Below are 57160 nucleotides of genomic sequence, written 5' to 3' on the forward strand. Positions count from 1 at the left end.
GTGCAGGCCGGGCGCCACCGCGGATGTCGCCGCGGCCATCCAGAAGGTGCCGCAGGCCCAGTCGCTCATGACCACCACCGGCGACTCGGACATCTACTGCACCCTCTATCCCCTGCCCGGCACGGACCCGCGCCGCCTCCTCGCCCGGACGCTGCCCGGGATCCCCGGCATTGCCTCCATCCAGTCGCACCTGGTCCTGCGCTCCGCCCGCGAGGCGTTCACCTGGCGGCTCGACCGGCTCACCGCCCGGCAGACCGAGGAGCTGCGCGGGCAGGCCGATGTCCTTCCCGACGCGGCCACCAGCACCCTCGGCCCCCTCAACGAGATCGAGTTCCGCACGCTCCGGCTCCTCGTCGAGGACAGCCGGGTCTCCGCGGCACAGGTCGCCCGCGAACTCGACGTCAGCCGGTCCACCGCCTACCGGACGATCCAGTCGCTCCTGGAATCGGGCGCCGTCCGCCCCCGGGTGGAGATCGAACCGGCCGTCCTCGGTTTCCCGATCACCGCGCTGTTCACCCTCGACGTCCAGCCCCGGCACATCCCCGCCGTGCTCGCCGCACTCGGCGGGCACTCCTGCGCGCGGTTCACCGTCATGACCGCCGGACCGGCCACGATCCTGCACCACGGCGTCTTCGCCGACGAGGAACACCTGTCCCGGTTCGTCACCGACGACCTCGGCGCGCTCCCCGGCCTCAACGGCCTCAACACCCTGATCGCCCTGTCCGTCCTGCGCCGCCAGTGGATCGACCGGGACGACGACCTCGTCCTGGGCCCCCGCGCCCACGACATCCTCTCGCCCGACCACCACACCCGATAACCCGCGCCCGTCGCCCCCTGGCCAGGCCGACTCCCCCGCGGTACATCACAGACATGACCCCGCACGGCGGATCCCCCCGGCGTCTTGACGGCAAGGTCGCCTTTGTCACCGGTGCGGCCGGAGGGCTCGGCCGCAGTCATGTCCGACGGATGGCGGAGGAGGGCGCCGACCTGGTCGTCGTGGACATCTGCCGGTCGGTCGACACCGTGCCCTACCCGCAGTCGACACCGCAGGACCTGTACGACGCGGTCGAGGAGGTGGAGGCCCTGGGCCGCCGCGTCCTGGCGCGGCAGGCGGACGTACGCGATCGCGAGGCTCTCCAGGAGGCGTACGACGCCGGGCTCGCCCTGTTCGGGCAGATCGACGTCGTGGTCGCCAACGCCGGGATCGCGCCGCTGCTCGTGGAGGACCGGGTGCAGGCGTGGCACGACGCCGTCGACGTCAACCTCACCGGCACCTTCCACACCGTCGAGGTGGCCCTCCCGTCGATGATCGCCGCCGAGCAGGGCGGCTCGATCGTGATCGTCAGCTCCACCGCGGGCCTTGTCGGCATCGGCGGGGCCAGCAACGGAGGCCTCGGCTACGCCGCCTCCAAACACGGGGCGGTGGGACTGATGCGCACCTACGCCAACAACCTTGCCCGGCACAGCATCAGGGTGAACTCCGTGCACCCCACCGGCGTGGCCACCGCCATGGTCACCGACCCGGCCATCGTCGAGTTCGTCGCCCGGGACGCGATCCTGTCCGAGACGGCGCCGAACGCCCTTCCGGTGGACGTGATCGAAGCGGTCGACGTGTCCAACGCCGTGCTGTGGCTGGCCTCGGACGAAGCCCGCTACGTCACCGGCGTCACGCTGCCCGTCGACGCCGGATTCATCAACCGCCGCTGAGCCGCCGGGCGGACCCGATCTCGAGGTGGAGCGTCATGACCGATCAGTACGCGGACACGATCCTGGTGGGCGGGCACGTCAAGACGTCGACGGGCCGGGCCGACGGACTGGCCGTACGCGCCGGTGTCATCGAGACCGTCGGCGGCCGCGAGGAGGTGCTGCGACGGCGCGGACCAGCAACCAGGGTCATCGAACTGGCCGGCGACACCGTCCTGCCGGGCCTGCACGACCTGCACGTGCACCCGATCTACGCCGGAATCCGCGAGCGCCGCTGCAAGGTCCCGCAGGGCTCGAACCTGGCCGACACCCTGCGCATCGTCGCCGAGCACATATCCCGGACCGCCCCCGGCGCATGGGTTCTCGGCGGGCGCTGGGACGCGTCCGCGCTCGGCACCACCCCGAACCGGACCATGCTCGACGCCGTCGCCCCCCACCATCCGGTCCTCCTGGAGGACACCAGCGGGCACAGCTCCTGGGCGAACAGCGCGGCCCTCGCCGCCGCCGGAATCGGACCCGGCACACCCGACCCGGCGGGCGGCTTCTTCGAGAGGGACGGCGCGGGCAAACCGAGCGGCATCCAGCGCGAGACCGCCGCCGATCTGCTCGCCGCCTCGGCCCCCAAACCGTCCGACGAAGAGGTCGAGGCGGCCCTGGAGTGGGCGCTCGGCGAGATGCTGTCCTACGGGATCACGTCGTTCACCGAGGCCGCGGTCGGCTTCACCGCGGGGCCACGGGCCGAACTGCGCGCCTACACCCGCCTCGCCGCGCGCGGAGCCGTCAGGCAGCGCGTACGCCTCTGTCTGGTGTGGTCCCCCTACGACCCCGCGTGCGAAGAGGTGATCACGGGACGGAACCTCTACCGCAGCGAGCACATCGCGCCCGACTGCGTGAAGATCTTCCTCGACGGAGTGCCGACCGACAGCCACACAGCGGCGATGATCGAGCCCTACCGGGACACGGTGGCGGGACGGGACGACGAGGCGAGCCGCCACGGGATGCTCGCGATACCCCCGGCCGTCCTCGACCAGGCGGTGACCCGGTTCGATCGCATGGGCATCACCGTCAAGTTCCACGCGGCGGGCGACGCGGCGGTCAGGGCAGCCCTTGGCGCCGTCGAGGCCGCCCGCGCGGCCAACGGGCCCGGCCCGTACATGCACAACGTCGGACACTGCACCTTCGTGACGAAGAGCGACATCGAGCGCGCCGCACAGATCGGCGCGACGTTCGAGGTGTCCCCCTACCTGTGGCAGCCCTCCCCCATCTGCTCCGACATCGCCACCGCCGTCGGCCCGGAAGCGGTCGAACGCGCCTGGCCGGTACGCGAGATGCTCGAAGCCCGCGCCCTGGTCGTGCCCGGCTCCGACTGGTGCGTCGTGCCGTCGGTGAACCCGTGGTCCGCCATCGAAACGCTCGTCACCCGCCAGGAGCCGGGCGGCAGCGCCGACAGCTTCGGACCGGGCCAGGCCATCACGCTGGACCAGGCCTTCGACCTGTTCACGGTCAACTCCGCCCGCCAGGAGGGCATGGCGCACCGCGTCGGGCGCATCGAACCGGGCATGCTCGCCGACCTCGTCGTCGTCGACCGGAACCCCTTCGAAGCGAAGATCACCCAAGTGCACACCACCAGGGTCAAGATGACGTTCGTCGAAGGGGAGCCGGTCTACGAGGCGGACGCCTGAGCTAGGCCTCGCGCCGTACGTACAGACGGTTGCCCTTGGGTCCCGTCCACTCCAGGCGTACGACGCCGGCCACCGCCGCGTCGTCGATGCGGGACGGGTCGGCCCAGTAGCCGAAGGCGGGGTTGCGGAAGAAGGTCGCCCACAGGCCGCCGTCGCGGTCCTTGAAGAAGTTGTTGTGCCCGGCGCCCACGCCCGCGGTCCAGCGCTCGGAGTACGGGCCCTCGAAACGGTCGGCGACGGCGACGACCGCGTCGTACTGGTACTGGGTCCGCCCGGTGCCCGGGTTGTCGTAGCCGTAGCGGGGCGTTCCGTAGGCGTCGATCGACGTACGGTCCCACGCGGCGTGCAGCAGGTAGTACTTGCCGCCGTGTTTGAACACGTAGGCGCCCTCGAGGTACGGCTCGGGTGTGTACGGCTTCTGCTCGAACAGCGGCAGGTTCGTCGTCGGCTCGATGTCCTCCATGTCCTCGCGGAACTTGGCGTAGAGGTGGTTGTGCAGCACCAGCCAGGCGTCCTTGCCCTCGGTGTAGATGCTGCCGTCGATGTGGAAGTACGCGCCGTGCTTGATCCACGATGGTCCGCCGACGAACGATTCTCCGAAGGGCTTGTCGTAGTTGCCCTCGATCAGGCGGTACGGGCCCTCGACTCCGCCCTCGCTCACCAGGACGAACGAGCCGACCTTCTTCGAGTGGTCGCCCATGCACGCCACGAGATACCACTTGCCGCGGAAGTAGTGCAGCTCGGGCGCCCAGGCGTTGCCGCGCTTGCCGAACTGGCCGTCGTCGTGCCAGTACTCCTGCCAGGGGGCGACGACCGTACGGCCGGGCCGGTTCTCCCCCACGAACTCGGGTGACCAGACCTTGCCGCGCTCGGCGTCGGGCCGGATCTTCGTGGTATCGGCCAGCTTCCACGGGCCGTGTACGGAGCGGGCCGTCCACACGAAGATGCCGTCGTTCCAGGGGCCGGCCGCGGTGAGACCCGGCACCCGGGTGGTGCCGGTCGCGACATAGAGGGGGCGGCCGTCCACGGTGAAGCAGTTGACGTAGGTGTCCCGCATCCAGACCCGGCCGAGCTCCTTGTCGCGGGGACGGAGCTCCAGGGGCAGCACGAAGGAGTTGTCCTCGCGCGGCCACAGGTCCTCGCGGGCGTCCGCCGTGCCGTACGGCGCGGGGTCGGGCCAGTTGGCGGGGTACCGGTGCTTGGCCCCGGCCCCGGCGGCATCGGATGTCCCGGCGGCACCGGCTGTTTCGGAGGGCTGTGCGTGGGCCTCGCCCGCGGGAAGCGCCGCGGCGCCCACCGATCCGGCGAGGCCGGCAAGGACGGACCGGCGGGCGAAGTTCGCGTCGTTCGCGGGTCTGGTCATCAGTCAGATCTCCTTGGTGGTCTCGGTGGTCTCGAAAGCGGAGAGCGTGGTGTCGTAGTCCGTCTCGACGTCGTACATCGGCGTCATCCAGTGGTAGAAGTTGTCGCCGCGCTCGCGGAGCAGGTCGTAGAGGCGCCGGGTCAGCTCCGCGCGGATCTCCCGCATCTCGGGATGGTCATGGCGGTTGTGCAGCTCGTCGGGGTCGGCATCGAGGTCGTACAGCTCGTTGCGGGACTCGGGGTTGATCACCAGCTTGTGGCTTCTGGTGCGCAGCATCCGCTGCGGGCAGGGGAAGTGGTGGCCGTGGAACTCGGCCAGGTGGTGCTCGTCCCACCGGGGGTGCTCGCCGCGTACGAGGGGCAGCAGGCTGCGGCTGTCCACGGCCGGCTCGGTCTTGCTGCCCGCCAGGTCGAGGATGGTGGCGGTGCAGTCGGTGAGGGAGACGAACTCCTCGCGGACCTGGCCCCGCGGGGCGCCGGGGACCTTGAGCAGGCCGGGGATGCGGTAGATGTCCTCGTACATCGCGGGGCCCTTGTCGTGCAGCCGGTGGGATCCGGTGAACTCGCCATGGTCGGCGGTGAAGAAGACCGCCGTCCGCTCGTCGAGGCCCAGCTCGCGCACGGCGTCCAGGATGCGGCCGATCTGCTCGTCGACGAGCGTGACGTAGCCCCAGTAGACGGCGATCAGCTTCCGCGTCTCCTCCAGCGGCATGGTGTCGAAGGCCCACAGCTTGCTGTAGTTCTGCTGGACGGCCGGTTTCGCCGCGAACGTCTCGCTGACGGAGGCGGGCAGTTCGACCAGGGCGGGGTCGTACATGTCGTAGTAGGCGTCCGGGAGGATGTACGGCAGGTGCGGCCCGAAGAAGTGGGTGGCCAGGAAGAACGGGGCGCCCTCTCCCTGGTCCTCCTGGGCGGCGAAGCGGCGGAGCATCTCGATGGCGCGGGTGGCGAGGTAGTACTCGAAGGTGGCTTCGACGGGCTGGTGGAGGCGCGCGGCCAGGAGGTTTCCGGGGCTGCCGTTGGGCGTGGTGCCCCGCACCGGGTCCGTGATGCGGTACGGGGGCAGGCCGTTGTCCGCCAGGTAGGCGAGGTAGTCGGGGTGGTCCACGGGGTTGTGCCAGCCGGCCAGGTCGGGGCCCTCGAAGCCGTAGTCGGCGGCGGTGCGCCGTACGCCGCCGTGCCATTTGCCGAGCAGGCCCAGGTTGTAGCCCTCGGAGCGCAGTTGCTCGGAGAAGGTGAACTGGCCCTCCGAGAGGTCTTCGAGATAGCCGACGTTGCGCTCGTAGTTGGCGAGCAGCTTGTGCCGGAAGGGGGCGGCCCCGGTGAGCAGGCTGGCGCGCGCCGGGGTGCAGATCGCGGTGGGGGTGTAGAAGCTGTCGAACCGTGTGCCCTCGGCCGCGAGCCGGTCGAGGTTCGGGGTGTGCGTGTGCGGGTTGCCGTACGTGCCCAGGGTGTCCACCCGGTGCTGGTCGGTCATCAGGAAGAGCATGTTGTGGCGCACGGGGGCCTCTCGGGTCGGTCGGTCCGGCTTGAGGCACACATCGGCTTCGGCCAGGTGCCGTGCGACGCATGCTCCGACCCGGCAATGATTTAAGTCAAGAGTGCGTACATAAATCGCGTCGAGGTACGCCACCAGGCGAGTTCCGGGTGCGCTCGCGCCGTCGCCGCCAGCAGATCACGCCGTTGCCGGTACGGCGTTTCCTGTGACACGGCGTTCATGTGAACAATTTGTTTCGACTCATTGACGAAAATACTCGGCGCTCACATGCTGTCCTGCATGCACGAACACGACGGCCCGCTGACGCGGCTCCGACGCAGCCACGAGCAAGCGGTTCTCGAGCTGCTCCGCAAGCACGGCCCGCTGAGCCGCGCCGAGTTGGGCGACCGCAGCGGCCTGTCCCGCACCACGCTCCACGACATCGTCGCCGGGCTCGTGGGCAACGGCTCCGTGGTCACCGGCACCCCGCACGTCGAGGTGCGCAAGCGCGGCCGTCCGGTGGAGAAGCTCAGCCTCAACCCGGCCGCCGGGGAGGCCGTCGGCATCGACTTCGCACGCCGTGCCGTGCATGTCGCGGCGGTCAACTTCGCCCATGAGGTGATCGGTTCGGCGAGCGAGGCCCATGCGGCGGATCTGTCCTGGCCCGAACGGATCGACATCGCGGAACGACTGCTCGCCACGTCGGGCGCCGTCCACCTCGACGCGCTCAGCGCGCTCGGCGTCGGCGTGGTGGGACCGATCACCGACCCCGGCAGCGAGAACGCCCACGCGCAGGGCATCGACGGCCTGCCGGACCTGCTGCGCAAGCGCTTCGGCGTACCGGTGCTCCTGGACAACAACACCCGGCTCGCGGCGCTCGCCGAAGCGGTGTGGGGCGCTGCCGCGGACAGCAGCGACGTGCTCTACCTGCGGTTGTCGCACGGCGTCGGCGGGGGTCTGGTCGTGGGCGGCGCGCTGCACCGCGGCCGCAACGGCCTGTCCGGCGAGTTCGGGCACATCACCGTCGATCCGGCCGGCAGACCCTGCGAATGCGGCGGGACCGGCTGCCTGGAGACGCGTGCCTCACTCGACGCGGTCCTCTTCCGCTACCGCGAGGCCGGTGGCCGGGCCGACGGCCTCGCCGGGTTCCTCGATGCCGCCGCCGGCGGCGAACGCCCGGCCCTGGACGTCCTCGATCGCGTCGGCATCGACATCGGCGGAGTGCTCGCCGCGGTCTGCCAGGCCGTCGGCCCGGGGGTCATCGTCGTCGGCGGCGAGCTGGCCGAGGCGGGCCCCGCCCTGCTCGAACCGGTCGAACGCGCCCTGCGGCAACAGCTGATGCCGATGGTCCGGCCGCACGTGGACGTACGACGCGCGACGCTCGGCGAGACCGGCAGCGCGCTGGGCGGCATCGCCCTGGTCCTCCATGAATCCCCCCTGCTCTCCCACTACCCGCAGCCCGTCTCCGAGGAGAACGCGTGAAGCCACCAGCGAGGAACCCATGGCTGTGATCACCCCTGTCGACAAGACCGCCGCCGAGGGCCGGAAGGAGCAGCCGCGCCGCTCCCGGCACCGGCCCCTGGTCCTCAACGCCGTCGCCGTGGTGGCGGGGATCGCCGTATGGGCCGTCGTGGCCGCCCTGGGCCTGGTCGAGAACCTGCCCGCGCCGACGGCGGTGGCGCAGAAGGCCGGGGACATGATCTCCGACGGCACCCTGGCGTCCGACACGCTCGCCAGCCTGCGCCGGGTCTTCATCGGCTATGCCCTGGGGGTCGCCGTGGCCGTGCCGGTCGGCTTTCTCATGGGCTGGTATCCCACGGTGCGCGCCCTGGTCGAGCCGTACATCCAGTTCTTCCGCACCATCCCGCCGCTCGCGCTGATTCCGCTGGCGGTCGTGCTGCTCGGCATCGGCGAGGTGCCGAAGATCGCCGTGATCTTCCTGGCCTCGTTCATGGCCTGCGTCCTGTCCTCCTTCCAGGGCGTCATCGACGTCGACAAGACCCTGATCAACGCGGCCCGGGTGCTCGGCGCGTCGGACCGCACCATCTTCGCCAAGGTGGTCGTCCCCGCCTCCACGCCGTTCATCCTCGTCGGCATGCGCATCGGCCTCGGGGCGTCCTGGACCACCGTGGTGGCCGCCGAACTCATCGGCGCGCAGGAGGGGTTGGGCTACCGGATGCAGAAGGCGTCCACCTGGTTCGAAATGGACACGATCTTCGTGTCCCTGATCACGATCGGCGTGCTCGGGCTCATCATGGACCGGCTCCTGCTGCTGGCCGAGCGACGCCTCACCGGCTGGCAGGAGCGACGATGAACAGCAAGATCAGTTTCCGTGACGTGGTGAAGACCTTCCCGCTGAAGGACGCGGCCTTCACCGCCCTGGACGGGGTGAGCCTGGACATCGCGGACCAGGAGTTCGTCACCGTCGTGGGCCCCTCCGGCTGCGGCAAGTCCACCCTGATGAGCATGGCCGCGGGGCTGCAGGAGCCCGACTCGGGCAGCGTCCTGGTCGACGGGACGCCGGTCTCCGGGCCGGGACCCGAGCGCGGGGTGATCTTCCAGCAGTACGCCCTTTTCCCCTGGCTGACCGTGCGGCAGAACGTGGAATTCGGGCTCAAGCTCGCCTCCGTGCCCGCCGCGGAGCGACGCCTGCGCAGCGATCAGGCCATCAGCCTGGTGGGCCTGAGCGACTTCGCCGACGCGCTGCCCAAGACGCTGTCCGGCGGGATGAAGCAGCGCTGTGCGATCGCCCGCGCGTACGCGGTCGACCCGCAAGTACTGCTGATGGACGAGCCGTTCGGCGCGCTCGACGCCCTGACCCGGGTACAGCTCCAGGACCAGCTCCTGGAGACCTGGAGCCAGGAGAAGCGCACCGTCCTCTTCATCACCCACGACGTGGACGAGGCCGTCTATCTCGCGAGCCGGGTCGTCGTCATGGCCGCGAGGCCCGGCCGCATCCACCGCGTCATCGACGTGGACCTGCCCTACCCGCGCACCGAGGAGATCCGGCTCTCCCCCGAGTTCCGGCGCATCCGCAACGAGGTGTGGACCTCCGTGTACCACCAGGAAGCCCCGCCCCGGGCCGCCTGACGTCACCTCAACTTCCCCTCCCCCAAGGGCATTCGCAGAACCTTCCCGTGCACCACCCCGAGAGGACATCCCGCATGCCCAGAAGCACGATCAGGCGCGCCGCCGTCGCCCTGCCCGCCGCGCTCATGCTCTCGCTCTCCGTCAGCGCCTGCTCCGACAGTGCTTCCGCGGACAACAGCACGGTCCGTTTCGGCTACATCGGTGACTACAACGGTGCCAGCCTCCTGGCGATCGCCGAAAAGCAGAAGCTGTGGAAGAAGGCGGGCCTGACCGCGGAGGTGAAGCCGTTCAACAACGGTCCGGTACAGATCCAGGCGCTCAGCGCGGGCGACCTCGACTACGGCTACATCGGCCCCGGCGCGATGTGGCTGCCCGCCTCCGGCAAGGCCAAGGTCGTCGCCGTCAACACCCTCACCTACGCCGACCGGGTCATCGGCCGGCCCGGCATGAAGTCCATGAAGGACCTCAAGGGCAAGCGGGTCGGCGTGCCCGAGGGGACGTCCGGCGACATGGTCCTCAACATCGCCCTGGAGAAGGCCGGGATGACCACGAAGGACATCGACAAGGTCAACATGGACCCGTCCACCATCGTCTCCGCCTTCTCCTCCGGGAAGATCGACGGTGCGGGCTTCTTCTACCCCGCCATCGACACCATCAAGAAGAAGGTGCCGGGCCTCGAGGAGATAGCCAGTACCAAGGACACCGGGGACTCCTTCCCGACGGCGTTCGTCGCCGGCAACAAGGTGCCCGAGGGGAAGAACAGCAAGGTCATCAAGGTGCTCCAGCAGGCCAACGACTGGCGCAAGGAGCACCCCGAGGAGACCATCGCGCTCACGGCCAAGATGCTGGAGGTCACCGAGGCCCAGGCAACGGCCGACGCCTCGCACGTCGAGACCCTCTCCACCAAGGACCTGGCCGCGAAGACCAAGAGCGGCGAGGTGGACAAGTGGCTGAAGTCGCTGGGCGACTTCTTCGTCCGCAACAAGCAACTGGACGAGAACCCGGACCCCGGCGAGTACTACACGGGCGATCTCTACACGAAGGCATACAGCAAGTAGCCATGAGCGCCACCACCGACGCCGCGGGGCACGGCACGCAGCCGGGCGTGAAGAGCTGCTGTGCCCCCTCCGGCCCGAAGCCGCAGGCCCGCGATCGCCCCGCCACGCCCGAAGGGGCCGTACGTTCCGCCGCGGCCGCGCACCGCCCGCCGCACGCCGAGTACGCCGACCTCGTCACCCTGCCCGGCGGGACCTTCCGTATGGGCAGCGAGGACGCGGACGCCAACCCCGGTGACGGCGAGGGGCCGGTGCGCGACGTAACGGTTGCGCCCTTCGCCATGGACGCCTATGCGGTCACCAACGCCCGCTTCGCGGCCTTCGTCGAGCGGAGCGGCTACGTCACCGAGGCGGAGGAGTTCGGCTGGAGCTACGTGTTCGCGAAGTTCCTGCCGGGCCCCCTGCGCAAGGCGTCATCGCGCCCAAGGGCAACCCCCTGGTGGTGCGGTGTCCAGGGCGCCGCCTGGAACAGACCGGAAGGGCCCGGCAGCACGCTGGACGGCCGCTGGGACCATCCCGTGGTCCACGTGACATGGCGGGACGCGCGAGCGTACTGCCGGTGGGCCGGTGGGCGGTTGCCCACCGAGGCGGAATGGGAGTACGCCGCGCGTGGGGGTCTCGACCAGGCCCGATACCCCTGGGGTGACGAACTCACGCCCGGCGGGGAGCACCGCTGCAACATCTGGCAGGGCACTTTCCCCTTCCGCAACACCGAAGCCGACGGCTTCGCCGGAACCGCACCCGTGCACGCCTTCCCGCCCAATGGATTCGGCCTGCACAACGTCGCGGGAAACGTCTGGGAGTGGTCCGCCGACCCCTGGCAGGACGGTGACCCCGACCGCCGCGCGATGCGAGGCGGCTCCTACCTCTGCCACGACTCGTACTGCAACCGCTATCGCGTCGCCGCCCGCACCGCGAACACCGTCGACAGCTCCGCAGGCAACCTCGGCTTCCGCATGGCCAGGGACGTCGGCATCGGCTGAACCGGCCTGGCGGCACGGTTCGTTGGATCCGATGAGCGCCCCGCCCCACCTTGTCGACCGCGACGAAGCGGCGGCCCGGCCCGCTGCCCTAGCTTCCCGGCATCACCGGTTCGCGGACCGCGCCGGTGCGAGGAACGGGCAACCGAAAGGGGCAGCAGATGGCAACAGGGCGCGCAGTACGGATCGGCACAGGGGGTGTGGTGGCGGCCGCGGTCCTGACCGCGGCCTCGTTCGCCTCGCCCGCGACGGCCGGCACCGACCCCGGACATCCGCAGACCCGGGCGGCCATGAACGCCGCGGTGAAGGACGGGGTGCCGGGAGTCGCCGGACAGGTCAAGGACGGCTACTCGGTGTGGATGGGCACGTCGGGCGTCGGAGACCGCAGGACGGGCGAGCCGCGCTCGGCGGTCGACCGCTATCGCATCGGCAGCATGACCAAGACCTTCGTCGCCACGGTGCTGCTCCAGCTGGAGTCAGAGGGCAGACTCGACCTCGACGACAAGGTCGACACATGGCTGCCCGGCGTGGTGCAGGGAAACGGCAACGACGGCCGCAGGATCACCGTGCGGCAGCTGCTCAACCACACCAGCGGCATCCCCAGCTACACCGCCGACCCGGAGTTCCTGGAAAACGGCTTCACCGAGAAGTTCCTGGAACACCGCTACGACACGTACACGCCTGAGCAGTTGATCGCCATCGCCATGCGCCACGAGCCGCTCTTCGAACCGGGCGCGGCCTGGAGCTACTCGAACACCAACTACACGCTCGCCGGCCTGATCATCGCGAAGGTCTCGGGCCGCTCGTACGAGGACGAGATCAAGCGGCGCATCGTCCAGCCGCTCGGCCTCTACGCCACCTCCGTGCCCCGCACCGCCTCGTCGCTGCCGGAGCCGGGCTCGCGTGCGTACTCCAAGCTCTCCCTCGCGCCGAAGCCGACGGACCCGGTCCATGACGTCACCGAGCTCAATCCGTCGGCCGCGGGCTCGGCGGGCGCGATGATCTCCGACTCCGGTGACCTGAACCGCTTCTACTCGGCCCTGCTCGGCGGCAAGCTGCTGCCCGCGGCGCAGCTCAAGGAGATGAAGACCACCGTCCCGGTGAGCGGGGCCGGGCTGATCACGGGATACGGCCTCGGCCTGATGAAGTTCGAGCCGTCGTGCGGCACTTCGCTCTGGGGCCACGGCGGAAACATCCAGGGCTCGGCGTCCCAGGCCGTGACCTCGTCGGACGGCAAGCACGCGTTCGCCTTCAACTTCAACGGCGACTGGGCGGGCAACAGCCAGGCGGTCATCGAGGCGGAGTACTGCCCGAAGTGAGCGAGGTCAGCGCGTCGGCACGTCCGGGCGGCGCAGCAGGCGCAGTTGCAGCATCAGAGCGAAACGTACGTCGGGGTCGGCGAGGTCGGTGCGGGCCACTTCGGTGGCGCGGCGCAGACGGTAGCGGAAGGTGTTCTGGTGAACGTACATCGCTTCGGAGGCGGCCGGGACGTCTCCGAAGGCGTTGAGCCAGGCGCTGAGCGTGTCGACCAGCTGGGAGTCATGCCGCTTGTCGTAGGCGAGCAGCCGGGCCAGCGGCCCGGTGGGCGGGTCGCCCCGCTCGGCCGCGAGGTCGGCGAGGTCGAGCAGGAGCGCTTCGACATGGACGTCCGAGATCCGGGCGAGCTGCCGGGGGCTGCCGTTGGAGCGCAGGACGCGCAGCGCCCGGTCGGCTCCTTCGCGGGAGCGGGCGAGCGCGCCGCCGTCCCGGGCCGTGGGGCCGACGCCGATCAGCGGGGTCAGCCGGTCTCCGATGCGTGTGAGGAAGTCGGTGCCGATGCGGGCCGCTCTCTCCTCCGCGTCCTCCTGGTGGTGCGGCACCGGGAGGATGCCGTAGGCGACGTCGCCGATGAGGGCCGTGGCGGCGCGGGCGTGGATGGCGGAGAGGTGCATGGCGAAGGCGTCGGCCAGGCGCTGGCGTTCGGCCGTGTGCTGGGCGTGCAGATCGGTGGAGTCGGTCAGCTCGGGAGGGTCCGACACGGCGAGGGCCAGGACGACACCCGCGTAGTCGGTCAGGCCCAGGCGCCCCAGGGCCTCGGCCGCGCCCGCTCCGCCTTCCAGCGCGGTGGAGACCAGATCGGCCCGGAGCCGGCGCTCGACGTCGGCGCCGGCCCGCAGGCGCAGCATGTGCAGGGCCACCAGCTTGGCCGCGTCGTGCAGCGCCCGGCCGCGCTGCGCGGTGAGCGGGGTGCGGACGACGGCCCAGATGGAGCCGAGGACCTCGTCCCCGGCGCGCACGGCGATCGCGGCCCGGGGGAAGTGGAATCCGTCGGGCCCCGGCGGAGTGACGTGGACCGGCTGGTCGCTGCGGTACAGGGAGCGGAAGATGCCCCGGTCTTCGAGCAGGCGGGTGAAGCGTTCGGGCACCTGTCTGCCCAGGACGGTCTCCACCCGGGAGGGGTCGGCCTCGTCCTGGCGGCCCGAGAAGGCAAGGACGCGGGAGCTGCGGTCCTCGATGGTGACGGGGGCGTCGAGCAGCGCGGCCACCGCGTTGGCCACCGCGAACAGATCGCCGGAAGGGGTACCGCCCAGCGTCTGCGGCCCCGCCTCGCCGATGTCGCCGTCCGCGAGGAGCGAGCGAAGGAGCGCGGCGAGCTGGGCCCAGGAGGCGCCGCGGGTCAGCGCGAGCAGCGCCACCCCGGACTTTTCTGCGGCCGCGGTGAGTGCCGCGTCGGTCTGCACCGGGGCGCGGACCACCAGCGCCGCGGCGCCGGCGTCGCCTAGGGCGGTGAGCAGCCGCGCGGTCTCGTCCGCCCCCTGGACGCCGATGCCGAGTACCAGCGCCTGGCGGGGCAGCACCGGGTCGTCCAGCGGATCGTGGATGACCACCCCGCCGATCTCGCCTGCCGTGTCCGGGTCGCCGCACACGAGGTCGAGCAGGGTGGTGCCCAGGTCCTCCAGGACTCGTCTGAGACTGGCCCGCGGCTGTGTGTTCACGGTGCCTCGTACCCCCGTCCCCCCAGCAGTGCTTGCGGCCGCTCTTCGTCGGTGCCGACAGGATTGTGGGGTGATCTCGTCGGCTGCCACAAGGGTCGTGTTCCGAAAGGCCCGGTCACAGGGGTTCCGTCACATCGGGATCCACTCGGTGTCGACCGTGACCTCCGCCAGGGCGTCCGGCAGCGGCACGACGCCGAGACCGGGGCCGTCGGGGACCGGGAGGTGGCCGTCGGCGAGGACGAACGGCTCGGTGATGTCGGTGCGGTAGTAGCGGTCGGAGGCGGAGGTGTCGCCGGGCAGCGTGAAGCCCGGCAGCGCGGCCAGGGCGACGTTCGCGGCACGGCCGAGGCCTGTCTCCAGCATGCCGCCGCACCACACCGGCACCCCGTGGGCGGCACACACGTCGTGGATGCGGCGGGCCTCCAGATAGCCGCCGACCCGGCCGGGCTTGACGTTCACGATGCTGCACGCGCCCAGGGTGATCGCCGCCGCCGCGGCGCGGGCCGAGGTGATCGACTCGTCGAGGCACACCGGTGTGGCGAGGAGCTTCGCCAGCTGCGCGTGCCCCAGGAGGTCTTCCTCCTCCAGCGGCTGCTCGATCAGCAGCAGGTCGTACGGGTCGAGCCGGGCCAGGTGCCGGGCATCGGCGAGGGTGTAGGCGGTGTTGGCGTCGACCTGGAGCAGCAGATCGTCGCCGAAGTGCTCGCGTACCGCGCGGACCGGCTCGATGTCCCAGCCGGGCTCGATCTTGAGCTTGATGCGGCGGTATCCCTCGTCGAGGTATCCGGCGACCGCCTCGATGAGCTGCGGCACCGAGTCCATGATGCCGACGGACACCCCGCACGGCACACGGTCGTGGACGGCGCCCAGCTCGCGCGCCAACGGCACGCCGCGAGCGCGCAGTTCGGCGTCGAGCACGGCCATCTCCAGGGCGGCCTTCGCCATCCGGTGGCCGTTGAACGGTGCCAGGGCGGGGCCGACACCGGCCGCGTCGAGGTGCGGGTGCCGGCCGAGCGCGGGGACGAGGAAGCGGCGCAGCACGTCGGCGCAGCCGGACGCGTACTCCGAGGAGTACAGCGGGTCGACCATCGCCACGCACTCGCCCCAGCCCTCCGCGTCGGTGCTCACCGCGCGCAGGAGCAGCGCCGTGCGCTCGGTCATCGTGGCGAACGAGGTGCGGAAGGAGGCCACCAACGGCAGCCGGATCTCACGGATTTCGACTCCGGTGAGCTTCACTGTGTGTCCTTGTCTACGAGGAGGTACCAGCCGGCGCGGTCGAATCCCGTCACCTGCCATCCGTCGGCGAGCAGCCCGCCGAGGGCATCGCGCACGGCGGAGCGCCAGGCCGCCGCGGACCGCGGGTCGCTGCGGCGCAGCCCCTCGATGTCCTCGGGCACGGCGACCAGGGTCCGGTTGCCGGTGACGGGGTGCGCGAGCGGTCGGCCGTCGGCCGCGGCGGCCAGGGAGACGACGGCGCCGCTCGCGAGTTCGGCCGCCGCGTCGGTGGCCCGGTGGCGGCCGTGGCAGGCCTCGGCGACCTCGGGGGCGGTCAGCTGCCACTCCACCAGGAGGCGGTCGGTGTCGTCGGCGCCGTTGATGCCGTCGTTCATGCGGCCGTAGAAGTTGGGCAGGTACTGCGCGGGCCGGGCGGCCAGCTTGCCGATGTTGAAGTAGGCGTTGCGCCGCACCAGCGGATCGAAGGTCCACGACACCTGTGAGGCGCCCCGCTGCAACGCCCAGGCGCGCTGATGTGCTTTGAGGGCGAAGCCGACGCTGCGGCCGCGCATCCGGGCCGAGACTCCGGCGATATGGCTGTGCAGGGCGCCGTCGGGCGGCGGGCCGAAGAAGCCCATGCAGGCGCCGACCAGTTCAGCGCCCTCCTCCGCGCCGAAGGCCTCACCCTCCTCTCCGTCGCGTCCCTCGAATCCCTCGCATCCGTCGAAAGCGGCCGCGACATAGCTGCCCGCCTTGTCCATGGCACGCAGCAACTCAGGTGTGGCGAGGGCGTTTTCGCCGCCCGGCTTCCAGATGCCCTCGAAGAGCCGGCAGGCCGCTTCCAGGTCCGCCAGGGCGCTGATGGGCCGCACGTGGCAGCGTGCCGCGCGGGCCGCTGCCACGGCTGCGGTCAGCGCGTCCGCGGCGAGCCGGTGGCCGGCCCCGGGCTTGAGAGGGGTGGCAGCTGACATGTCCGTCATCGGGCGCTCCCGCCGGTCGCTGTCGCTTCACTGTCGCGCGCCGGGTGCGGACCGGCGGCGAGCAGTTCGCCGACGAGCGCCGCCAACAGCGCCGTGCGGCGTGGGAGTTCCGCGACGAGTACATGTTCGTCGGCGGCGTGGGCGCCGCCGCCCACCGCGCCGAGCCCGTCCAGGGTGGGGATGCCGAGTCCCGCGGTGAAGTTGCCGTCCGACGCTCCTCCCACGGCGGCGGCCGTGAGCGGGCCGATGCCGAGGTCGTCGGCCAGGCGGCGGGCGCGGCGGTAGAGGGCGTCCGACGCGGTGTGCGGCAGCGGCGGGCGGTTGGGGCCGCCGGTGACCTCCACCCGCGCGCCGTCGAGCACGGGCCGCAGTCGGTGCAGGGCGGTGTCCACGCGGGTCTGTTCCGCGGCGTCACGGACGCGTACGTCGACGGCGAACCGCCCGTGCGCCGGAACGGTGTTGGTGGTGGTTCCGGCGCTCAGCAGGGTCGGGGTGACGGTGGTGCCCGCGCCGGTGTCGGACAGTGCGGCGACCGCGAGTATCTGGTGGGCGGTCTCGATGCCGGCGTTCACCCCGCGGTGGGGCTCCAGGCCCGCATGGGCGGCGCGGCCCTCGACTCGTATCTCGTACAGGGAGACTCCCTTGCGTTCGGTCTTCAGCGCGCCGCCGTCGGCCGATGCCTCCAGGACGAGGGCTGCGGAGCAGTCGGCGGCCTCGGACTCGATCAGCTCCCGCGACGAGGGCGAGCCGAGTTCTTCGTCGCCGGTGACCAGGACGGTCACCCCGTCCACGGTGCCGAGGGCGGCGAGGGCGTGGAAGGCCATGACGAGTCCGGCCTTCATGTCGAAGCAACCGGGCCCGCGCAGCACGCCGTCGTGGACCGTGAACGGGTGGGCGGCCAGGGAGCCGAGGGGCCACACCGTGTCGTGGTGGCCGAGGAGCAGGACGCGCCGGGGGCCGCTGCCCAGGCGCCAGCGCAGATGCGTGCGGCCGTCCACGGTGATCACCTCCGGTGCCGCGCCCAGGTGGGGTGCGGCGACCGCGGCGACCTCTTCGGCGCTGCGCGCCACGGCACGGAGGTCGGACGAGGGTGACTCGGTGCGGACCAGGCGCCCGATGTCGTCGAGCATGGCGGGCAGGGCGTCCGCGAAGCGGGCGACGCGGACGGGGTCGTGCGGCAGCCGGGTGCCGTGTTGCCGGTTCACGTCAGGACACCTTCGGGGTCGCGCGGGCGCCGATGTGCAGATAGGGCTCACCGGTCGGGAGCGCGTAGAAGGTCACGGGGGTCCATGACCGGCTGCCGGGCAGCCGCATGACGAAGAGGTCGTCCGACACCGGCACGAGGGCGGCCTCCTGCACGGTCTCGGGGACCAGCTCGGCGAGCGGACCCGTCACCGTGTTGCGAAGGCGCGGTCCGTCGGCGCCTTCGAGGATGTCGATGGCGGCTCCTGCCCGCTCGTACCGCCCGAGGTGGCGGCCCGCGTCCACCGTGACCGGCTCGGCCGGCGGCTGGAGCGGCTGCGGCATGGAGACGTCGGCGAGCTCCTCGAAGATCTCCCTGAAGAGTTCCAGGTAGAGGTCGTGGGTGGCCCCTCCGTTGGTGAGGAGGGTGACGGCGAGGTCCTGCCCGGGCAGCAGGCGCAGGAACGCCGACTGGCCGATCGTGTTGCCGTCGTGCCCGACGACCAGGTGGCCGTCCCAGTCGAAGCGGATCCAGCCGAGGCCCCAGGAGTCTCCGAGGGAGTGCACGTCGGGCAGGTCGACCTGCTTCTCGGTCATCGCGGATGCCGCCTGCGGCGGCAGGATCCGGGTCTCGTCGGCGGTGCTGCCGCCGGCGAGGTGCATACGGGCGAAGGCCAGGACGTCGGCGGCCGTCGCGTTGATCAGTCCGGCCGGTCCCGCCGAGCGGGGCAGGCACCATACGGGGGCCGGCTGCGGGTCCTGGTCACCTTGGGCGTCATGTCCCATCGCGGTGCGGAAGCGCAGCGCCTCCTCGGGCAGCGTGACCGTGTGCGTGAGACCCAGGGGGGTGCACAGGCGCTCCTTGAGGGCACTGTCCCAGCTCATGCCGGTGAGCTTCTCGACGATCCGCCCGGCAAGCACGAAACCCGAGTTGCAGTACGAGAACGTCGCCCCCGGCGGATGGTTCTGTGCCGCCGTGCCCAACTGGCCGACGTAGGCCTCGACGCAGTCGTCGCCGCGGCCGGTGTCGGTGAAGATGTCGCCGTCGATGCCGCTGGTGTGCGTCAGGAGCTGCCGTACGGTCACCCGCTGCGCCGCGCCGGGGTCGGAGAGCCGCAGCTCCGGAAGGATGTCGGCGACGAGCGTTTCGAGGTCGAGCTTGCCCTCGTCGGCGAGCTGCATGATCAGGGTCGCGGTCCACACCTTGGTGATGGAGCCGATCTGGAAGAGCGAGTCCTCGGTGGTCCGCACGCCGGTGCCCTTGTGGAGCACACCGCCGGCCGCGAGGACGACGTCGTCGCCGCGCGAGATGCCGAGGACCGCGCCCGGTACCCGGTGCCGGGCCGTCAGCTCGGCGAGCCTCCGCTCCCAGTGCGCGGCGTCCAGCGGGACGCGGGCCGGGCGTCCGGGCGTACCGGCGTGGCGCTCCGACCAGTCGACGATGCGGCGGCTGAAGTCGGCCCGGTGCGAGGGCGGTCCGTCGAGCAGGAACAGGTGTGAGCCGCCCGGATAGAGCACGAGGCTGGTGGGCACGCCCTGCTCCCGCAGTGCGGTGAACCACTGCTCGGCCTGCCCGACCGGGCAGCACTCGTCGGCCGCGCCGTGCAGCACCAGCGTAGGCGTACGGACCTGCTCCACCCGCGTGTACGGGGAGAGTTCGGCGTAGCGCTCCCGGTTCTGCCACGGCGTGCCGCCCAGTTCGAGCGTCGCCAGGACGTGGGCCTCGTCGCTGGTGCCGCACATGCTGGTCAGATCGCTGACCACGCCACCGGCGACGGCTGCGGCGAAACGGTCGTCGCGGCTCGTCAGGTAGCAGGTCATGAAGCCGCCGTAGCTGTAGCCGGCCACGGCAAGCCGCCGCGGGTCGGCGATTCCCTCGGCGACCAGGGTGTCGAGGGGTTCGAGGAAGTCCGGCGCGTCGGCCTCGCCCCAGGCGCCGCGTGCCGCGGTGAAGAACGCCTCGCCGTAGCCGTCGCTGCCACGGGGGTTGAGCAGCAGCACGGACCAGCCGCGTGCCGCGAGGACCTGGTGGTACAGGTGGAAGGGGTCGGCCGCCCCGTTCCAGGCGTTGTGCGGGCCGCCGTGGATGTCGAGCAGCAGCGGCGCGGGCCCGTTCGCGGCCGGATCGCGCAGCAGCCATCCGTGCACCGTGGTGCCGTCGGAGACGGTGAACTCCCGCTCCTGCGGCGCCAACGGCTCCACGTCGTCCAGCGTGGCTCCGTGCCGGGTGAGGACCTGCTCGCGTCCGGTGGACAGCTCGACGGTCGCGATCTCGCCGTACGAGGAGGGCGTCGCCACGACGAACGCGACGGTGTCGCCGACGGTGGACAGGCCGGAGACGACGCGGCCCGCGCCGCCGACGAGCACGCGGGGTTCGCCGCCGTCGGCGTTCATCGCGTACAGGTGCGTGCAGCCGCGTTCGCGCAGGCAGAACAGCACCGTCCGGCCGTCGTCGGCCGGGCGGGGCAGTGCGCCCGGATAGCCGGGGCCGCCGGGCATCACGTTGCGGTCGAGTCCCGCGGTGAGGTCGGCCGTCGCGCCCCCGTCCAGCGGCACGCGCAGCACGCTCGCATGGCCGAGCGCGGTGTCGGTGCGGCCCACCACGAGGAGTGCGGCACCGTCGGCGGTCCAGTTGACGGCGTGGGCGGCGCCCTCGGCGGTGCCGACGAGGCGCGGTTCGGCGCCGGGGTCCAGGCAGTCCACGACGTACGCCTCGGAGCGCAGCGTCAGGTCGGCGTCGGCGCCGCGTGCCGCGCGGAAGGCGAGGCTGCGCCCGTCCGGCGACCAGACCGGCTGCCCCGCGTGCCAGTCGCCCCGGGTCACCCGGCGCACGTCACGGCTGCGGGGATCCACGACGTGCAGGTGGCTGCGGGCCGTGCCGAACAGACCGTGGCCGTCGGTCTTGTAGCCGATCCGGTCCGTCACGACGGGGGCCCGGACCGCGCCGGGGGCCGCCGTGGAGGGGTCGTCGTCGACCGGGGCCGCGAAGGCTATCGCGGTGCCGTCGGGGCTCCAGACCGGCGCCCCCGCGCCCGCGGGAAGCTCCGTGACGGGCTCGGGTTCGCCGCCTTGCGCGGGCAGCAGCCACAGCTGCGCGGGGCCGTCGCCGCCGCGCAGGAACGCGATCCACCGGCCGTCGGGCGACCACGCGGGGGCGGTGTCCGCGGGGCCGCGGGTGAGTCGCCGTGCCGCGCCGCCGCCGGTCGGCACGGTCCACAACGCGCGGTCCTCGCGGTCGTGTTCGCGGTCCGCGGTGCGCAGCACGTAGGCGATGCGCGTGCCGTCCGGGGACAGCGCGGGCTGTTCCGGCAGCGCGATGGCGTAGAGGTCGTCGATGGCCGGGCGTCGCGTCACGGTGTGCTGTCTCCTCATGGGCGGGACAAGTGGGGGCGGGGTGGATGAGGGTGGTGCGGGAGTCACGAAGCGCCTTGCGTACGCGGCTGATGCGGCAGGGCGGGGTCGGTGGCGGAGGCGAAGTGGCAGGCGGCCCGGTGCGGCCGTGCGGCGGCGTCGGCGGCGGGATCCCGGGTGCTGCACACGTCCCGGCCCGCATGGACCCGGGGGCCCGCGGGACAGCGCGGGTGGTAGTGGCAGCCGGGCGGCGGGTGGTGCGGGTCGGCGGGCTCACCGGCCATGAGGACATCGGCGCCTGCGGCGGGCTCCGCGCCGAGTCCGGGCGGCGGATTGCGACGGGGCACGGCGGCAAGGAGGTCACGGGTGTAGGGGTGGCGTGGATCGGCGAGGACCTCCTCGGTGGGGCCGGCCTCGACGATCCTGCCCAGATACATCACGGCGATGTGGTCGCTGAGGTAACGGACCACGGCCAGGTCGTGCGAGATGAACAGCATGGTCAGGTTCATCTGCCGCTGCACGTCGCGGACCAGGTTGAGCACGGTGCCCTGGACGGAGACGTCGAGGGCCGAGGTGATCTCGTCGGCGATGACGACCCGCGGCTGTCCGGCAAGGGCCCGGGCGAGTGCCACGCGCTGGCGCTGGCCGCCGGAGAGCTGCCCGGGCAGCATCGGCATCCGGTCCGGGCCGAGGTTGACCTGTTCGAGCAGCCGGGCCACCTCGGCGCGGCGGGCGGCCCCGCCGCGGCCCCGTTCGCGCGGCAGTGCCTCGGCGACGGAATCCCCGATGCTCATCCGCGGATCGAGGGAGGAGTACGGGTCCTGGAAGACCATCTGCAGCGGACGGTGCCGGCCGCGCAGCCCGCGCACGTCGTTTCCGTCGAGCAGGATGCGGCCCGCGGCGAGCGGGGCCAGGCCGACGGCGGCGCGGGCCAGCGTCGACTTTCCCGAGCCGGACTCCCCCACCAGACCGACCACTTGGCCGGACGGCACGGTCAGGTGCGCGCCGTCCACAGCGGTCAGGGCATGGCGGCGGCTGCCGTAGCGCACGCTCACCCCGTCGAAGACGAGCTCGCTCATGCCGTACCTCCCCTCGTGCTCTCTTCGACCAGTTCAGTGCCTTCACGCACCGGATGCCAACAGGCCACCCGCTGGCCGATGCCGTGGGTGACCGGTTCGGGATCCTCGCGGCGGCAGTGGTCGTCGGCACGGGGACAGCGCGGGGCGAACGCGCACCCTTGCGGTATCCGGTCCGGCTCCGGCGGGCGGCCGGGGATCACGGCCAGGGGGCGGTCGCGGTCCGTTTCGAGGTCCGGTACGGCGGCGAGGAGGGCCCGCGTGTAGGGGTGGCGGGCGGCGGTGAACAGATCGGCGGCGGGCAGGTCTTCGACGATGCGGCCCGCGTACATGACGAGCACCCGGTCGCAGGTCCGGGCGACGACCGTGATGTCGTGGCTGATGAGCAGGACGGCGGTGCCACGCTCTTCCCGTACCTCGGCGAGCAGGCGCAGGACCTGCCGTTGCACGGTGACGTCGAGGGCGGTCGTCGGTTCGTCCGCGATGACCAGCCTCGGGTCGCCCATGAGGCCCATGCCGATCATCGCGCGCTGCCGCATGCCGCCGGAGAACTCGTGCGGGTACTGGCGCGCGCGCCGCTCCGGCGCGGGCACGTGCACGGCGCGCAGCCGGTCCACGGCCCGGGCGAACGCGGCACGCCGCGACAGGCCCTGGTGGTGTTCGGCCACCTCGGCGAGCTGCCTGCCCATGCCGGTGACGGGGTTGAAGGAGGACATCGGGTCCTGGAAGACCATCGCGAGGGAAGTGCCGAGCAGGCGGCGCAGCTCCCGCTCGTCGGTGTCGAGCAGCGGTGTGCCCGTGAAGTCGAGGCGGTGGGCGCTGACGTGGGCCGGTGGTTCGATGAGCCGGGAGACGGCCATCGCGGTCAGGCTCTTGCCCGACCCGGACTCGCCCACCACCCCGACGGCCTCGCCCGCCCCGACGGAGAAGCTGACACCGCGCACCGGGGTGGTCCACCCGGCGGGCCCGGGGAAGGCCACCCGCAAGTTCTCCACCGCGAGGACGGGCCGGCCCTCCGCATCCGGCCGGTCCGTGGCGTCCGGGGCGGACGGCGGGAGCGGCGGGAGCGCACGGGGGCCGGCGGTTTTGTGCGACAGGGTGCGGACGCCGAGGGCGGCGGCAGCGGCCTCGCCGAAGAGGTTGAACGCCAGGCCCGTGACGACGACGGCCACACAGGGCGCGAGGGCGGGCGCGGGGGTGAGGTTGATCCGGCCGAGGCCTTCGCCCAGGAGCCGTCCCCAGTCGTAGTCCGGTGCCTGGATGCCCAGGCCGAGGAAGGAGAGCCCGGCGAAGGCGAGGAGCGACGACCCCGCCCCGATGGTGGCGTTGACGGCCAGCGGCTCGGCGATGTTGGGCAGGATGTGGCGGGTCAGGAGCCGGATGCGCCCCACGCCGACGGTCCGGGCGGCGGCCACGAAGTCCTGGCCCGCCACCGACGCGCTCAGCGTCTGGGTGAGCCGGGCGAAGGCCGGGGCCATCGCCAGGCCGATCGCGAGGACCGCGCCGGTCGCGCCCACGCCGAAGATGACCGCGAAGAACAGGGCGAGCAGCAGGCCGGGGAACGCGACGGCGATGTTCACCACGGAGGTGACGAACCGCCCGGCCCTGCGCGGAAGGACCGAGGGCACCGCGCCCAGGATCAGCCCCAGGACCACGCCGAGGACGGTCGCGGTCACCGCGAGCAGCAGCGAGAGGCGGGTGGCCACCAGGACGCGGTAGAAGATGTCGCGGCCCAGGTTGTCGGTGCCCAACAGGTGGGCTCCGGAGGGCCCTTGCTGGATCGCGTCCGTGTCCACCACGGACGCCTCGTCGCCCCACAGGATCGGGGCGAGTACGGCCAGGACGAGCACGGCGAGCAGCAGCAGTCCGGCGCAGGCGCCCACCGGGGTGCGGGCGGCGGCCGACCATCGGGAACGAGGCGCGGACATCATGCCTCCCCGATCGCGGAGCGCGGGTCGAGCAGGGCGAGCACCACGTCGACCAGCAGGTTCACCACGAGCACCCCGGCCCCGTAGACGAGCACGACGCCCTGCACCACCGGATAGTCCTTCTGCAGGATGGACTGCACGATGGTCGAGCCGAGGCCGGGCCAGGCGAACACGTTCTCCACGAGCACCGTGCCCGCGACGAGCGCCGAGAGCAGCAGCCCGCCCAGAGTGAGCGTGGCGGTCAGGGCGTTGGGCAGCGCGTGGCGCGCGTACACGCGGCGCGGGGGAAGGCGTTTGGCGCGCGCGGTGCGCACATAGTCGCGGTTGAGGACCGAGAGCATCTCCACCCGGCCGATCCGGGCGAGCACCATGGCGGGGCCGATGGACAGGGCGAGGACCGGCAGGACGTACGAACTCGGGCCCTGGCGGCCCGCGACGGGGAACCAGTCGAGGCGCACCGCGAACACGTAGGCGAGGACGACGGCGAGCAGGAACTCCGGTATGGCGGCGAGGAACACGCTGACCGAGGTGAAGGCGAGCTCCGTGCCCCGGCGGCGCCCGCCCCGGGTCAGGGCGGCCATCGCCGTGCCCAGCGGGACGGCGACCAGCAGGGCCAGGACGAAGGCCAGTCCGGCCAGTTGCACGGTCGCGGGCAGCCGGTCGCCGATGGTCTGCGACACGGGCAGGGCGGTGATGGTGGAGCTGCCCGCGTCACCGGTGAGGAGGCCGCCAAGGAAGTGCAGGTACTGCTGCCACAGCGGGTCGTCGAGACCGAGTTCCGCGCGCCGCGCCGCGACCATGTCCGGCGACGCGGTCATGCCCAGTGCGGCGCGCACCGGATCACCGGGGATGAGATGAATCATCAGGAACGCCGCGGTGACAAGCACCCACAGCGACACCACGAGCCGGGCCGCGCGCCGCAGGCCGAACCGCAGCCACCGGTTGCCGCGCCGGTCGGGGGCCGACACCGTCGCCGTCTTCGCGACGGCCGTCGCAGTCGTCATCGGGCCCGCACCCTAGTTGGCGTACATGCGGATCGAGGACGGGACGATCGCGCCCTGGCTGACCTTGAAGCGGGCCCCCTTGCCGAAGACCGAGGTGAGGGAGTTGTAGTACGGCACCGCGTCGAGGTTCTTGATCAGCGCCTTCTCGGCGTCCTGCCACTGCGGGCAGCCCGCGGCGCCGACCTTGGCGGAGGCCTTCTGCACGAGGGCCGTGTAGTCGGGGTTGTCGACGCCGGAGAAGTTCAGGCCCTTGGGCGGTGTCGGCCCGGACATGAACGGGACGAGCTGGGTGGGCGCCGCGAGCGCGATCGGGCCCATGGAGACGTCCCAGTTGCCGGAGCCGAAAAGCGTGCTGTTCAGGGCGGGGCTGTCCACCGGCTTCAGCTCGGCCTCGGCCCCCAGGCTCTTCCATTCCTTCTGGATCAGCTCCGCGCCCGCGGCCATGCTGGGCCCGTTCTGGGTGCCGTACATCAGGCTCAGGGTGAGCTTCTTGCCGTTCTTGGTACGGATTCCGCCGGCGCCCGGCTTCCAACCGGCCTTGCTCAGCGCCGACTTGGCCGCCGCGAGGTCATGCTCCGGGAGGTTGCCGGTGACCGAGTCGCCGGTGCAGGCGCGTGGTTCGTCGGTGACCAGGCCCTGCGACGGCTTTCCGGTGCCGTTGGTGATGACCTTGCCCACGTCGGGCAGGTTCAGCGCCTGGACCAGCGCCCGGCGCACCTCCTCGTCCGCGCCGGGGCGGGAGCCGCCCTGGTTGAAGTAGAGACCGCCCAGCGGTGCCTGCACGTCGGCGTGGAACAGCTTCTGCGCGGCGAGGCGCTTTTGTTCGGCGCCGGATATCGCCGAGGCGTTCAGCTCACCGGAGAGCAGCAGGTTCGCGGCGGTGGTCTCGTTGGGGATCACCCGGATCGTCACCTTGTCCGGGAGCCCCTTGGTCTCGCCCTTGGAGCCGCCCGGGCCCCAGGTGTGGTCCTTGCGCCGGGTGAGCGTGTAGTGGTCGCCGGTGACGGCCTCGGTCATGGTGAACATGCCGGTGCCGCTGCCCTTGCCGCCCTTGGCGAGGGCCGAACGGTCCTTGAGGCCTTCGCCGCAGGCGATCGGCACGGACCCGGCGTTGCGCAGCAGGAACGCGTCGGGGGCGCCGCTGGTGAGGGTGACGGTGCGCCGCGCGTCGTCGGCCTTCGCCGTGGTGCCCGGCTGGATCAGCACGCCGGCCAGGGGTGACTTGTTCCCGGGGTCGCCGATGTAGTCGATGTTCGCGGCCACGTCGCTCGCGGTCAGCGCCGAGCCGTCGGAGCACTTGATGCCGGGGCGCAGCGTGAACGTCGCCGTCTTGGTCGTCGCCTTCCACTTCCGGGCCAGGCCGGCTTCGGGCTCGCCCTTGCCGTCGAGGTGGATCAGCGGGTCGTACAGGTAGCGGTTGATGCCGATGGCGATCGACATCACCGTCTTCGCCGGGTCGAGATTGCCCGGGTCGGAGGCGTAGGCCATGGTGAACGTCTTGCCGTCCGCCAGCTCGCCTTCCCCCGCGGCCGTTCCCGGGCCCGATCCGCCGCCGCAGCCGGCGGTCAGGACCACGGTGGCCGCCACCAGCGGCAGGGCGCGCCGGGCGTGTGCCGTGGCGCCTTTCGTACCGACATCCCATGTGGACATGCGGACCCCCACCTCCGAGGCTGCGAACCGGTGATGTCCGGAAAGGTAGGGCAGCGTCAGGGGCAACTCTTCGTCGTCCCCGACAAGGTGGAGCGGCCTGATTCATCGGCCATGACGAAGGGGGCCCGGGCCGTCCTCGGCCCGGGCCCCGCTTGTCGTGGCCGGTGCTCAGCCGTGGAAGGTGTCCGGGTCGGGGCCGGTGCGCTCGTCGCGGTTCAGTGCGGAGATCTCACCGATGTCGCCCTCGCTGAGCTCGAAGTCGAAGATGTCGAAGTTCTGCTCGATGCGCTTCTGCGTCACCGACTTGGGGAAGACGATGTCGCCGCGCTGGATGTGCCAGCGCAGGGTGACCTGGGCGGCCGTCTTGCCCTCGCGCTGCGCGATGCGGTTGATGGTCGGGTCGTCGAGGACCTTGCCCTGCGCGATGGGCGACCAGGCCTCGGTGGCGATGTCGTGCTCGGCGCCGAAGGCCCTGACGTCGTCCTGCGTGAGGTAGGGGTGCACCTCGATCTGGTTGACCGCGGGCACCACGTCGGTGTTCTGCATCAGCCGATTGAGGTGATTGGGCTGGAAGTTGGAGACGCCGATGGCCTTGGCGCGGCCGGAACGGTAGATCTCCTCCAGGGCCTTCCAGGTCTCCACGAAGTCGCCCTTGTCCGGCAGCGGCCAGTGGATGAGGAAGAGGTCCAGGTAGTCCAGCCCCAGCTCGTCCATCGTGCGGTCGAACGCCTTGAGGGCGTCGTCGTGCGCGTGGGCGCCGTTGTTGAGTTTGCTGGTCACGAAGATGTCGCCGCGGTCGATGCCGGAGTCGCGGACCGCCTCGCCGACCTCCTTCTCGTTGCCGTACATCTGAGCCGTGTCGATGTGCCGGTAGCCGACCTCCAGCGCGGCCAGCGTCGTCTCGCGCGTCTCCTCCGGCTCGATCTGGAAGGTGCCGAAGCCGAGCTGGGGGACCTCCACTGCGTTGTTGAGGGTGATGGCGGGTACTGCGCTCACGGTGACTCCTTGTGTTGCCTTGTTTCTTGGTGCCGTATGTCTTGTCTTTTGTCGGTGCCGTCGTCCGGATCGCCCGGTCGGCGGCGTCCGGGGCGTTCAGCCGGCGATTCCGCTCAGCTTCGCGTCGGGCGGCAGGACGCGGACGAGTTTGCGGTTCACGAATTCCTGCATGCCGAGCTGGGAGAGCTCACGCCCGTAGCCGGACCGTTTGATGCCGCCGAAGGGCAGGTCGGGCTGGGTCGATGTCGGGTGGTTGACCCAGACCATGCCGGTCTCCACGCGCTCGGCCACCCGGCGCCCCCGCTCCACGTCCCCGCAGAACACGGATCCGCCGAGGCCGTACTGGCTGTCGTTGGCCAGCGCGATGGCCTCGTCCTCGTCGGCGACGCGGTAGATGACCGCGGCGGGGCCGAAGAGCTCCTCGGCGTAGGCGCGCATGCCGGGCTTGACGCCGGTGATGACGGTCGGTTCGACGAAGGCGCCGGGACGGTCGATCCGGTGGCCTCCGGTGACCAGTTCCGCTCCCTGCTCCACCGTCTCACGGATCTGGTCGGCCAGGTCCGCCGCCGCCTGCTCGGAGGAGAGCGGACCCAGCGTGGTCGACTCGTCCGCGGGGTCGCCGGGCCGCAGTTCCTCGAACTTCCGGCGCATGCCCTCGACGAAGTCGTCGTACACGTCCTCGAGGACGATGAACCGCTTCGAGGCCACACAGCTCTGTCCGGTGTTGGCCATCCGGCCCGCCACCGCGGCTCCGATGGTGCGCTCCAGGTTCTCGCGGTCGAGGACGATGAAGACGTCGCTGCCGCCGAGCTCGAGGAGGCTGGGTTTCATGTTCCGCCCGGCCCGTTCGGCGACCTTGGATCCCGCACCCTCGCTGCCGGTCAGCGAGGCACCCCGGACCACCGGGCTGTCGATGATGCGCGAGATCTCGTCGTGGCTCACGAACAGGTTCGTGTAGACGCCCTCGGGGGCCTGCGCGTCACGGAAGAGCGTCTCCAGGGCGAGTGCGGACTGCGGGCAGATACCGGCGTGCTTGACCAGCACGGTGTTGCCGAGCAGCAGGTTCGGCCCCGCGAATCGGACCACCTGGTAGAGCGGGAAGTTCCACGGCATCACGCCGAGCAGGACACCGAGGGGCTCGTTGACGAGGTACGCCTCCCCCTCCGTGACGTCGAGCGGTTCGGGGGCGGCGAACTCCGGCCCGTGCTTCGCGTAGTACGTCAGGATCGAGGCGGCGAGATCCACCTCCCCGCGCGCCTCGGAGATGAGCTTTCCCATCTCCAGCGTGATGAGCTGGGCCAGCTCTTCCTTGCGTTCCTTCATCAGGTCGGCCGCACGGGCGACGACGGCGGCACGGTCCTCGATCGGCCGCTCGCGCCACGCGCGGAATGCCCGGTCCGCGGTTTCCAGCAGGGAGTCGACCTTTCCGCCCTCGATTTCCGGGAACTCCTTCAGGGTCTCCCCCGTGTAGGGGCTCACGGTCGCAAATGAACTCTTGCGCTGATCTGACATGAACTCTCCAGAACGAGGGGGGCGAGGTGACGGGCCGGGGCACGGCGCGGAACCATGCGTTCCGGCCCTTGTCCGGGGTACCCGACACCTCAGGGCGCAAACCGTTCATTTATCCAAAAAGGGTGCGTATGTTCGCCGCGGAAGCCGCGCACGGCGGGACGCGTCACCTCACCCCGGTGCCCCTGCCGTGACCGTGGGACTCACATGAATGCGCAGGTCACCGAACCGATGGGCCGGCCAGCCGCGCGCATACTCCGGCGGCTCGTCCCGCACCGCGGCGAGGGCGGCCGTCGGCGTGTGCCGCGCCGTCCGCAGGAGGTCCGCACGGGTGGTGCTCGCGTTGTGCCCGTACGTCTGGGCGGAGGAGCACCCGGCGTAGAAGGCGATCGGCAGGGCCTCCTGCCCGGTCACCACGCACGGCGGCCGCACACCCAGGCGGTGCAGCTCGGATGCCGTGCGCGCCCACTGCTTCCGGCCCGCGCTGGAGCGGTCCACCGTGTCCTCCAGCACCGCGTACTGCACGGCCAGGTGACCGGCGAGGGCGAGCGCCACCGCCGTCACGACCACCGGCCGCCACGCCTGGCGCGAGGCGGTGACCAGGTGGACGAGGGCGTCGGCGACCGGGATGACGAGCAGCGCGTAGAAGGGGAGCAGGAAGCGCGGCGCCGCGTACCCGATCATGAAGAGGTACGGGATGCTCGCCGTGGCGGCGCAGGCCAGCGGCATGAGGGTGCTCGCGGTGCGCCGGCCCCTGACCGCGACGGCAAGACCGAGTGCGGCAAGCAGCGGCAGGACGAACCACCACGCGATCAGCTGCGGCTCCGGCACGGCGGCGGTGCACGGGCGGCACAGGGTCTGGCCGCGCAGGCTGCGCAGCTGGTCGAGGACGGCGATGTTCCAGCCGAGGCCGCCCTGGATGTCGGAGGCATCGGCGAGGCGGGTGCCAAGGCCCCCGAAACTGGCGTACGCCTCGATGACCCAGCCGAGTGCCCCCGCACCGAGACCCGCGGCCAGCGCCGCGAGGGATCGCGGCCGGCGCCATCCGCGGACGCAGACCAGCAGGACGGCCATCGGGAAGATCACCCAGACGGCGTCGGCAGGCCGCATCCAAGCCATCAGCGCCGCGCTCGCGCCCAGGCCCCACAGCGCGGCCCGGTCACGGCGGTCCGCCCGGGCCCGCAGGAAGCATCCGACGGCGGCCAGGGCTCCGACGGCCACCCAGTAATTGGGCATGACCTCCGGACCGTAGAAGACGGTCACCCAGAGCGTCGCGAACAGGGCGCCCGCGAGGGCGAGCACCCGTACGGGGAAAAGCCCGCGCCAGACGCGCAGCGCGAGGAAGAGACCGAGGCCGGACAGCACGGCGAGATAGATCCGCAGCAGTTCGGTGGACGACGACCATGAGGCGATCGGCGCGGCGAGCAGGGAGATCCCGCGGGCACGGGGCGCACTGAAGAACGCCGCCGGAGCATGGCCGCTGACCTGGCTGACGTACACCGCCTCGTCCCAGCCGAGACCCATCCCGGGCCGTACGAGGGCCAGTTGGGCCAGCGTGAAAGCCACCGCCACGGCAGCCAGCAAGCCCTGGCTTCCGGCGCGTCGCGGGGCGCGCCCGGCCGGGATCCGGCTGCGCTGCTCCGTCACGACGGGCGGGGCGTGCAAGGTCTTGGCCATCGCGCGCCTTTCCCCCTGCACGCTCGCAGGGCTCCTCTTCCGGCCTGCCGAGCACAGACCAGAAATCGTATTTGACTACAAATGCGGACAAATTACCCGGCACCACGCGCGAGCGCAGGGTGAAGATCCCGGAGCCGGGGCACGCGCCGTACGGGGCGCACGGGGTCGGTGGGGTTTAGGCAGATGAAAAGTGGCGAGGCGCCCAGGAGTTGACACAGGGGGTACACAATGTTTCCCAATCCGGGACAAAACGGCCAATGGGTCCGCACGCGCACGGATGCCGACGCGAAGGCCTTCATCGAGGAGAAACGCGCCGACCAGGAACGCTCGCTGCACACGGGCCCCGGCACACTGATCCTGACGGGCGTGGTCGTGGTGCTCCTCGTGGCCGCGGCCCTCTACAGCTGGCTCGGCTGACCGGGCGTCACCCGTACGGCTCGCGTGACACGCGCGCCGGTAGCCCTTCCGCTTCGGCGCGTCTGCACCGAGGCGAAAGGGCTATGGGGGCTTCATATGCCGGGCTTCAAACCCGGGGCCCCACATGCGGGGCCCCACATGCAGGACTTCACATGCGGGGCCCCAGAAACCTCAAGGGCGCCCGCTGAAACCCCAAGTGCCGTGCGGAGCCCGGTACACCGCGTAACCCGGTTCGGTGCGCACGAACTCGGTACCCTCCGGCGCCCGCACCTCCTTGCGCGACGCGGCGGGGACATGTACCTCCGCCGTCGCGCCCACCGGCACACGCACCGTCAGGCGCACGGTCTTGTCGACGCGCGACCAGGACACCTCGGCCGGTCCCCGCACCGTACGGAACCGGGTGCGCGCCCAGGTGACCCCCGTACGCGCGTCGGGCCGCACGGTGAAGGTCCGGTACCCCTCGTCGCCGGGCCGCAGCCCCGCCACGTTCTCGTACAGCCACTGCACCACGGTGCCCTGGAAGTAGTGGTCGCGCGAGCGTGAGTCGAGCGGCCACATCTCCCACATGGTGTCCGCGCCGTTGTCCAGCCAGTGACCCCAGCCCGGGTAGGTGCGCTGGGTCGCGATGGCGTGCGCCACCTCGGAGTGGCCCTGCGCGCTCAGGCAGCGCAGCAGCACGCTCGTGCCGAGGCAGCCGGTGTTGAGGTGGTTGCCCCGCTTCTCGATGTCCGCGAGCAGCGAGGCGGTGACACTGGCGCGGGCGCCCGGCGGAACCAGGCCGAAGGCCAGCGGGATGCAGTTGTTGGTCTGCCGGTACTCGGGGTCCTTGGCCGTGCGGTAGTGGCCCTCGGGGGCGAGGAACGTGGCGTTGAGGCTCTTCTTCAGCTGCTCGGCGGTGGCGAGGAAACGCCGGGCGACATCGTTGTCACCGGCGATGCGCGCCATCTCGGCGGTGTCGGTGAGCGCCCGGTGCAGATAGGCGGTCGCGGTGAGCCGGGTGTCCTCGGGCGGGTTGCCGCCGTAGCCGGGTGACAGATAGTCGCCGAGCGCCGTCACCGCGAGGCCGTCCTTCAGGCGGTCGGCCTCCCAGTCCAAGTACCGGACCAGGGCGGGCAGATGCTCCGTGATGACGCGCTCGTCGCCGTAGACCCGGTACATCTCACGCACGAGGAACGGATAGACGGTGGTCCATTCCGGGGACGGGCCCAGATCTCCGTATCCCCAGCCTCCGCTCGGCACGATCACCGGCAGCTGGCCGTCCTTGTTCTGGCTGTCCCGCAGGTCGCCGAGCCACTTGCCGAGGAACCGGTGCATGCCCAGGGCGTACATCATGACGGGCGCGCCGACCTGCGCGTCGCCCGTCCAGCCGTTCTTCTCGTACATCGGCGTGTCGGTCGGGATGCCGTGCAGGTTGTTCTGGATCGTGCGCCGCATGGCCCGTTCGAGCCGCTCGTAGAAGGGCTCGGAGCAGGCGAAGGTGCCGGTCTCGTCGACGGGCGTGTGCACCACGAGGCCGAGCACGTCGTCCGGGTCGGGCCTGCCGGGAAGACCGCTGATCTGCACGTAGCGGAAGCCCTTGTACGAGAAGCGCGGTTCCCACACCTCGTCGGCCCCGCCGCCCGCGCAGATGTACTCGTCGGTCTGGAACCGGCCGGGCACATGGCCCGTCTCGGCGTGCACGCTTCCGTCGTCCTTGAGCTTCTCGCCGTGCGCGAGCCGGACCGTCGTCCCCGCGTCGGCCCGCACGCGCAGCCGCGTCCAGCCGGCCAGGGTGCGCCCCATGTCGACGATCCAGTCGTCGCCGTGCGCCTTCACCGCCACGGGCCGCACGGTGTCGATGACCTCGATCGCGTCGTGGGGCTGGGCGCGCAGCGTTCCCTTCGGCGGGTCCCTGCGCACGGGCCGCTGCCAGCCGCCGTCGTCGAATCCCGGACCGGTCCAGTCGCCGGGCTCCTCGCGCGCGTCGTACGTCTCCCCCGCGTACAGGGAGTTGGACCGGGTCGGGCCCTCGGTGATCCGCCACGAGCCGTCCGTGGCGACGGTGGTGCGGGAGCCGTCCGGGTGCTCGATCTCCAGCTGGCCGATGAGCTGCGGCTCCCCGTGCCACGGCGGCTTGTGCCAGTTCCACACGTTCGGCGTCGTCATGCCGTAGAAGCCGCGGCCGAGGGTGACACCGATGGCGTTGGCGCCACGGCGGATACGGTCCGTCACGTCGTGCACGGCGTAGAAGACCGTCTCCTCGTAGTCCGTGAACCCCGGATCGAGCACCTGACGGCCGATCCGGTGGCCGTTGATGTGGGCCTCGTAGTAGGCGAGGCCGCTGATGTAGAGGCGGGCGCGGGTCACGGGCTTGCGGACGGTGAACTCGCGGCGCAGCAGCGGTGCGGGCTGCTCGGTCGCGGGGACCTGCGCGTCACTGCCCCAGGGCCCTTCGCCGAACGGCGCGAGCACCTTCGCCTCCGGCCACCCGCTGTCGTCGAAGCCCGCCTCCTGCCAGCCCTCCTGCTCCGACTCGGCGCAGCGCCACCCCGAACCGGTCACCAACTCCTCGGCTCCTCCGCCGGTTTCCACGAGGAGCCGCACGAGCAGGCCGCCGGGGTTGACCGAAGCGCTGCCGCGGTTGGTCGCGCGGGCGGCGACCACGACGCGCCGGCCCGCGCCCCGGACCTGCTCGGTCACGTCGGCGAGGCGCGCGGTGCGCCAGCCGTCGGTCTGCTCCGGGGCGTGCAGCACCTCCTCGCCATCCAGGCAGAGGGTGAAGTCGTCGTCGGCGGTGGCCACCACGCGGGCGGCGGACACCTCGGCGCCCTCGGGCAGTTCGAGCACACCGCGGAACCACCTGGCCCCGGCCGGAGCGTCCTGCGAGGTGGAGCCCGGCGACCAGATCCAGGAGGCCCCCTCGAATCCGGGCGGTTTCGGAGCGGCGTCGGCTCCGATCCAGTGCCCCTGCCAGGCGTCCTTCGCCAGCGCGGTCTCCCACCAGCGCGATGCGCTCCAGGCGGACGCCCGCCCGTCGGTGTCCCAGACCCGCACCTGCCAGTGATAGCGGGTGCGGGGCTTCAACGCGGGCCCGGCGTAGGGGACTTGGACGGTACGCGCGGAGGAGACGCGCCCGGAGTCCCAGACCGCCCCGGCCTTCGCATCGCCCTGACCCTGACCCTTGCCCGCGCCCTCGCTCGGGGTGAGCGAGACCCTGATCTGATACGCGGTCTGCCGGGCGCCGTGGCCCGGCGCCGACAGCTCCCAGCTCAGCCTCGGTTCGGCGACGTCCGTACCGAGGAGCGTCGTCGCGTACTCGACCGTGGTGCGCTCGATCCGCAGCGCCCCCTCCCCCTTCCGCTCGTCGACCCGGTCGTCCGCGGCGGCGCTCTGCGCACCCTGGCCCATCCCGAGGACGCCCACCCCCGCACCGACCGCGGAGGTCCTCAGAAAGGCCCGGCGGTCCCACGCACCGCCGCGCCGCGTCTCACGCTCTTCGCTCATCACACGTCCCTTGGATGATGAATCCGAGTGCCCACAAGGTAAATGAAACGTTTCATTTACGGCCCGGCAAGCCTAGGTCCGGTACAGCGGGCAACTCAAGAGGTGTGCACCGCCCCGAGCGGCCCGCCGCTCAGCCGCCCCGCCCCCCGCCGCCCCGCCGCTGAACCTCTCAGCCGCTCAGCCGCTCAGCCCGCGATCGAGTCCAGCTGCTCGGCCGCGGGACGCAGGGCCCACAGGTCGCCGCCGGGCGGCGTCTCCAGCTTCGGGAGCGCCTTGCGCGCGGCCACGTCCCCCGCGTCGGCCGCCGCGTGCACGACGTCGCTCGCCGCGAACCGGTGGAACTCCAGCTCGGGGTGCGGCCACCGAGCGGCGCCCGTGGCGGCGGGCAGCAGATAGTTCACAGCCTTGAACAGGCTCTGCCCGTCGGGACCTTGGTGCGACCACAGGTCCACGCCCACGTTCCTGCCGATCGCGGCGAGCCGGGTGTAGGCGACCAGGTCGAAGGTCGAGTAGTGCCAACTCCGCGTCCGGGCGAGCTCCTGCGGCTGGCTGCCGTCGCCCGCGATCTGCGGATCGATGCGCCGGGCACGGGCGTCGAGGACGGTGCGGCGGGCGAGAGCCGTGTCGCCGGTGGCGTAGGCGAGGGCGGCGACCTGCATGTCGTAGAACGTGCCGTGGTTGTTCTGCGCGGCACTCTCCTGCTTGCCGAAGTCGCTGTCGACGAGCCAGCCGAGGAAGTCCTTGTTCCACTTCCCCATGGCGGCACGGTCGCTCTTCGACCAGCCGGGGGCGCCCGCACCGAGGATCGCGATCGCGTCCACGACGCTCGTGTAGGACTGCGAGAAGTCGATGATGCCGATGGCCCGGCCGTCGTACTTGCAGGGGATGAACTGCGCATGGTCCAGGTTCGGGTTCATCCTGGTCGCCGGGTCGAGGAACCAGGTGCGCAGGACGGAGGCCGCCTTCTCGGCATACCGCTTCTTGCCCGTGTAGTACCAGGCGAGCGTCAGGTCGTACGTCGCGTCGAAGACCTTCTCCGCGTCCTGGCGGTCGGTCCCGGTGTCGACCTCGGGGTTGCGCTGCCCGTCGCGCTGTTCGTACGGGCAGCCCCACGGGTTGTCGGTGGTCGGCGCCTGCGTGGGCCACCAGTAGGGCGCCTGGCTCAGATAGTCGTGCACGTCGCCGCCGGGTGCGGGCCTGGGCTTGTCGACGACCGTCCAGGGCCCCTGGTCGAGCCAGGCGTCGGCGCGTTTGGTCAAGTACCGCACAGAACGCCTCAGTTGAGGGTCACCGTGGTCCAGGCGGGCCTTGGTCCGCTGGAGCCGCTCGCCGTCGAGTACGGCGGTGCGCGGGGCCTGTGCGCGGGTGGTGGCGTGCGCGGTCGGCATCAGGAGCGAGGCGAGGGCGGCCGCCGCGGTGAGCAGGGCGCCGAACCGTACCCGGGATCTTGCGCGCATCACACACTCCAGTCGTGAGTTCAGTCATGGATGTGAACAACGTTCGCCATGTGGACCGGGGTGAGCGTAGAACCAGCGGGCCGGCAAGGCAACGGGTGCGACATGACGCGACGTTGACGCGGTAGCTGCGCAGCTGCGCGTAGCTGCGTTATGCATCACCGACACCCTTCCATCTAGGACACGATCTGACCTATACGACTTCTAACGTGGTCTTCGACGGCGGAACAGTTGGCACCGGAAAGGCATGACCATGACTGCGAACGAACTGACCACGCACGACGACCTGACGGAGGGCGGCGCGGCCACGGCCGTCACCGGTGAGCGTGCCGAATGGCTGGAGACGCTGGCCAAGCACCGCCACTTCCTGCGCTTCACCACGCGTGACCTCACCGACGAGCAGGCCGGACTGCGCACCACCGCGAGCGAGCTGTGTCTCGGCGGTCTGATCAAGCACGTCACCGAGGTGGAGCGGAGCTGGGCGGAGTTCATCGTCAGCGGCCCGTCGTCGATGCCGGACTTCACGGCCATGACGCAGGCCGACTGGATCCGCCGGACCGACGGATTCAGGATGCTGCCCGGTGACACGCTGGCGGGCGTCCTCGCCGACTACGCCGAGGTGGCCCGCCGGACCGACGAACTGGTCGCCACCCTGCCCGACTTGGGCGTCACGTGGCCGCTGCCGAAGGCGCCGTGGTTCGAGGCCAGTGCCCAGTGGTCGGCCCGCCGCGTCCTGATGCACATCGTCACCGAGACCGCCCAGCACTCCGGCCACGCCGACATCATCCGGGAGTCCCTGGACGGCGCGACCAGCATGTCCTGACCCTGACCGATCACCCCTCCGGGCAGGCCGCGGCCGACTGCGGTCACTTCCCCCGCAGCGCCGCGAGCTCGGCGTCGACGGCGCCGCGCATCAGGTCGCGCGCGTGATCGATCCGCAGGCCGCCGCTGAGCCAGCGCATGCTCAGCCCTTCGAGCTGGGCAGTAAGCCGCTCGGCCGCGGCGGCCAGCGCGGGAGGCGGGGCCATGGGCTGCACCTGCCCGAGGAGAGCCGCGACCTCCTGGACCCACACCAGAGTGGCCCTGGCGAGGTCGTCCCGCAGCGCTTCGTCGAAGACGGCGCTGGCCCGCAGCTCGCCCCAAGCCGTGCTGTTCTCCCTGACCACCGGGGTGTCCTGGAGTTCCAGGAGGAGCGTCTCTTCGAGTTCCGCACGCGGGGCGAGCGGTTCGGCTTCCGCCACATGACCGGCGGTGTAGCGCTCGGCGCGGTCGTTGATGAATTCCAGGGTCTGGCGCAGGATCCCGGTGCGGTCCTTGAAGTGGTAGTAGATCAATCCGGTCGAGACACCCGCCTCCGCGGCGAGCTCTTCGACACGCAGGCCGCGGACGCCGCGACGGGCGATGAGCCGTGCGGCCGCTTCGAGGATCTGAGTAGTGCGAGGCGCCATGATCCCGAACCCTACCGGGCGGCTACTCACGGCCACGGACCGACGGACCTTTCAGGGACGGTCCGCTGCCCCACGCACGACCGGCCCCGCGAGTCGGTCGGCTGAGCCGGGGTGGCATCAGCACCACCCCCGGGTCGGGCCCCAGGCCTCCTGACCCGCGGCCCGCGCCGGAGGAGGCTTGATCCCCTCACCAGCGAACAGCCCGGCGGACGTCCGCCGGGCACCGACGGCGAACGGGGAGACGTGATGACCGGTCATACGCGACGGAGGATTCTGCAAGGCGCGGCGCTCGCGGCAGCGGGCAGCGTGGTCGGTGGCTTCGGCCCCGGCCACGGCGCTCCGGCAGCGCGGGCCGCGACCCGCACGGCGGCGGGCGGCAAGAAGTCGCTCCCGTTCCTGGAGGGCGCGTTCGCCCCGGTCACCGAGGAGTTGACCGCGTTCGACCTGAAGGTCACCGGCCGTGTGCCGCGTGACCTGGACGGCCGCTATCTGCGCACGGGGCCGAACGCGCTGGGTCTGGAGGATCCGCGGGCGCACCACTGGATGCTGGGCGACGGCATGGTGCACGGGGTGCGGCTGCGCGGCGGACGCGCCGAGTGGTACCGCAACCGCTGGGTGCGCTCCGCGCAGGTGGCGAAGAAGCTGGGCGAGACCTATCCGGGCCAGGCGCCACCGGACGACTTCGCGTGCAACACGCACGTGATCCCGTACAAGGGCCGGATCCTGGCGCTTCAGGAGAGCGGACCGCTGCCCTATGAGCTGGACGGCGAACTCCGCACGGTGCGCCCGTACGACTTCCGCTCCTCCCTGGAGGGGGCGTTCACCGCGCACACCAAGTACGACGCCGCGGCGGACGAGTTGCACGCGGTGGCGTACTACCCGACGTGGGACCACGTGCGGCACATCATGATCGACGGGACCGGGCGGGTGGCGCGGTCCACCAGAATCCCGGTGGCGGACGCGCCGATGATGCACGACTTCGCGCTCACCCGGAAATACGTGGTGATCATGGACGTCCCCGTCACGTTCGACGCGGCTGCCGCCGAGCGGGGTGCGATGGTGCCGTACGCCTGGAACGACCGCCACCCCATGCGCGTAGGGCTCATGCCGCGGGCCGGGGGCGCCGTCCGCTGGTTCGAGATCGATCCGGTCTTCTTCTCGCACACCCTGAACGCATACGACCAGGGCGACAAGGTGGTGGTGGAGTACAGCTCCATGCCCGCCCCGCTCTACGTCGCGGGGCGGGGCAACGGCGGCCCCTCCGCGACCGGCACGCCGACACTCGACCGCTGGACGATCGACCTGCGCTCCGGGCGGGTCCGCAGCACCCGTATCGACGATCTGCCGCAGGAATTCCCCCGCGTGAACGAATCGTTCGTCTCGCGTCGGCACCGCTACGCGTATACGACCAGCGCGGCCGAGATGTGGCGGGCGTACCAGACGGTCGACGGGGTCCCGCCGGACGAGAATTTCACCAACTGCCTGGTGAAGCACGACATGTCGCGCGACAGCAAGCAGGTCGTGCGCTTCCCGAAGGGGGCGGCGGCCAGCGAGCCGGTGTTCGTGCCGCGCCGGGGCGCGCGGGACGAGGACGACGGCTATGTCCTCTCCTATGTGCACGACCCCGACCGCGGCGCGACCGACCTGGTGATCCTCGCGGCACAGGACTTCACCGGTCACCCGCTGGCCCGCATCCACCTGCCCGGCAGGGTGCCGCTGGGCTTCCACGGAAGCTGGGTGGCGGACGCGTGACCGGGGCGGGTCAGGTCCGCACAGGGACCCCGTCCGGTGGTGATCCACGCGTTCTAGACTCGCCGGATGGCCAGCGATCTTCTCCGTCTCACCGTTCTGGGTTCCGCGACTCCCTATCCGAGCGTGGACAATCCGTGCTCCGGATATCTGGTGTCCCATGGCGCCACCCGGGTGTGGGTGGACGCGGGCAGCGGGACGCTCGCACAGCTGCAACGGCACGCCAGCCTCGACGAGTTGGACGCGATCTGGATCTCGCATCTGCACGCCGATCACAGCGCGGACCTGCTGACCGCCTATTACGGGGCGCTCTACGCCGACGTGCGGCTCAGCGCGCCGATCCCCTTGTACGGACCGCCCGGCATCGCCGACCGGCTCGCTCACTTCCTCACCAACACCGCGGTCCGCAGTCCGATCGAATCGGCCTTCGACGTTCATGAACTGCACGACGGGCACCAGGTGTCCGTCGGCGCGCTCACGCTGACCAGCCGGGCGGTGGCGCACGGCATCCCGGCCTTCGCCCTGCGCGTCGCGGCCGGGGACAGTTCGCTGGTCTACTCGGGGGACACGGCGCCGTGCGCCGGCCTCACCGCCCTGGCCGAGGGGTGCGACGTACTGCTGTGCGAGGCCGACAGCGCGGAGCGGCCCGCGGACGGGGAGCAGGTCCATCACACGCACGAGGACGCCGGGGACACGGCCTCCGCGGCTCGTGCGGGGCGGTTGATCGTCACGCATGTGGGCCGCTCCCTCACGCCGGAACAGGCTGTGGCCGGCGCCGCGACCCGGTTCGAAGGGCCCGTCGTCCACGCGGCGCCCGGAGCCGTCTTCTCGATCGGTCGAGCCGCGGGCCGCGGCCGGTGATCTGCCGGCCGCGGCCCGGGTCACGCTCTCCGGCCCGCGCCCCGGCCGATGCACAGCAAGCCGTACGTCAGGGCGCGCACCCTGAGGGTGGCCATCCGGGCCGACTTCAATTGTCGCCTCCTGCTCCGATCTCCGCGCCGACCGCCGCCAGCGCGGTCGTCACGGGCTGGAAGAAGGTCTCGCCGCCCGCGGTGCAGTCGCCGCTGCCGCCCGACGTGAGGCCGATCGCGCTTCCGTCGGCGGTGAACAGCGAGCCCCCGCTGTCGCCCGGTTCGGCACACACATCGGTCTGGATGAGCCCGGTGACGGTGCCCTCCGCGTAGTTCACCGTGGCGTTGAGCCCGGTGACGGTGCCCTCGTTGAGCCCGGTCGTGCTGCCCATGCGGGACACCTCCAGACCGACCGCGGCCTCGGCAGCCTGCGTGATCTCCACGGTCTGGCCGTCCCCCGTGTTGACGTCGCTGGGGGCCTCGGTGGCCGGATCGTCGTACGTGACCAGGGCGAAGTCACCGTCTCCCGGGAACGTGGCGGCCTGGACGGTACCGATGGCCGCGCCGCCCTGGGCATCCGACCAGCTCTCGGCGGCGACCCCGCAGTGCCCCGCGGTGAGGAAGCCGGGGCTCCCGTCCTCGGTCGTCACGTTGAAGCCGAGCGAACAGCGCGCGCCTCCGCCGAAGATGGCGTCACCGCCCGAGGCGAAGGGCTTGAACTCGCCCGCGGACTTCTGGATGCGGGCCATGCCCGTGCCCAGCGAATCGACGGTCGCCTCGAGCTTGTCCCAGCGTTCGCCGGTGACCGTGCGGTCGGCCGTGACCACGATCTGATTGGTCCGAGGGTCCGTGGCCCACGCGGTTCCGGCGATGGTGGCCCGGCTCGCCAGCGTCTTCGCTGCGGTGCCCAGTTCACCCGTGCTGTTGTCGACGCTCCGCGCCACCGCTCCGGCTCTGCGCACCTGCACGTCGACCGCGTTGTCGTCACCCACGACGTTGACGACGAGCTGCTGCTTGGCCTCGTCGTAGTACGCCCCGCCGTAGGCGTCGCCGAGCTGCGAGGCCATCGGCTCCAGGAGCTCGGCCGCCGATGCCGCGCTGATCCTCTTGGCGGCGGGCCCCTCGGCGGCCTCCGTCCCGGACTGCGAGGCGTTGGCCTGCTGCAGCAGGACGGCTGTCGCGACCATGCCCATCGCCGCGGCCCCTGCCAGCACGGCCTTTCGCTTGGGTATCCGCTTGTGCCTCAACTCGTCGCCTCCTGTGGGGGATGCCGGTCTCGGTCACCGGCCGAAGCCGGGGACATGTCCGGCCCTAGATACGGGTGGGACGAGAGTTGTGTTCATCGGCAGGGCTGAGAAGGGGTCTTGATGGGTAATCAGTTAATGCGCCCCCGGCCGAGCGCCGGGGGCGACCAAGAGCGGAACACCGGATTCGCGCGTCGTGCGGTGGGGTAGCCTCACGCGGCTATGGCCAAGGAACAGAGTGGTGGCGCGAAGCCTGACAGGGCAGCGTTCGACGACGTCTTCTGCGGCCTGCTGCCCAGGCTCTATCGCAGAGCCGTGATGTTCTCCGGTTCCCGGCAGCTCGCCGAGGACGCGGTGCACGAGGCCTATCTCAAGCTCGCCGGGCGTCCCGAGCGGCTGCTGGCCCATCCCGAGCCCTACGCCTACGCCTTCTCGGCCCTGTTGAGCGTCGTGCGGGACTCCTACCGACGGGAGAGACGCCAGGTGCTCATCGAGGACGTCGAGACGCATGCCGCGGTGCGGGCCTCCGAGAGCGGCGGCGCGCACGGAACCGCCTTCGTCGACGGCGCCTGGGACGGCGGGCTCGAGCGGCGGCAGGGCGAGTGGGAGGCCGTGCGGCTGCTGAGCAGGCTCTCGGCGCGGCAGGCGGGCGTCGTCATCCTCGTCGATCTCGACGGGTACACCATCGACGAGGCCGCGAAGATCATGAGGGTGCACCGGGGCACCGCGGCCCGTCACCGCACGCGCGCCCTGGACAGCCTGCGCAGCATGCTCGTCGCGGCGCGGTCCGCTCCCGAGCCCGAGGAAGGGAAGGCGTCATGAACTCGAATCCGGGCCCCGACCACCCGACTCCGGGTCCCGATGACGCCGCGGTCGCCGTGCTGCGCGAGCGATTGCGCGCCGCCGACGAGGCGATCGAGGTGCCGCACGGACTGTGGGACCGCGTCCGGGCCGACGCTCCCGCCGAGCGCCGCCAGGGCTTGCCCCATCGCCTGGCCGCCCCTCTCGGCTCGCCGGGCGGGCGCCGCCGCCTCACTCTCGTCGTCGCGGCGGCGCTGGTCGGCGCGGTCGCGCTGGGGACGTGGTGGCTGGTGCGTCCGGCCGCGCAACACCGGCCGGTGCTTCCCGCGGGAGGGCGGAGCGTGACCGTCACGGTGCACAACGCCGAGGCGGCCTGCCGTGAACTGCGCACCCTGGAATGCGCGTTGCGGGTCGCGAAGGATCCGTACGAGCGCTATGCCGCGCCCGGCAACCGGGCGGCCGTCGTCTGGCACGGCGACCCGCTGGAGGCGCTGTGCGTCATCGCCGACGGCACGCTCGTGGAGGACGAGAAGGGGATCACGTCCACGCGGTGGTATCTGGTGCGCACGGCGCTCGGCGCGGAGGGCTGGCTCCCCGGCGTCCGCACGCGCAACAGCGCGGACGTGCCCGACTGCGTGTAGGACAACACCCACTGACGGCAATGTGACGCAGGTCACATCATCGGGTGTCATACGGGAGGCCGTCGCGCCCCGTGTAGCGCATGAGAGTACGCACTACACGGGGAGAACGAACATGAGCGTACGTACCTTTCTGACCGGGACCGTCGCGGCACTGGCGGTGACCGCGGGCGGCCTGGCCGTGACGGCGGGCACGGCTTCCGCCGACGCGGCGCCGAAGGCGGGAGCAGCCGCCGCCTTCACCGTCTGGGCGACCAATGTGAACGTCCGTGACAACCCGCAGTCGCCGGCGACCTGCGACGGATTCCCGTCGCCCGGCAACTGCCCCGTCGTCTCGGGCAAGTTGCAGCCCGGTCAGTCCTTCGAGGCCCGCTGCCAGCGCAAGGGCGCGACGGTCAGCGGCAACGACTGGTGGGTCTTCATCGAGCGGGGTGACTCACGCGGCTGGATCGCCAGTTACTACGTGGACACGCCCTCCAACCAGTTGCCCGGCGTCCCGGTCTGCGGCGCCTGACCGGACGACTCGACGACCGAGCGAGTGAACGACCGAACCGAACCAACCAACGGGGAGCAACACATGAGGATTCCGCGTATCACCGGACGGACCGCGGCACTGGCGGTGGCCGCCGGCGCGCTCACGCTGATCGCACCGGCGACGGCGTCGGCGTCGGCCGGGGGCGCGCCCGCGGCGGTCGGTCCCGCCGCGGCGCAGCAGGCCCTGGCGGGCAAGGAGGTCCAGGTCTGGGCCAGCAACGTGCGCCTGCACGTCGAACCGTCCGTCAGCTCGGACTCGCCGACCACGTTCGGCCCGGGCAAGCTGATCGACTTCTGCCAGCGCAAGGGCGACTTCGTCTCCGAGCCGGGTCAGGGATCGAGCAGCTGGTGGTCCTACGTCGAACTGCCCGGCGGCAGTGACGGCCTGTGGATCAGCAATGTCTACCTGGTGGGCGGCGAGAAGATCGACGGCGTGCCCGACTGCTGACGCGCCCCTTGCCACGCGCCTCCCGCTGCCACCCGAAGGCAGCGGGAGGCGCGTCTCATAGTCTGGGAGGCGCGTCTCGGGGTCGGGGGCACCTCTCATGATTCCGGCGACTGCGCGGCCGGTGCCGCGACCGATTCCCCGGCCGCCAGCAGCCTGCGCGCCATCTCTCGGCAGCGCTCCCCGAGTTCCGGCGGGTCGAGGACCTCGAAGTCGTGCCCCAGCAGGAGCATGTGCAGCAGTACGGCATCGAGACGTTCGCCGCCGCTGAGCACCTCGCACCGCTCGCTCCCGCGCTGCCGCACGACCGCCGCCGCAGCCGGAATCTGCGCGCGCACCGTGTCGGCGGGCGCGTGCACGAGGAAGCGCGCCCGGTGCGAGTAGACGCGGCTCGCCACGCCCTCCTGTACGTACGCCGCCGCGTCGGGTGCGTCGCGCGGCTTGAAACGCCAGGTCCGTGCGGACGCTTCGGTCATCCGGTCGACGCGGAAGGTGCGCCAGTCCTCGCGGTCGAGGTCGTAGGCGAAGAGGTACCAGCGCCGGTCGGACGCGACCAGGCGGTAGGGCTCGACCCGCCGCCGTCGCTCCTCGCCCCCGGACCGATAGCCGAAACCGGCCTCGACCTCGTCGCGGCAGGCCCTGGCCAGGGTCATGAGCACGTCGGGGTCGACGGGCGTGCGGCCGCCGCCGAAGGACTCCACCGAGCCCGTGAGCGCGCGCACCTCGTGCCGGAGCCGGGCGGGCAGCACCTGGTCGAGCTTGGTCAGCGCCCGCAGTGCGGCATCTCCGGCGCCCGCGACCGCGCCGCCCGCCCCGGCGAGGAGCGAGACCGCGGTGGCGATGGCCTCCTGGTCGTCGAGAAGCAGTGGCGGCAACTCCTGCCCCTGGCCGAGGCGGTAGCCGCCGCCGACCCCCTGCCCGGCGTGCACCGGATAACCGAGCGCGCGCAGCCGCTCCACGTCGCGGCGCACGGTGCGGGGCGTGACCCCGAGCCGGTCGGCCAACTCGGGGCCGGTCCAGACCCGGCGCTGCTGCAACAGCCCGAGCAGCGTGAGCACCCGCTCCGTCGTGCCCCGCTCTTCGGCGCGTGTCCCGTCCATGGCGCCAACCCTGCCAGAGATAGCGGACCGATCCTGTCCGCCTGTGCTGTCACAGTGGTTTCACGAACCCAGACGAAACCGCCTGGAACCGGACGTCGCATTCCGCCGTGAACGGAGCAACCCGATGAGCCGCCACCTGCAGATCACCTTCGATGCCCACGACCCGCGGGCCCTGTCGTCCTTCTGGCGCGACGCGCTGGACTACATCCACCCCGGACCGCCCGGAGTCGACCTGCCCGAGGGCGCGGACGCACTGGCCGCCTGGGACGACTTCCTCGCACGGATCGGCGTACCGGAGGATCAGCGCAACGCGCGCTCGGCCATCGAGGACCCGGCAGGGCTCGGCCCCCGCGTGTTCTTCCAGCAGGTGCCGGAGGACAAGGTCGCCAAGAACCGCGTCCACCTCGACGTCCGCGCGGCTCCCGGCCTTCGGGGAGAGGAGCGGATGGCCGCGCTGGAGACGGAGTGCGACCGCCTCGTGGCCCTGGGAGCCCGGCGGGTGCGCCGCGAGGAGCCCTTCCCCCCGATGAGCGCGGGTCACATCGTGATGACCGACCCGGAGGGCAACGAGTTCTGCCTGGACTGAATCCGTCCGCCGTGACGGTGCGTGACGGCTGGACGCGCGGGGTCCCCGTAGGCCGCCTACGTTGAATGCAGAGGCCCGCATCACAGGTGGAACCGGTGGGCGCTGTACCGACAAAGGAGTAGGTCATGGCTGACAAGGGCGGCATGGACAAGATGAAGGGCAAGGCCAAGGAAATGGGCGGCAAGGTCATGGGCGACCGTGACAAGCAGGCCGAGGGCAAGGCCGACCAGGCCAAGGGCGAGGTCAAGAAGGCCATGGGCGGTATGCGCGACCGCGCCCAGGACGCGCAGGAGTCCCTCAAGCGCCGCCAGAGCTGACCGACTCCGGCGAAGCCCCCGCTCCAGGCGAGCGGGGGCTTCGGCCGTTTCCGGTGCCGGATGGGGTGTTCAGGGCGCGTACGGCGGGACGGCCGCTTCTCCGGCGGCCTCGCGCAGGACGTCCTTGAGCATGTCCGGCGTCAGCCGTCCGGTGAACGTGTTGCGCTGGCTGACGTGGAAGCAGCCGTAGAGGGTGACGGGGCCGGGAGCCGGGGATACGACGGGCTCCCCGGTCTTCCGGGTGGTGTCCGCGCGCTCCAGCGTCACCCGCGCGCCGTGCGCGAACTTCGGCCGCGGCTTCGGCACCTGCCAGCCCGCCGCAGCGAAGGCGGGCAGCGCCGCCTGCCAGCCGAACGCTCCGAGGATCACCGCCGAGCGAAGACGCGGGCCGAGGATCTCCATTTCCCGTACGAGCCAGGGTCTGCACATGTCGCGCTCGCCCGGGGTCGGTTTGTTCTCGGGTGGGGCGCAGTGCACCGGCGACGTCACCCGCACCCCGCGCAGCGTCAGCCCGTCGTCCACGGAGACGGCCGACGGGCTTGATGCCAGGCCCAGTTCGTACATCGCCTTGTACAGGACGTCTCCGGAGCGGTCGCCCGTGAACATCCGGCCCGTCCGGTTTCCTCCGTGCGCCGCGGGGGCGAGCCCGATGACGAGCATCGAGGCATCCGCGGGCCCGAAGCCGGGCACCGGCCGGGCCCAGTACGTCCAGTCCTCGAAGGCGGCCCGTTTGACCCGCCCGACCTCCTCCCGCCAGGCGACGAGGCGCGGGCACGCGGTACATCCCGAGATACGCGCGTCCAGTTCGGTCAGCGGATCCATGCGGGCCACCCCGGGTCGTCTCCCCTCTGCTCGTACGTCCTCAGAACAGCTCGTCGTCCGTGGAACGCACGAGCCGCGCCTGCATGTTCCGTTCCATCATCCGCAGGGCGGCCTCGGCGAGGTCACCGTGGATGCTCGCGCAGGCGTCCTCGGCCACGACGACCTCCAGATGCCTGATGTGGGCGTCGAGCGCCGAGTAGAGGATGCACTGCTCGGTCACCTGGCCGCACAGGAGCACGGAGTCGATGCCGCGCTGGCTGAGCAGGTACTCCAGCGGAGTGTCGTAGAAGATCGAGTGCCGGGCCTTCACCACGAAGAGCGAGTCGCCCTCGGGGCGGATCGGCGCGACCAACTCCGCGTGCGGGCCGTTCAGGACGATGTCCAGGAGCTCGTCGTGGTGTGAGCGCCACAGGCCGAAATTGTCGTTGGCGTAGATGACCGTGATGTCGTCGGCCCGCGCCCGCTCGATCACTCTGCGGACGTTCGGCAGCACCTCCCTGACCGACTTCCGGAGGATCTCCGCGTCCGGGTGGTCATACATGTTGATCATGTCTACGACGATGAGAGCCTTCTGAGCCATGCCCCGAGTCCATCACGCGCCACACCCGTAACGCGGGTGCCCCGCCAGCGGACGCGGTGCGGGCCGCCCGGCCCGCACCGGCGTCCCCGGTCAGACGGTCACTCGTCGACGGACGCACCGAACGCCGCGCCCGTCGCCGGGGCGCCGAGAGCCGCTCCGCCGTACGACCAGGAACCGTCCGTCACCAGGCCCTTCGTGCTCGCGGGCAGCACCCAGACCGCTCCGTCGTGCGTGTTCTCGCCCGGTGCCGCCGCGATCAGCTCGGAGCGGCCGTCGGCGTCCGTGTCGGCGAGGCGGAGCTGGCCGCCCCACCCGTCGCTCTCCTCCACGACGCCGGGAACGGCGGCGGTGTTCTGGTCGAAGGACTGCGCGCCGGTGGCGGTCAGGCCGTCGGCCGAGCCGCGCAGCAGCCAGACGGCGCCCGCGTCCCGGACCGTGCCCACGTCCTCGCCCGCCGCGCCGACGGCCACGTCCGCGCAGCCGTCTCCGTCGACGTCGTCCACGGAGAGCTCGCCGCCCCAGGCGTCGCCTTCCTCCGCCGTGCCGGGGACGCCCGGCGAGTCCTGCGTCCACCACTGCGGCGCGTTGTCGGGCTCCTGGCCCACGGGGCCTTCGTCACCGCCGTAATAGACGCCCGCCAGACCGCCGTTCGCGCCCTGCGGCTGCTCGTCCGACGTGCGGATCTGGCCCACGACCAGGTCGTCGTACCCGTCGTTGTTGATGTCGCCGGACGCGGTGCCCAGGCCGCCGTTCAGGTCCCGCTGGTGCGAGACGCCGCTCTCGCCGCCCGCGTAGACGGACGACCAGCCCTGCTTGTGGCCGTCGTCGGGGCTGTAGCCCGAGATGACCAGGTCGGCGTAGCCGTCGCTGTCGTAGTCGCCGGTGGTGAGGTAGCCGGGCTGGATCGCGGTTCCGGCGGGGTGCTCCGTGGTGTCCACGGAGTCGGTGTGGCCGAACTCGCCCCCGGCGTAGGTGAACAGCTGCGCGCCTCTGCTGTCGAGCACGGCGATCACGTCGGCCGGGGTCGCGCCGGTGAAGCGGGCCGCGGTGACGGACATCCCGAAGCGGGCGCCCTCTTGCGGGGAGGCGGCGGCGAGGTTCAGGGCGCGGTCGGCGCGCAGCCCGGTCTTCGAGCCGAACAGGACGGTCACCCGGCCGGAGTTCTCCGCATCGCCCACGTCCTCGCCGGGCGCGCCGATGACCGCGTCGTCGTAGCCGTCGCCGTCGAGGTCGCCGGTGGCGACGGACGTGCCGAAGGAGTCGTACGCCTCCGAGCTGCCCGGCACACCCGCGGTGGACTGGCTGAACACGGCCGTACGTGCCTTGGGCACACTGTTGTTGACGCCGATGCCGTTGGCCGCTCCGTACTGGACGGTGACGTAACCGGCGCCCTCCTTGCCGCTGACGGTGCCGTCCGGAGCGCCGATCAGGACGTCGTCGTAACCGTCGCCGTCGAAGTCGGAGTTGCGGTCCGCGGCGCTGGTGCCGCCCGGCACGCCCGCGAGGGCCGCGGGGGCCGCGGCGATGCCGACGCCCGCGAGCAGCAGGAAGGAGGCGGCCGCCACGGCGGCGGACGTCTTCGTGCGGCGCGTGGTGCGGTGCGGGCGGGTCGTTCCGGTGGTCGTGCTGGTGGTCGTGTCGGCGGACGTGCTGGCGGTCGTGCTGGTGGTCGTGCTGGTCATGTCCTGCTCCCCCGTAGGTCTGATGGCGTACGAGCCGAAAGATCCGCTCATGTGGCGTGATCTCTCGGTAAGCGCCCGTTCCTCACTGACGCCCAGTTCGACCCGGGAGGCCGTACGGGAGTTGTGGTGCACGCCGTGGGCGTGACACAGCAGTGACATCAGTTGCGGAACGCGGACCTCGGGCGGGGGACGCGTGGGGCAGCCGCAGCCTTCAGCGGGCGATCGCTTCGACCGTGAGGCGGAGCTTCAGGCGGCGGCCGGTCATGCCTTTCGCCGTGGTCACGCCGAACGCGTACCGGTCGACGGTGGCCGTGCCCTCGACGGTCAGCCGCCGCCCGTCCGGCACGACCGCCCCGACGGCGACGGCGACGGGCCGCGTGACGCCTCGCACCGTCAGCTCCCCCGCCAGCTCCGCCGTACCCTCCGCGGACCGCGTCACCCCGCGGCTGCGGAACACGATCTCCGGGTGGCCCGCCGCATCGAGATAGTCGGCGGACACGACATGCCGGTCACGGCGGCGCAGCCCGGAGTCGAACGTATCCGTCCGGATGGTCACATCCACCGAGGAGTCCTCGACGGCATCGGTCACGGTGATCCGCCCACGGTCGATGCCGAAGGTGCCCCGCACCGGGAACAGTCCGAACACCGTGCGCATCCCGAACCGCACCGTCGAGGCCGCCGGGTCGATCTCGTACGTGCCGCTGCGAAGCTCGCTCTGCTCTTTCCTCGTCGGCATCACCATGACGTCCGCACCGCCCTCTCCCGCTGTCCGCGGCGGCTCGTCCGCCACCGCGATCACTGCATTCATCGTGCTCGCGCGGCGCGGCAGGGGGCAGATCCGGATGTCGTCGATCGCCCGGTACAAATGTCACCTTCCCCGGTGCCGGTGAAAGGGGAGCCCTATCAGCCCCTCGTCAATGCCGAATCGACCGGGAGCGGCTTCGCTCGCTAACGTGTGAACGGACCGCGCTCCTCCCGCCGTTCGGCGGGGTGGATCCGGTCCCGTCCAGCGAGGAGTTGATCGATATGCGCAGGCTCACGCAGCGCCGCCACATCGACCTCGGACGTCTTGCCGGCTCCTTCTGTCGCCGCTGACCTCCGGCCTCCGCTCGGCCCTTCTTTCCTCGTTCTTCGCTTCTTTCTTCCTTCCTTCCTTCTCTCCTTCGCTGATCGCCCGACGGCGCGTCCGCGGCCTCCTTCGCCGTGCGTGAGCGACGCCTTGTGAGCGACGCCTTGTGATCAGCGCTCCCTGACGCACGCCCCCCATGTCACCGGCATGCCCCGAACCCCCAGGAGCTCCCCCATGTCATCCGAACCCGCGCGCTTCGCGTACTGGGTCCCCAACGTCAGCGGTGGCCTCGTCACCAGCAAGATCGAGCAGCGCACCGACTGGGGCTACGACTACAACCGCGAACTGGCCGTCCTCGCCGAGAACAACGGCTTCGACTACGCCCTGAGCCAGGTGCGCTACATGGCCAGCTACGGCGCCGAGTTCCAGCACGAGTCGACCAGCTTCAGCCTCGCCCTGCTGCTCGCCACCCAGCGCCTGAAGGTGATCGCCGCCGTCCATCCGGGCCTGTGGCATCCGGGGGTGCTCGCCAAGCTCGGCGCGACCGCGGACCAGCTGTCGGGCGGACGGTTCGCCGTCAACGTCGTCAGCGGCTGGTTCAAGGACGAGTTCACCGCGCTCGGCGAGCCCTGGCTGGAGCACGACGAGCGCTACCGCCGCTCGGAGGAGTTCATCCGGGCGCTGCGCGCGGTCTGGACCGAGGACCACGCCGAACTGGCCGGTGACTTCTACCGGATCCGCGACTTCTCCCTCAAGCCCAAGCCCCTCAACACCCCCGAGCGCCCGCACCCGGAGATCTTCCAGGGCGGCAACTCCACCGCGGCCCGCGCCATGGCGGGCCGCGTGTCCGACTGGTACTTCTCCAACGGCAAGGACTTCGACGGCGTCACCGAGCAGATCCGGGACGTACGCTCCTCGGCCGCGGCGGCCGGACGCACCGCGCCCCGCTTCGGCCTCAACGGCTTCCTCATCGCCCGTGACACGGAGGCCGAGGCCCGTGAGACGCTCCGCGAGATCGTCGCCAAGGCCGACACCGACGCGGTCGAGGGCTTCGGGGCCGCCGTCAAACAGGCGGGGCGATCGGCCGCCGACGGCAAGGGCATGTGGCAGGACTCCTCCTTCGAGGACCTCGTCCAGTACAACGACGGGTTCCGTACGGGTCTGATCGGCACCCCGGAACAGATCGCGGAGCGCATCGTCGCCTACAAGCGGCTCGGCGTGGACCTCTTCCTGCTCGGGTTCCTGCACTACCTGGAAGAAGTGGAGTACTTCGGCAAGAAGGTGCTCCCGATCGTCCGCGAGCTCGAAGCCTCGGCCACCGACTGACCCACCTCTTCCCCTCGCCCCAACTCCCCGAGAAAGGCAGCAACATGAGCACCGTCGTACCCGCCGACTGGCAGACCCTCCCCGCCCCCGCGGACTCCCGGGCCTGGATCGACCGCGCCGCGCAGGTCGCGGCCGTACTGGCCACCGATGCCGTCGCCCGCGACAAGGCGGGCCGCACCCCTTACGCCGAGGTCCAGTTGCTCAAGGACTCCGGTCTGGTCACGCTCCTCGGGCCGGTCGAGCACGGCGGGGCCGGTCAGGACTGGCCGACGGCCTACCGCGTCGTGCGCGAGGTCGCCAAGGCCGACGGCTCGATCGGCCAGCTGCTCGGCTACCACTACCTGTGGAACTGGGCCGCACGCCTGGTGGGCACCCGCGAGCAGTGGGAGCACGTCGAGGCCGAGGCGGCCCGCGGGCGGTGGTTCTTCGGCGGCGCGGTCAACCCGCGCGATCACGACGTGGTGGTCACGGAGGAAGGCGACGACCTGGTCTTCACCGGACGCAAGTCCTTCTCCACCGGCAGCAAGGTCTCCGACGTCACCGTGCTCGAAGGCGTCATCGAGGGCACGGACCAGCATGTCTTCGCCATCGTGCCGTCCGACAGCGAGGGCCTGACCTTCCACGACGACTGGGACAACATCGGCCAGCGGCTCACCGAGAGCGGCGGGGTGACCCTGGACGGCGTGCGCACGCCGTGGGCGTCGGCCGCCGGATACGTCGACAAGGAGTTCAGGCCGCGCGTCTACAACACGCTCAACGTCCCCACCATCCAGCTGGTCTTCGTCAGTTTCTACCTGGGCATCGCCGCCGGCGCCCTGGAGACGGCCGCCTCGTACACCACGGCCAAGTCCCGCCCCTGGCTGCACGGCGGCCACGACACGGCCGTCGACGAGCCGTACGTCATCGACATCTACGGCGATCTCACCGCCAAGCTGTGGGCCGTCGAGGCGCTGGCCGACGCCGTCGCCCTGGAGGGCCAGGCGTTGCACGACGACCCGGACGCGGTCACCAAGCAGTCCCGCGGGGTATTCGAGGTGCGGGTCGCGGCGGTGAAGGCGCGGGCCACGGAGGTCGCCCTGGAGATCACCGGCCAGGTCTTCGAGGTGACCGGCGCCCGCTCCACCGCGTCCTCCGAGGGACTCGACCGGTTCTGGCGCAACGTACGCACCCACACCCTGCACGACCCCGTCGCCTACAAGCGCCGCGAGGTCGGGCGGCACGTCCTGACCGGTGAGCTCCCGGAACCCACCTGGTATTCGTGACGCCGGGCAGTGGCCCCGGCGCGAGTGGCTCAGTGGCTGCCGGTGAGTTCGCCGCTGAGCTTCTCGTGGATCCGGGCGCTCGGCCCGTTCAGGCCGATGATCTCCACCGTCTTGCCGCGCTGGGCGTACTTGGTCTCGATCGCGTCCAGGGCGGCGACGGAGGAGGCGTCCCAGACGTGGGCGGCGCTCAGGTCGATGACGACCTTGTCGGGGTCACCGGCGTAGTCGAACCGTCCGACGAGATCGTTGGCGGAGGCGAAGAACAGCGCGCCGGTGACGGAGTAGGTGACGGTGCCGGCGTGATGGTCGGAGAGGGCGGTGACCTCGGCGTGGTGGGCGACGCGCTTGGCGAAGACGGCCATCGCCGTGATCGATCCCGCGACGACGCCGACGGCGAGATTGTGCGTGGCGACCACGCACGCCACGGTGACGACCATGACCGCGATCTCGCCGGCGGGCATCCGCCGCAGCGTCTTCGGCGCGACGGAGTGCCAGTCGAAGGTCGCGAAGCAGACCATCACCATGACGGCGACCAGGGCGGCCATGGGGATGTCGGAGACGACGGGTCCGAAGACGATGCACAGAACCATCAGAAAGGCGCCCGCGAGGAAGGTGGACAGGCGGGTGCGGGCCCCGGACACCTTTACGTTGATCATCGTCTGGCCGATCATGGCGCAGCCGCCCATGCCGCCGAAGAAGCCGGTGACGATGTTGGCGATGCCCTGTCCGATGGACTCGCGCTTCTTGGAGGAGCGGGTGTCGGTGATGTCGTCGACGAGCTTGGCGGTCATCAGGGATTCCATCAGGCCGACCAGCGCCATGGCGAGCGCGTAGGGCGCGACGGTCGTCAGCGTGTCCACGGTGAACGGCACGTCGGGCAGGCCCGGTACCGGCAGGGACGACGGCAGTTCTCCCTTGTCGCCGACGGTCGGCACCGCGATCCCGGCGGCGACCGTGACGACCGTGAGGACGACGATCGAGACGAGCGGGGCCGGGATCACCGTGGTGACCTTGGGGAAGAACACCATGAGGGCGAGCCCGGCCGCGATCAGTGGATAGACCGGCCAGGGCACGTCGTGCATCTCCGGGACCTGGGCCATGAAGATCAGGATGGCCAGGGAGTTCACGAAGCCGACCATCACGCTGCGCGGCACGAACCGCATCAGCTTGGCGACGCCGATCGCGCCGAGGACGATCTGGAAGACACCGGCGAGGATCACGGCCGCGACGAGATACCCGAAACCGTGCTCGCGGTTCAGGGGCGCGATCACCAGCGCGACGGCACCGGTCGCCGCCGAGATCATCGCGCGGCGCCCGCCGACGACGGAGATGGTCACGGCCATCGTGAAGGACGCGAACAGGCCGATCGCGGGGTCGACCCCGGCGATGATCGAGAACGAGATCGCCTCGGGGATCAACGCGAGGCCGACCACCAGACCGGCGAGCGCCTCGGTGCGCCAGACCTTCGGGTCGGACAGCCAGTCGGGGCGCAAACCCCGCAGCCGGGCGGCCGGGGACAGTACGGACGTGGGCAAGGGAAGTACCTGTCGTGCTCGGGAAGAAGGGGGGCGCGCGAGTCGGCCCCGCGAGCAGCACCCCTACGTTACGGCAGTGGTCGAGGGGTGATTCAGTTGCCGGCGCCCTGCCCGATGTAGAGCTCGGCGAACGCGGCCGCGGCGGCCGGGGAGCGCAGGATCCTGCGCAGCCGGGCGGTTGCGGTGCCCGCCCTGAACGGGTCGCCCGACGACGTCCCGTGCAGCAGCTCGGAGAGCCACTGCGAGAACTCCTGGTACTGCCACACCCGCGACAGGCAGGCCTGCGAGTATCCGCTCAGGGCGCTGTCGTCGCCCTTCGTGCAGTGGGCCACGAGTGCGTCGCCCAGCAGCAGCGCGTCGTGCAGCGCCAGGTTCATGCCCTTCGCGGCGATCGGAGCGGCCAGGTGGGCGGCGTCGCCCGCGAGGTACAGGCGCCCGTGGGACATCGGCTCCACGACGTAGTTGTGCATGTCGAGGACGCGCTTCTCGATCAGTGGTCCCTCGGTGAGCGGCGGCGCCCCCGCCACCGAGAGGCGGGCGTGCAGCTCGGACCAGACACGCTCGTGCGGCCAGTTGGCGGGGTCGTCGCCGGGCGGGCACTCGAGGTAGTAGCGGGTGACCTCGGGGCTTCGGGCCATGTGCGCCGCGAATCCGCGCGGGTGGATGCCGAAGACGACGCAGTCCGATGACGGCGGCGCCTGGGCGAGCAGAGCGAGCCAGCCGATTCCGTAGTCGTGCCGGGCGACGGTGGCCCGGTCCGCCAGGTAGGTGCGCGTCACGCCGCGTGCGCCGTCGCAGCCCGCGACGGCGTCGCAGTCGACGCGTACGCGCTCGCCCGTGCGCGGGTCCGTGTACGACACCGCGGGGCGGTCCGTGTCGATGCCGTGCAGTTCCACGTCGCGTACGCCGAAGCGGATGTCGCCGTCCGCGCGGTCGGCGTAGGCGCGCACCAGGTCCGTGACCAACAGGGGCTGGGGGTAGACGAAATGCCGGTTGCCCGACAGCTCGCCGTAGGGGAACCGGTGGCTCTCCCCCGCCCACCGGAACTCGCATTCGCCGTGCGTCTGCGCGTGCGCGAGGAGCCGGTCGGCAAGGCCACGCCGCTCCAGGGCGCGCACCGCCCACTCCTCGATGAAGCCCGCGCGGGGCCGCTGTTCGATGAACTCCCTGCTCTCCGTCTCCAGGACCACGCAGTCCACCGCAGCGGCACGCAGGATGTTGGCGACGGTGAGCCCCGCCGGTCCGGCTCCCACGACGACGATGCGGGCGCGCTGTCGCGGCGCGGGGTGCTCGGGAGTTGAGGCGAGGTCCATCCGGAAATTATGACGGGTACACGACGAATGGAAGACCACCCCGAATACGGGTGCGACAATCTGGCCGGGACCACGCCCCGTGCCCGATCTCCGGAGCGTCGGTCCTGGTGCGGGAGGCGCCGGTCATGGACGTTCCCGGGGCAGCGGCGCCCCGGCGGACCGGCGGTGGGGAGGAGTCGACGGTGCTGGAGTGGCGGTACATCGCCAAGGGCGTGCGGGTCGTTCCCGAACCCGTGGCCACGCCTTTCCTCTGGACGGGCGCCTGCGCGGGCGCCTTCGCGCTGGTGACCGTGCTCGATCTGCTGGGCGCGCTCGACCGCACCGGATTCGCCCTCGCGGCCCTCTCGGTGCTTGCCGCGCTCCTCGGGGTGCGGGGCCGATTCGCCGCGGCGCCGGGGACGGCCCTGCTGTGCTGGATGCTCCTCAACTATTTCGCCGCCCATCCCATAGGGGAGATCTCCTGGGCCGGGCACCGCGACCCCGAGTGGATGGCCTGCCTCCTTGCCGCCGCTCTCATCGGCACGACGGCGGGCCGCGTCCTGCACGCACGCGCCGCCTACCGCCGCATCAGCCCGTACACCAGCCCGTACGACGGCACGGGCTGACCCGGCCCAAGGCACGAAGGCACGAAGGCACGGCAATTCGTTTCCCGTGGCGCGGCGATGCTTCTACTGTGGCGCCGTGACGGCTCAAGTGATCGTTCTCAATGGTGGTTCGAGCTCCGGCAAGTCCGGCATCGCGCGATGTCTGCAGGCGGTGCTTCCGGATCCGTGGCTGACGTTCGGCTGCGACACGTTCGTCGACGCACTGCCCGCGGCCATGCGCACCGCGTCCGACGGGATCGAGGTCGCCGCGGACGGCGAGGTGACCGTAGGCCCGGAGTTCCGCACGCTGGAGGCGGCGTGGATCGAGGGGATCGCGGCGATGGCCCGGGCCGGCGCCAGAGTCATCGTCGACGAGGTCTTCCTCGGCGGCCCGGCGTCACAGGAGCGCTGGCGGAAGTCCCTCGGTGATCTGCCGGTGCTGTGGGTCGGCGTCCGCTGTGCCGGCGCGGTCGCCGCGGGCCGGGAGACGGCGCGGGGTGACCGGGTCGCCGGGATGGCGGCCTCCCAGGCGGAAGTGGTCCATCGCGGCGTGCTCTACGACATGGAGGTGGACACGACGGAGGCCGAGTCCCTGGAGTGCGCACGGGCCATCGCCGCCCGCATCGCCTGACGGAAAGGCCGCTGCCGGGGCCGCATCCGGGGAAATCGCATAAGGCCGACGGGTAAACAGACACTGAATCCGACAGGGCTCGGTCTATTGCAGTACACCCACCCATGGAATGCGGTCGGAATAATCAATCTCGCCGCGCCATGAATAGCCCTGAGACGCCTGTTGGCGTCCGGGGCACCTCACGCCCCGGACGCCAACAGTGTCATTCATCGTCATTGCGGCGGTGCGCCGGCGCCCGCCCGAGGGTCAGTGACCCGGACCGAGACCGCCGTAGTAACCGCCGAGCTGGTCACGGTACGCGGGGTCGCCCAGGTGCTTCTCCTTGTCGAACTCGGGCGCCTCCTTGATCTGGTCCTTGGTGCGCGAGACCAGGATCTTCCGCGCCTCGTGGTCGAT

At 71.3% G+C, this 57160-nt stretch carries 50 protein-coding genes (2 of these 50 only partly in view); 24 read left to right on the top strand and 26 right to left on the bottom strand.

Annotated features, from left to right (window positions below):
- The 3 genes in view from ABZ906_RS10365 to ABZ906_RS10375 are tightly spaced (at most 53 nt apart) and all read left to right on the top strand, a layout consistent with a single transcriptional unit that may run on beyond the window.
- A protein-coding gene (locus ABZ906_RS10365; protein ID WP_361380001.1) for an Lrp/AsnC ligand binding domain-containing protein crosses the window boundary here: on the top strand, positions 1–817 show its 3' portion. It extends 227 nt beyond the left edge of the window; 817 of the gene's 1044 nt are visible here — the last part of the coding sequence; its start codon lies off the left edge, out of view; the stop codon is at positions 815–817.
- A 53-nt stretch (positions 818–870) separates the two neighbouring features.
- A complete protein-coding gene (locus ABZ906_RS10370; protein WP_361380004.1) occupies positions 871–1707 on the top strand; it encodes a mycofactocin-coupled SDR family oxidoreductase in 837 nt (278 codons plus the stop codon).
- A gap of 35 nt (positions 1708–1742) precedes the next feature.
- Positions 1743–3386 carry an amidohydrolase gene (locus ABZ906_RS10375; RefSeq protein WP_361380007.1) on the top strand — a complete coding sequence of 548 codons (1644 nt, stop codon included), beginning with the start codon at positions 1743–1745 and terminating at the stop codon, positions 3384–3386.
- Position 3387: 1 nt separating this feature from the next.
- Here the strand turns inward: ABZ906_RS10375 and ABZ906_RS10380 are convergent, their stop codons facing one another.
- Positions 3388–4749, bottom strand: a complete 1362-nt coding sequence (locus ABZ906_RS10380) for a family 43 glycosylhydrolase (protein ID WP_361380010.1) — start codon at positions 4747–4749, stop codon at positions 3388–3390.
- Positions 4750–4752: 3 nt separating this feature from the next.
- Complete coding sequence (locus tag ABZ906_RS10385; RefSeq protein ID WP_361183520.1) at positions 4753–6237, bottom strand: sulfatase-like hydrolase/transferase; 1485 nt, start codon at positions 6235–6237, stop codon at positions 4753–4755.
- 276 nt (positions 6238–6513) lie between these two features.
- Between ABZ906_RS10385 and ABZ906_RS10390 the strand changes: the two genes are divergently transcribed.
- The 6 genes from ABZ906_RS10390 (at position 6514) to ABZ906_RS10415 (ending at position 12669) form a co-directional block, all read left to right on the top strand.
- Positions 6514–7707, top strand: coding sequence for an ROK family transcriptional regulator (locus tag ABZ906_RS10390; protein WP_361380013.1), 1194 nt, complete (start codon positions 6514–6516; stop codon positions 7705–7707).
- Between the two features lie 19 nt (positions 7708–7726).
- Entirely contained in the window at positions 7727–8539 is an 813-nt protein-coding gene (locus tag ABZ906_RS10395) for an ABC transporter permease (RefSeq protein WP_361380016.1), read from the top strand.
- A complete protein-coding gene (locus ABZ906_RS10400) occupies positions 8536–9315 on the top strand; it encodes an ABC transporter ATP-binding protein (RefSeq protein WP_361380019.1) in 780 nt (259 codons plus the stop codon). Before ABZ906_RS10395 ends, ABZ906_RS10400 begins: the two co-directional genes overlap by 4 nt.
- A 74-nt stretch (positions 9316–9389) precedes the next feature.
- A complete protein-coding gene (locus ABZ906_RS10405) occupies positions 9390–10373 on the top strand; it encodes an aliphatic sulfonate ABC transporter substrate-binding protein (RefSeq protein WP_361380021.1) in 984 nt (327 codons plus the stop codon).
- Between the two features lie 2 nt (positions 10374–10375).
- Positions 10376–11353: a formylglycine-generating enzyme family protein gene (locus ABZ906_RS10410; RefSeq protein ID WP_361380024.1), complete on the top strand. Its 978-nt coding sequence runs from the start codon at positions 10376–10378 to the stop codon at positions 11351–11353.
- A gap of 158 nt (positions 11354–11511) precedes the next feature.
- The gene (locus tag ABZ906_RS10415) at positions 11512–12669 is read left to right on the top strand and encodes a serine hydrolase domain-containing protein (protein ID WP_361380027.1); all 1158 of its coding nucleotides are present in this window, start codon (positions 11512–11514) and stop codon (positions 12667–12669) included.
- Positions 12670–12675: 6 nt separating this feature from the next.
- Here ABZ906_RS10415 and ABZ906_RS10420 read toward each other — a convergent pair whose 3' ends face one another.
- From ABZ906_RS10420 to ABZ906_RS10475, 12 genes are all read right to left on the bottom strand, one after another.
- Complete coding sequence (locus ABZ906_RS10420; protein ID WP_361380030.1) at positions 12676–14325, bottom strand: helix-turn-helix domain-containing protein; 1650 nt, start codon at positions 14323–14325, stop codon at positions 12676–12678.
- Between the two features lie 129 nt (positions 14326–14454).
- Entirely contained in the window at positions 14455–15561 is a 1107-nt protein-coding gene (gene menC, locus ABZ906_RS10425; RefSeq protein ID WP_361380033.1) for an o-succinylbenzoate synthase, read from the bottom strand.
- A complete protein-coding gene (locus tag ABZ906_RS10430) occupies positions 15558–16520 on the bottom strand; it encodes a GNAT family N-acetyltransferase (protein WP_361380036.1) in 963 nt (320 codons plus the stop codon). The genes menC and ABZ906_RS10430 overlap by 4 nt, the downstream gene beginning before the upstream one ends.
- The gene (locus ABZ906_RS10435) at positions 16517–17650 is read right to left on the bottom strand and encodes a M20/M25/M40 family metallo-hydrolase (RefSeq protein ID WP_361381390.1); all 1134 of its coding nucleotides are present in this window, start codon (positions 17648–17650) and stop codon (positions 16517–16519) included. Before ABZ906_RS10435 ends, ABZ906_RS10430 begins: the two co-directional genes overlap by 4 nt.
- A gap of 76 nt (positions 17651–17726) precedes the next feature.
- Positions 17727–21056: a serine hydrolase gene (locus ABZ906_RS10440; RefSeq protein ID WP_361380038.1), complete on the bottom strand. Its 3330-nt coding sequence runs from the start codon at positions 21054–21056 to the stop codon at positions 17727–17729.
- Between the two features lie 62 nt (positions 21057–21118).
- A complete protein-coding gene (locus tag ABZ906_RS10445) occupies positions 21119–22132 on the bottom strand; it encodes an oligopeptide/dipeptide ABC transporter ATP-binding protein (protein WP_361380041.1) in 1014 nt (337 codons plus the stop codon).
- On the bottom strand, positions 22129–24057 hold the full coding sequence (locus tag ABZ906_RS10450; RefSeq protein WP_361380044.1) for a dipeptide/oligopeptide/nickel ABC transporter permease/ATP-binding protein: 1929 nt from the start codon (positions 24055–24057) through the stop codon (positions 22129–22131). The genes ABZ906_RS10445 and ABZ906_RS10450 overlap by 4 nt, the downstream gene beginning before the upstream one ends.
- Entirely contained in the window at positions 24057–25061 is a 1005-nt protein-coding gene (locus ABZ906_RS10455; RefSeq protein WP_361380047.1) for an ABC transporter permease, read from the bottom strand. Before ABZ906_RS10455 ends, ABZ906_RS10450 begins: the two co-directional genes overlap by 1 nt.
- Before the next feature lie 12 nt (positions 25062–25073).
- On the bottom strand, positions 25074–26711 hold the full coding sequence (locus tag ABZ906_RS10460; protein WP_361380050.1) for an ABC transporter substrate-binding protein: 1638 nt from the start codon (positions 26709–26711) through the stop codon (positions 25074–25076).
- Positions 26712–26879: 168 nt separating this feature from the next.
- Complete coding sequence (locus ABZ906_RS10465) at positions 26880–27707, bottom strand: aldo/keto reductase (protein WP_361380053.1); 828 nt, start codon at positions 27705–27707, stop codon at positions 26880–26882.
- Positions 27708–27803: 96 nt separating this feature from the next.
- Entirely contained in the window at positions 27804–29219 is a 1416-nt protein-coding gene (locus ABZ906_RS10470; protein WP_361380057.1) for an NAD-dependent succinate-semialdehyde dehydrogenase, read from the bottom strand.
- Between the two features lie 168 nt (positions 29220–29387).
- Positions 29388–30893, bottom strand: coding sequence for a hypothetical protein (locus ABZ906_RS10475; protein WP_361380060.1), 1506 nt, complete (start codon positions 30891–30893; stop codon positions 29388–29390).
- Positions 30894–31121: 228 nt separating this feature from the next.
- Here ABZ906_RS10475 and ABZ906_RS10480 point away from each other — a divergent pair, with 228 nt between their 5' ends.
- The gene (locus ABZ906_RS10480; RefSeq protein WP_361182863.1) at positions 31122–31310 is read left to right on the top strand and encodes a hypothetical protein; all 189 of its coding nucleotides are present in this window, start codon (positions 31122–31124) and stop codon (positions 31308–31310) included.
- Between the two features lie 171 nt (positions 31311–31481).
- Here the strand turns inward: ABZ906_RS10480 and ABZ906_RS10485 are convergent, their stop codons facing one another.
- A complete protein-coding gene (locus ABZ906_RS10485) occupies positions 31482–34793 on the bottom strand; it encodes a family 78 glycoside hydrolase catalytic domain (protein WP_361380063.1) in 3312 nt (1103 codons plus the stop codon).
- A 185-nt stretch (positions 34794–34978) separates the two neighbouring features.
- Entirely contained in the window at positions 34979–36250 is a 1272-nt protein-coding gene (locus tag ABZ906_RS10490) for an alginate lyase family protein (protein ID WP_361380066.1), read from the bottom strand.
- Between the two features lie 250 nt (positions 36251–36500).
- On the opposite strand from ABZ906_RS10490, the gene ABZ906_RS10495 reads away from it, so the two are divergent.
- Positions 36501–37070: a DinB family protein gene (locus tag ABZ906_RS10495; protein WP_361182868.1), complete on the top strand. Its 570-nt coding sequence runs from the start codon at positions 36501–36503 to the stop codon at positions 37068–37070.
- A 43-nt stretch (positions 37071–37113) separates the two neighbouring features.
- On the opposite strand, the gene ABZ906_RS10500 is transcribed toward ABZ906_RS10495, so the two are convergent.
- Entirely contained in the window at positions 37114–37695 is a 582-nt protein-coding gene (locus ABZ906_RS10500) for a helix-turn-helix domain-containing protein (RefSeq protein ID WP_361380069.1), read from the bottom strand.
- A gap of 246 nt (positions 37696–37941) precedes the next feature.
- On the opposite strand from ABZ906_RS10500, the gene ABZ906_RS10505 reads away from it, so the two are divergent.
- Together ABZ906_RS10505 and ABZ906_RS10510 are read left to right on the top strand one after the other, a co-directional pair.
- Positions 37942–39447 (top strand): carotenoid oxygenase family protein, encoded by a 1506-nt coding sequence (locus tag ABZ906_RS10505; RefSeq protein WP_361380072.1) that lies wholly within the window; start codon positions 37942–37944, stop codon positions 39445–39447.
- A gap of 66 nt (positions 39448–39513) precedes the next feature.
- A complete protein-coding gene (locus tag ABZ906_RS10510; RefSeq protein ID WP_361380075.1) occupies positions 39514–40305 on the top strand; it encodes an MBL fold metallo-hydrolase in 792 nt (263 codons plus the stop codon).
- A gap of 106 nt (positions 40306–40411) precedes the next feature.
- On the opposite strand, the gene ABZ906_RS10515 is transcribed toward ABZ906_RS10510, so the two are convergent.
- Positions 40412–41509, bottom strand: a complete 1098-nt coding sequence (locus tag ABZ906_RS10515; RefSeq protein ID WP_361380078.1) for a S1 family peptidase — start codon at positions 41507–41509, stop codon at positions 40412–40414.
- Between the two features lie 252 nt (positions 41510–41761).
- Between ABZ906_RS10515 and ABZ906_RS10520 the strand changes: the two genes are divergently transcribed.
- From ABZ906_RS10520 to ABZ906_RS10535, 4 genes are all read left to right on the top strand, one after another.
- Positions 41762–42361, top strand: a complete 600-nt coding sequence (locus tag ABZ906_RS10520; RefSeq protein ID WP_361380081.1) for an RNA polymerase sigma factor — start codon at positions 41762–41764, stop codon at positions 42359–42361.
- Positions 42358–42981 carry a hypothetical protein gene (locus ABZ906_RS10525; protein ID WP_361380084.1) on the top strand — a complete coding sequence of 208 codons (624 nt, stop codon included), beginning with the start codon at positions 42358–42360 and terminating at the stop codon, positions 42979–42981. The genes ABZ906_RS10520 and ABZ906_RS10525 overlap by 4 nt, the downstream gene beginning before the upstream one ends.
- Before the next feature lie 112 nt (positions 42982–43093).
- Positions 43094–43492 carry a hypothetical protein gene (locus ABZ906_RS10530; protein ID WP_361182878.1) on the top strand — a complete coding sequence of 133 codons (399 nt, stop codon included), beginning with the start codon at positions 43094–43096 and terminating at the stop codon, positions 43490–43492.
- Between the two features lie 63 nt (positions 43493–43555).
- Positions 43556–43960 carry a peptidase M23 gene (locus ABZ906_RS10535; RefSeq protein ID WP_361380087.1) on the top strand — a complete coding sequence of 135 codons (405 nt, stop codon included), beginning with the start codon at positions 43556–43558 and terminating at the stop codon, positions 43958–43960.
- A 95-nt stretch (positions 43961–44055) separates the two neighbouring features.
- Here ABZ906_RS10535 and ABZ906_RS10540 read toward each other — a convergent pair whose 3' ends face one another.
- The gene (locus ABZ906_RS10540; RefSeq protein ID WP_361380090.1) at positions 44056–45057 is read right to left on the bottom strand and encodes a YafY family protein; all 1002 of its coding nucleotides are present in this window, start codon (positions 45055–45057) and stop codon (positions 44056–44058) included.
- A 124-nt stretch (positions 45058–45181) separates the two neighbouring features.
- On the opposite strand from ABZ906_RS10540, the gene ABZ906_RS10545 reads away from it, so the two are divergent.
- Together ABZ906_RS10545 and ABZ906_RS10550 are read left to right on the top strand one after the other, a co-directional pair.
- A complete protein-coding gene (locus ABZ906_RS10545; protein WP_361380093.1) occupies positions 45182–45643 on the top strand; it encodes a VOC family protein in 462 nt (153 codons plus the stop codon).
- Between the two features lie 125 nt (positions 45644–45768).
- The gene (locus ABZ906_RS10550; RefSeq protein WP_361182884.1) at positions 45769–45960 is read left to right on the top strand and encodes a CsbD family protein; all 192 of its coding nucleotides are present in this window, start codon (positions 45769–45771) and stop codon (positions 45958–45960) included.
- 69 nt (positions 45961–46029) lie between these two features.
- Here ABZ906_RS10550 and ABZ906_RS10555 read toward each other — a convergent pair whose 3' ends face one another.
- From ABZ906_RS10555 to ABZ906_RS10570, 4 genes are all read right to left on the bottom strand, one after another.
- The gene (locus ABZ906_RS10555; RefSeq protein WP_361380096.1) at positions 46030–46782 is read right to left on the bottom strand and encodes a uracil-DNA glycosylase; all 753 of its coding nucleotides are present in this window, start codon (positions 46780–46782) and stop codon (positions 46030–46032) included.
- 40 nt (positions 46783–46822) lie between these two features.
- Entirely contained in the window at positions 46823–47362 is a 540-nt protein-coding gene (locus ABZ906_RS10560) for an isochorismatase family cysteine hydrolase (protein ID WP_361182886.1), read from the bottom strand.
- 98 nt (positions 47363–47460) lie between these two features.
- On the bottom strand, positions 47461–49044 hold the full coding sequence (locus ABZ906_RS10565) for an FG-GAP repeat protein (RefSeq protein WP_361380099.1): 1584 nt from the start codon (positions 49042–49044) through the stop codon (positions 47461–47463).
- 211 nt (positions 49045–49255) lie between these two features.
- Positions 49256–49909, bottom strand: a complete 654-nt coding sequence (locus tag ABZ906_RS10570) for a YceI family protein (protein ID WP_361380101.1) — start codon at positions 49907–49909, stop codon at positions 49256–49258.
- 161 nt (positions 49910–50070) lie between these two features.
- Between ABZ906_RS10570 and ABZ906_RS10575 the strand changes: the two genes are divergently transcribed.
- The 3 genes from ABZ906_RS10575 to ABZ906_RS10585 all read left to right on the top strand — a co-directional run bounded on the left by ABZ906_RS10575 (position 50071) and on the right by ABZ906_RS10585 (position 52701).
- Positions 50071–50139, top strand: coding sequence for a putative leader peptide (locus tag ABZ906_RS10575; protein WP_361183524.1), 69 nt, complete (start codon positions 50071–50073; stop codon positions 50137–50139).
- 208 nt (positions 50140–50347) lie between these two features.
- On the top strand, positions 50348–51439 hold the full coding sequence (gene sfnG, locus ABZ906_RS10580) for a dimethylsulfone monooxygenase SfnG (protein ID WP_361380104.1): 1092 nt from the start codon (positions 50348–50350) through the stop codon (positions 51437–51439).
- Positions 51440–51483: 44 nt separating this feature from the next.
- Positions 51484–52701, top strand: a complete 1218-nt coding sequence (locus ABZ906_RS10585; protein WP_361380107.1) for an acyl-CoA dehydrogenase family protein — start codon at positions 51484–51486, stop codon at positions 52699–52701.
- 29 nt (positions 52702–52730) lie between these two features.
- On the opposite strand, the gene ABZ906_RS10590 is transcribed toward ABZ906_RS10585, so the two are convergent.
- Together ABZ906_RS10590 and ABZ906_RS10595 are read right to left on the bottom strand one after the other, a co-directional pair.
- Positions 52731–54236, bottom strand: coding sequence for a SulP family inorganic anion transporter (locus ABZ906_RS10590; protein ID WP_361380110.1), 1506 nt, complete (start codon positions 54234–54236; stop codon positions 52731–52733).
- Between the two features lie 92 nt (positions 54237–54328).
- On the bottom strand, positions 54329–55549 hold the full coding sequence (locus tag ABZ906_RS10595) for a 4-hydroxybenzoate 3-monooxygenase (protein WP_361380113.1): 1221 nt from the start codon (positions 55547–55549) through the stop codon (positions 54329–54331).
- A gap of 125 nt (positions 55550–55674) precedes the next feature.
- Here ABZ906_RS10595 and ABZ906_RS10600 point away from each other — a divergent pair, with 125 nt between their 5' ends.
- Positions 55675–56154, top strand: a complete 480-nt coding sequence (locus ABZ906_RS10600; protein WP_361182899.1) for a hypothetical protein — start codon at positions 55675–55677, stop codon at positions 56152–56154.
- Positions 56155–56230: 76 nt separating this feature from the next.
- A complete protein-coding gene (gene cpt, locus ABZ906_RS10605; RefSeq protein WP_361380116.1) occupies positions 56231–56764 on the top strand; it encodes a chloramphenicol phosphotransferase CPT in 534 nt (177 codons plus the stop codon).
- A 246-nt stretch (positions 56765–57010) separates the two neighbouring features.
- Here cpt and ABZ906_RS10610 read toward each other — a convergent pair whose 3' ends face one another.
- Positions 57011–57160, bottom strand: partial view of a PRC-barrel domain-containing protein gene (locus tag ABZ906_RS10610; protein ID WP_361182903.1) — the 3' portion only. It continues 207 nt past the right edge of the window; the window shows 150 of its 357 coding nt (coding positions 208–357); its start codon lies beyond the right edge, outside the window; its stop codon occupies positions 57011–57013.

It is taken from the genome of Streptomyces sp. NPDC046925 (assembly GCF_040644915.1).
Classification (GTDB): Bacteria; Actinomycetota; Actinomycetes; order Streptomycetales; family Streptomycetaceae; genus Streptomyces.

Coding starts and splice junctions, on each gene's coding strand:
- ABZ906_RS10370 (WP_361380004.1), top strand. CDS start 871: ATGACCCCGCACGGCGGATCCCCCCGGCGTCTTGACGGCAAGGTCGCC.
- ABZ906_RS10375 (WP_361380007.1), top strand. CDS start 1,743: ATGACCGATCAGTACGCGGACACGATCCTGGTGGGCGGGCACGTCAAG.
- ABZ906_RS10380 (WP_361380010.1), bottom strand. CDS start 4,749: ATGACCAGACCCGCGAACGACGCGAACTTCGCCCGCCGGTCCGTCCTT.
- ABZ906_RS10385 (WP_361183520.1), bottom strand. CDS start 6,237: ATGCTCTTCCTGATGACCGACCAGCACCGGGTGGACACCCTGGGCACG.
- ABZ906_RS10390 (WP_361380013.1), top strand. CDS start 6,514: ATGCTGTCCTGCATGCACGAACACGACGGCCCGCTGACGCGGCTCCGA.
- ABZ906_RS10395 (WP_361380016.1), top strand. CDS start 7,727: ATGGCTGTGATCACCCCTGTCGACAAGACCGCCGCCGAGGGCCGGAAG.
- ABZ906_RS10400 (WP_361380019.1), top strand. CDS start 8,536: ATGAACAGCAAGATCAGTTTCCGTGACGTGGTGAAGACCTTCCCGCTG.
- ABZ906_RS10405 (WP_361380021.1), top strand. CDS start 9,390: ATGCCCAGAAGCACGATCAGGCGCGCCGCCGTCGCCCTGCCCGCCGCG.
- ABZ906_RS10410 (WP_361380024.1), top strand. CDS start 10,376: ATGAGCGCCACCACCGACGCCGCGGGGCACGGCACGCAGCCGGGCGTG.
- ABZ906_RS10415 (WP_361380027.1), top strand. CDS start 11,512: ATGGCAACAGGGCGCGCAGTACGGATCGGCACAGGGGGTGTGGTGGCG.
- ABZ906_RS10430 (WP_361380036.1), bottom strand. CDS start 16,520: ATGACGGACATGTCAGCTGCCACCCCTCTCAAGCCCGGGGCCGGCCAC.
- ABZ906_RS10435 (WP_361381390.1), bottom strand. CDS start 17,650: ATGCTCGACGACATCGGGCGCCTGGTCCGCACCGAGTCACCCTCGTCC.
- ABZ906_RS10445 (WP_361380041.1), bottom strand. CDS start 22,132: ATGAGCGAGCTCGTCTTCGACGGGGTGAGCGTGCGCTACGGCAGCCGC.
- ABZ906_RS10450 (WP_361380044.1), bottom strand. CDS start 24,057: ATGTCCGCGCCTCGTTCCCGATGGTCGGCCGCCGCCCGCACCCCGGTG.
- ABZ906_RS10455 (WP_361380047.1), bottom strand. CDS start 25,061: ATGACGACTGCGACGGCCGTCGCGAAGACGGCGACGGTGTCGGCCCCC.
- ABZ906_RS10460 (WP_361380050.1), bottom strand. CDS start 26,711: ATGTCCACATGGGATGTCGGTACGAAAGGCGCCACGGCACACGCCCGG.
- ABZ906_RS10470 (WP_361380057.1), bottom strand. CDS start 29,219: ATGTCAGATCAGCGCAAGAGTTCATTTGCGACCGTGAGCCCCTACACG.
- ABZ906_RS10475 (WP_361380060.1), bottom strand. CDS start 30,893: ATGGCCAAGACCTTGCACGCCCCGCCCGTCGTGACGGAGCAGCGCAGC.
- ABZ906_RS10480 (WP_361182863.1), top strand. CDS start 31,122: ATGTTTCCCAATCCGGGACAAAACGGCCAATGGGTCCGCACGCGCACG.
- ABZ906_RS10485 (WP_361380063.1), bottom strand. CDS start 34,793: ATGAGCGAAGAGCGTGAGACGCGGCGCGGCGGTGCGTGGGACCGCCGG.
- ABZ906_RS10490 (WP_361380066.1), bottom strand. CDS start 36,250: ATGCGCGCAAGATCCCGGGTACGGTTCGGCGCCCTGCTCACCGCGGCG.
- ABZ906_RS10495 (WP_361182868.1), top strand. CDS start 36,501: ATGACTGCGAACGAACTGACCACGCACGACGACCTGACGGAGGGCGGC.
- ABZ906_RS10500 (WP_361380069.1), bottom strand. CDS start 37,695: ATGGCGCCTCGCACTACTCAGATCCTCGAAGCGGCCGCACGGCTCATC.
- ABZ906_RS10505 (WP_361380072.1), top strand. CDS start 37,942: ATGACCGGTCATACGCGACGGAGGATTCTGCAAGGCGCGGCGCTCGCG.
- ABZ906_RS10510 (WP_361380075.1), top strand. CDS start 39,514: ATGGCCAGCGATCTTCTCCGTCTCACCGTTCTGGGTTCCGCGACTCCC.
- ABZ906_RS10520 (WP_361380081.1), top strand. CDS start 41,762: ATGGCCAAGGAACAGAGTGGTGGCGCGAAGCCTGACAGGGCAGCGTTC.
- ABZ906_RS10525 (WP_361380084.1), top strand. CDS start 42,358: ATGAACTCGAATCCGGGCCCCGACCACCCGACTCCGGGTCCCGATGAC.
- ABZ906_RS10530 (WP_361182878.1), top strand. CDS start 43,094: ATGAGCGTACGTACCTTTCTGACCGGGACCGTCGCGGCACTGGCGGTG.
- ABZ906_RS10535 (WP_361380087.1), top strand. CDS start 43,556: ATGAGGATTCCGCGTATCACCGGACGGACCGCGGCACTGGCGGTGGCC.
- ABZ906_RS10540 (WP_361380090.1), bottom strand. CDS start 45,057: ATGGACGGGACACGCGCCGAAGAGCGGGGCACGACGGAGCGGGTGCTC.
- ABZ906_RS10545 (WP_361380093.1), top strand. CDS start 45,182: ATGAGCCGCCACCTGCAGATCACCTTCGATGCCCACGACCCGCGGGCC.
- ABZ906_RS10550 (WP_361182884.1), top strand. CDS start 45,769: ATGGCTGACAAGGGCGGCATGGACAAGATGAAGGGCAAGGCCAAGGAA.
- ABZ906_RS10555 (WP_361380096.1), bottom strand. CDS start 46,782: ATGGATCCGCTGACCGAACTGGACGCGCGTATCTCGGGATGTACCGCG.
- ABZ906_RS10560 (WP_361182886.1), bottom strand. CDS start 47,362: ATGGCTCAGAAGGCTCTCATCGTCGTAGACATGATCAACATGTATGAC.
- ABZ906_RS10565 (WP_361380099.1), bottom strand. CDS start 49,044: ATGACCAGCACGACCACCAGCACGACCGCCAGCACGTCCGCCGACACG.
- sfnG (WP_361380104.1), top strand. CDS start 50,348: ATGTCATCCGAACCCGCGCGCTTCGCGTACTGGGTCCCCAACGTCAGC.
- ABZ906_RS10585 (WP_361380107.1), top strand. CDS start 51,484: ATGAGCACCGTCGTACCCGCCGACTGGCAGACCCTCCCCGCCCCCGCG.
- ABZ906_RS10595 (WP_361380113.1), bottom strand. CDS start 55,549: ATGGACCTCGCCTCAACTCCCGAGCACCCCGCGCCGCGACAGCGCGCC.
- ABZ906_RS10600 (WP_361182899.1), top strand. CDS start 55,675: ATGGACGTTCCCGGGGCAGCGGCGCCCCGGCGGACCGGCGGTGGGGAG.